Genomic DNA, 54,539 nt, shown 5'->3' with positions numbered 1-54,539 from the left:
CGGCTCGTCCATCACCGCCGCCGTGGGGTTGTGGAAGTCCGGGATCAGGTAGGCCATCGCGTGCCGCGTGCGGCCCAGCAGCGCCGTGAGCGCCTGGACGTCCCAGGGGTGCTCGGTGACCGGGAGCGGCGCGAGCCGCCCGCCGCTGGCGACGATCGCGTCGTACGCGTGCGGGTACGACAGCCCCTCGACGACGACGCGGTCGCCCGGCGACAGGAACGTCCGGAAGGTGAGCGACAGCGCGCCCATGGCGCCGTTGGTGACCACGACCTGCTCGGGGTCGGTGGGCAGGCCCTGGCGGCGGTACCGCTCGGCCAGCGCCTCGCGCAGCACCGGCAGCCCGTCGGGCAGGTAGCCGGTGGTCGCCAGCAGCGCGGGCAGCTGCTCCTGGGCGGCGGCGAACGCGCGGGCCAGCCCCGGCGGGCCGGCCGGCGCGGAGTAGGTCAGCGCGATGGTGCCGGGCGAGGACGGCGCGGTGATGAGCGAGCTGACGTGCGACTCGCTCGGCGGCAGCTGCACGACGCTGCCGGACCCGCGTCGCGAGCGCAGCACGCCGCGGTCGCGCAGCTCGGCGTACACCCGGGCGGTCGTCGTCCGGCTGACGCCGAGCGCCACGGCGAGGTCCCGCTCGCTGGGCAGCCGGGCCCCGTCGGCCACGCGGCCGTCGACGACGAGCAGCCGGATCCGCTCGGCCAGGTCGGCGTAGGCGGGGGAGCGCAGGGGCCCCGCGCCGAGGAGCGTCGCGAGCCGGGCGGCGGGCACGAAGGACGTCATGGGTCCAGTGTGTCGGAATTGGCCATCGAGTCGAGGGCCAATCCGCGACACGGTGGCCTGCATGATGCTGTTCCTGCTCCTCGTCCCCGTGGTCGTGGCCGTGCTGGTCGCGACGGTCCGTGCCCTGGCCGGCGACGGCTACGGGCACCGCGCCGCGCCGGCGCGGCTCCAGGACGAGAGGATCGTCCGGTGACCCTCCGTCTGCTCCGCCTCGTCGTCGGCCTGTGGCTGTACGGGGCCACGATGGCCCTGCTCGTCGAGGCCGGCCTCGGGCTCGACCCCTGGGACGTCCTGCACGAGGGCCTCGCGCACCGCCTGCCGCTGACCTTCGGCCAGGTCGTCATCGCCGTCGGCGTCGTCGTCATGCTCGCCTGGATCCCGCTGCGTCAGCGCCCGGGGATCGGCACGATCCTCAACATCGCGCTCATCGGCATCGCCGCGGACGTGACGCTGGCCTGGCTGCCGACGCCGGACGTCCTGGCGGTCCAGGTGCTGATGCTGCTCGGCGGCGTCGTGGGCAACGCGCTCGCCGGGGCGCTGTACGTCGGCGCGAACCTGGGCACCGGCCCGCGGGATGGTCTCTGGGTCGGCATCTCGCGCCGCACCGGGCTCAGCGTCCGGCTGGTGCGCACCGGCCTGGAGGTGACCGTGCTGGTGATCGGCTTCGCGCTCGGCGGGACGGTCGGCGTCGGGACGGTCGTCTACGCGCTGGCCATCGGGCCGCTGGTGCAGCTGTTCCTGGGCCTGACGACGCGCTCAGCGCCGGGTGGCGATGAGCAGCGAGGCGTCGGGGTCGATGAGCATCTCGACGGCGGCGAAGCGCTCGTCGGTCAGCCACCGCTCGCGGACGGTGTCGACGCGTCCCTCGATGATCGGCGGCCAGAACGCTGACGGCACGAAGTCGTCGAGCACGACGATGCCGCCGGGCTCCATGAGGTCGGCGACGAGGTCGAGGTCGTTCATCACCTCGCGGATGTCGACGAACAGCAGCGCGAACGGCGCGTACTTCTCGAGCACCGACCAGTCGCCGGAGACGACCTCGACGTTGTCGGTGGCCGCGAAGATGTCCTGGACGTCCTCGGCGAGCGTGGGGTCGAGCTCGGCGGTGACCACGCGGGCGCCGGAGGCCGCGCCGCTGGACAGCCAGGCCGAGCCGACGCCGCAGCCGGTGCCGAGCTCGGCGAGGGTGCCGGACTTGGCCGCCGCGAGGGTGGCCAGCAGGCGTCCGGTCTCGTGCCGCGTCGAGGTGATGAACCCGCGCTGGCGGGACAGGTCGAGGGTCGCGGACACCAGGTCGGGCAGCTCGGTCGGGGCACTCACCGGGCCAGTCTCACACGTCCGCGCGGCACGGGGTCGGCCGGAGCCGGACGTGAGACACGTCACGAGACGGTGCGCATCGGCCCGTCCGCCGGGCTATGGTGGCCGCATGCGGAAGCAGCGAGTAGTCGCCTGCCGCGGCAGGGCCTCCTAAAGGGCCACACCCTGCCGCGGTGCTCGTCGATGGCTCGACCGCTCCGCCGCAGGCTCGCCGCACCGCAACCCGGTCCGGCCGAACACCTCCTCGGTTTCACCAGAACCCCGGCACCCCGGCCCTGAGCGGTCGTCATCACGACGAGACCGCCGTCCTGATCTGCCACGTACCGAGGAGAACTGCCATGAACCGTCCTGACCTGGAATGGGGCCCGGCCCACCTGCGCGACGAGCGCGACGACCTGCTGGCCGAGCGCCCCGACGACAACTGATCCAATCCGTGAGACGCCGGTTTCACATCCTGAGATTGGACGTCCTAGGATGACGCCATGACCCGCACCTACTCCCTGGCCGTCGTGCCCGGCGACGGCATCGGCCCCGAGGTCACCGCGCAGGCGCTGCGCGTCCTCGACGTGATCGCCCCGGACCACGGCCTCGCCTTCGACCGCACCGAGTACGACCTCGGCGCCCGCCGCTACCACGCCACCGGCGAGGTGCTGCCGGACGCCGTGCTCGGCGAGGTCCGCGGCCACGACGCGATCCTGCTCGGCGCCGTCGGCGACCCGAGCGTGCCGTCGGGCGTCCTGGAGCGCGGTCTGCTGCTCAAGCTCCGCTTCGAGCTCGACCACTACGTCAACCTGCGCCCGAGCAGGCTCTACCCGGGCGTCGCCACGCCGCTGGCCGACCCCGGCGAGATCGACTTCGTGGTCGTGCGCGAGGGCACCGAGGGGCCGTACGTCGGCAACGGCGGCGCGATCCGCGTCGGCACGCCGGCCGAGGTCGCCACCGAGGTCAGCCTCAACACCGCCTTCGGCGTGGAGCGGGTCGTGCGTGACGCCTTCGCCCGCGCCCAGGCGCGTCCGCGCCGGAAGCTGACGCTCGTGCACAAGAACAACGTGCTCGTGCACGCCGGCCACCTGTGGAGCCGCACGGTGGCGACCGTCGGCGAGGAGTTCCCCGACGTCACCGTCGACTACCTGCACGTGGACGCCGCGACGATCTTCCTGGCCACCGACCCGGCCCGCTTCGACGTGATCGTCACCGACAACCTGTTCGGCGACATCCTCACCGACCTGGCCGCCGCCATCACCGGTGGCATCGGCCTGGCCGCGAGCGGCAACGTCAACCCCGACCGCACGGCGCCGAGCATGTTCGAGCCCGTGCACGGGTCGGCGCCCGACATCGCCGGCCAGTCGAAGGCCGACCCGACCGCGGCGATCCTGTCCGGTGCCCTGCTGCTGGACCACCTCGGCCACCCCGAGGCGGCCGCCGAGATCGAGCGGGCCGTCGAGGCCGACGTCGCCGCCCGCACGGACGCTGCCGGACCGCGCAGCACCGAGGAGGTGGGGGAGGCCATCGCGGCGCGCGTGGCCGAGGGCGTACCGGCGTCCTGACGCCGCCCCTCCATCCCCCGAACCCAAGGACGCACTACCGTGAACGCCATGTCCACCACCGGTCTTCCGGTCCGTTTCGAGCCCAACCCGCTCGCCCGGACTGAGCACGAACGCAGCACGATCCTCGCCGAGCCCGGCTTCGGCAAGCACTTCACCGACCACATGTTCCTGGCCGACTGGACGCCCGAGGAGGGCTGGCACGACGCCCGCGTCGTGCCCTACGGGCCGCTGCTGCTCGACCCCGCCGCGGCCGTCCTGCACTACGCCCAGGAGATCTTCGAGGGCCTCAAGGCGTACGCGCACGAGGACGGCTCGGTGTGGACGTTCCGGCCCGAGGAGAACGCCAAGCGCTTCCAGCGCTCGGCCGAGCGCCTCGCGCTGCCCGAGCTGCCGGTCGACTGGTTCGTCGGCTCGATCAAGGCGCTCGTCGAGGCCGACCGGGCCTGGGTGCCCACCGGCGGCGAGACCAGCCTGTACCTGCGGCCGTTCATGTTCGCCTCCGAGGCGTTCCTGGGCGTCCGGCCCTCGCTGAAGGTGACCTACGCGGTCATCGCCTCGCCGGCCGGCGCCTACTTCAGCGGTGGCGTGCACCCGGTGTCGATCTGGCTGTCGGAGAACTACACGCGCGCCGCGGTCGGCGGCACAGGAGCGGCCAAGTGCGGCGGCAACTACGCCGCCAGCCTCAAGCCGCAGATGGAGGGCGCCGCCCACGGCTGCGAGCAGGTCGTCTTCCTCGACCCGGTCGAGCGCAAGTACGTCGAGGAGCTCGGCGGCATGAACGTGTACTTCGTCCAGGCCGACGGGTCGATCGTCACCCCCGAGACGAGCGGCACGATCCTCGAGGGCATCACGCGCGAGTCGCTCATGCAGCTGGCCCGCGACCGCGGCCACGAGGTCGTCGAGCGTCCGGTGAGCATCGACGAGTGGCGCGAGGGCGTCGCCGACGGCTCGATCACCGAGGTCTTCGCCTGCGGCACCGCGGCGGTCATCACGCCCATCGGCCGGCTCAAGTGGGACGGCGGCGAGGTCGTGACCGGCGACGGCACGACGGGCAAGGTCACCGCCGACCTGCGCGCCGCGCTGGTCGACCTCCAGTACGGCCGGGCGACCGACGACCATGGTTGGATGCAGAGGATCGACGTCTAGCCTCCGGGCTGATCCTCGGGGGAGGCGTCGTCGCGACAACGCCGTCGACCCCGGAGGTGACCCCTCCGGCTGAAGGGAGATCCTGCGATGGACTCGGCCGTCCGCCTCGAGCACGACCTGATCGGTGACCGGGAGGTCCCCGCCGACGCCTACTGGGGGGTGCACACCCTCCGGGCGCTGGAGAACTTCCCGATCACCGGCATCCCGATCGGGACGGCGCCGTTCCTGGTCGAGGCGCTCGCGTCGGTCAAGCAGGCCGCGGCCGAGACCAACCACGACCTGGGGCTGCTGGACGACGAGCGGCACGCCGCGATCGTCCAGGCCTGCGAGGACATCCGCGGCGGGGCGCTGCGCGACCAGTTCGTCGTCGACGTCATCCAGGGCGGTGCCGGCACCTCGACGAACATGAACGCGAACGAGGTCATCGCCAACCGCGCGCTGGAGATCCTCGGGCACCCCAAGGGCTCGTACGCGGTCGTCCACCCCAACGAGCACGTCAACCTGAGCCAGTCGACGAACGACGTCTACCCGACGGCGGTCAAGATCGCGCTCATCTTCGCCACGCGTTCGCTGCTGGAGGCCATGGAGGTGCTCCAGGCCAGCTTCGCGCGCAAGGCCGAGGAGTTCCACGACGTCCTCAAGATGGGCCGCACGCAGCTGCAGGACGCCGTGCCCATGACGCTGGGTCAGGAGTTCGGCGCCTACGCGGTGATGATCGCCGAGGACCGCAGCCGTCTGCAGGAGGCGGTGATGATGCTGCACGAGATCAACCTCGGCGCCACCGCCATCGGCACCCAGCTCAACGCCCCGACCGGCTACGTCCCGACGGCGTGCGCGCACCTGTCGCGCATCACCGGCCTGCCGCTGGTGAGCGCCGTCGACCTCATCGAGGCCACGCAGGACTGCGGCGCCTTCGTGCACGTCAGCGGCGTGCTCAAGCGGGTCGCCGTCAAGGTCAGCAAGATCTGCAACGACCTGCGGCTGCTGTCGTCGGGGCCCCGCGCCGGCCTCAACGAGATCAACCTGCCCGCCGTGCAGGCGGGGTCGAGCATCATGCCGGGCAAGGTGAACCCGGTCATCCCGGAGGTCGTCAACCAGGTCGCGTTCCAGATCATCGGCAACGACGTCACCGTGTCGATGGCGGCCGAGGCCGGCCAGCTGCAGCTCAACGCGTTCGAGCCGGTCATCGGCTACTCGATGGCCGCCGGCCTGGCCCGCCTGCGCGAGGCGATGCTCGTCCTGGCCGAGCGCTGCGTCGACGGCATCACCGCCAACGCCGAGCTGTTGGCCCGCGAGGTGGCCGACTCGATCGGCCTGGTCACCGCGCTCAACCCGTACATCGGCTACGCCGCGGCGACCGAGGTCGCCAAGGAGGCGCTGCTCACCGGACGCGGCGTCGCCGAGCTCGTGCTGGAGAAGGGCCTCATGGACGCCGACCGGCTCGCCGAGGTGCTGCGTCCGGAGGTGCTGGCCAACCTGGCGCCGCGCGAGAGCGCCCAGCACGGCTGACGCCGGACGCGTCGCTCAGGCGAACAGCGCCGTCGCGGGGTCGTCCGCGAGCTCGACCACGAGCTCGTGGGCGTCCTCGGCGTAGTCGATCAGCAGGGCGACGCGCCGCTCGGACGTCGTGCTGGCCGCGTCCGGCTCGGCGTAGCCCTCGGCGATGTCGCGCAGCGTGACGGCGGCCGGCCCGACCGGGTCGTGCGCCGGCCACTCGGCCAGCAGCCGGCTGACCAGCCCCACCGCGACGGCGTCGAACATCGGCCGGCGCGCGTCGTCCACGCCGACCAGGCGCACCTCCGGCAGCCCGAACGCCTCGAGCCCGTGCGTGGCGACGTCGTCCGGACGGGTCGGGTCGACGTCGAACGCGAACCACTGCGTGACCGCCCCGGGACGAGCCTGCGGCTGGACGACGCGCGGCACCTGCAGGTCGAGCACGAGGCCGTCGTGCGCGTCGGCCAGGGCGAGCGCCTCGGCCCGCAGCCGTCCGGTCTCGCGGCGGGCGTCGGCGGGGGCGTAGGTGCCGCTCACCAGGAGCCGGGCCGGACGGGCGCGGACCTGCTCGAGCACCGCCTCGGACGTGCCGCGCAGCCGCAGCAGGCCCTCGTCGGGCAGCGGCAGGTCGTCGACGCGGTCGAGCGGCCGCTCGGTCAGGACGACGTACGCCGCCCGCACCCGGTCGGGGACGGGGACCGTCACGCGGTCGGGTCCTGGCCCACGCGCACGAGCTGCTTGCCCAGGTTGCGTCCGCGCAGCATGCCGGCGAACGCCTCGGGGGCGCTGGCCAGGCCCTCGGCGACGTCCTCGCGGTAGCGGACGCTGCCGTCGGCGATCCACTGCGTCATGTCGCGGCGGAACGCCTCGGTGTGGGTCTTGACGAACTCGTCCTGGATGAAGCCGCGCAGCGTCAGGCTGCGGGTGAGGACGGCGTTCATGAGGCCGGGCGCGCGGTCCGGGCCCTCGGGACGCTCGGTGAGGTTGTACTGCGACACCAGGCCGCACACCGGCACGCGCGCGTAGGTGTTGAGCCGGCGCAGCACCGCGTCCCACACGGCGCCGCCGACGTTCTCGAAGTACACGTCGATGCCGTCGGGGGTGGCCGCCGCGAGCTGGTCGCGGAAGTCGTCGGCCCGGTGGTCGATCGCGGCGTCGAAGCCGAGCTCGAGCAGGTGCTCGACCTTGCGCTGACCGCCGGCGATGCCGACCGCGCGGGCGCCCTTCACCTTGGCGACCTGGCCCACGGCCGAGCCGACCGGGCCGGCGGCCGCGGCGACGACCACCGTCTCGCCCGGCTGCGGGCGGCCGATCTCGAGCAGGCCGGCGTAGGCGGTGAAGCCGGGCATGCCGAGCACGCCGAGAGCGGTCGAGACCGGGGCGGTGGAGGGGTCGAGGCGGCGCGTGTGCCGGGCCGGGACGGTCGCGTACTCGCTCCAGCCCGTGTAGGCGAGCACGACGTCGCCGACCTGGCGGGAGTCGTCGCGGGAGGCGACGACCTCGCACACCGTGCCGCCGACGACGACGTCGCCGACCTGCATGGGGGTGGCGTACGACTTGGCGTCGCTCATGCGTCCGCGCACGTACGGGTCGAGCGAGAGGTAGACGGTGCGCAGCAGCACCTCGCCGTCGGCCGGCTCGGGCAGCGGGAGCGTCTGCGTCTCGAAGTCGTCGGCGACCGGCTCACCGTGCGGCCGACGGGCCAGCACGATGCGGTCGAAGGTCTGGGGCAGGGTGGTGGCATCCATGGTGCCGCCGAGTCTAGACTCGGACCCATGCAGCAGATCACGCTCATTATCGACGGGCGCGCCGGAGTCTGACCTCGACTCCCGCGCGCAGCCTCCCGCACCTCCGGGGGGCTTTTTTGTTGCACCGACCCGCGTCACGGACGCGGGCATACCCACGAACGAGGACCCGCAAGTGACCAGCGACGACTTCCACGTCTACGACACGACGATGCGCGACGGCGCCCAGCAGGAGGGGCTCAACCTCTCGGTGCAGGACAAGCTGCACATCGCCCGCCACCTGGACGAGCTCGGTGTCGGCTTCATCGAGGGCGGCTGGCCCGGCTCGAACCCGAAGGACACCGAGTTCTTCGCCCGGGCCGCCAAGGAGCTGGAGCTGCAGCACGCGACGCTCGCGGCCTTCGGCGCCACCCGCCGGGCCGGCGCGGTCGCGGCGGACGACCCGCTCGTCGGCGCGCTACGCGACTCCGGGGCGCCCGTCGTGACCCTGGTGGCCAAGAGCCACGACCGCCACGTCACCGACGCGCTGCGCACGACGCTGGACGAGAACCTGGCGATGATCCGCGACACCGTGGGCCACCTGCGCGCCGAGGGCCAGCGGGTCTTCGTCGACTGCGAGCACTTCTTCGACGGCTACCGGGCCAATCGCGACTACGCGCTGGAGGTCGTCCGGACGATCGGTGCGTCCGGCGCCGACGTGGCCGTCCTGTGCGACACCAACGGCGGCATGCTCCCGCACTGGGTCGGCGAGGTCGTGACGGACGTCCTGGACGTCACCGGCGTCCGCCTGGGCATCCACGCCCACAACGACACGGGCTGCGCGGTGGCCAACAGCGTCGCCGCCGTGCAGGCCGGCGCGACCCACCTGCAGGGCTGCGTGAACGGCTACGGCGAGCGCACCGGCAACGCCGACCTCGTGGCGTCCGTCGCGAACCTGGAGCTCAAGCTGGGCATGGACGTCGTCCCGGCCGGCTCGCTGGCCGAGGCCACGCGCATCGCCCACGCGATCAGCGAGGTCACCAACTACCCGCCGGCCGCGCGCCAGCCCTACACCGGCGTCTCGGCGTTCGCCCACAAGGCGGGGCTGCACGCCAGCGCGATCCGCGTCGACCCCGACCTGTACCAGCACATCGACCCGGCCCTGGTCGGCAACGACATGCGGCTGCTCGTCTCGGAGATGGCCGGCCGCGCCACCATCGAGCTCAAGGGCAAGGAGCTGGGCTACGACCTGGCCGGCGACACCGAGCGGCTCACGCGGGTCACCGACCGGGTGAAGGCGCTCGAGCAGGCCGGCTACACGTTCGAGGCCGCCGACGCGTCGTTCGAGCTGCTGCTCGCCGAGGAGATGGAGGGCGCCCGCCCGGCGTACTTCGAGGTCGAGTCGTGGCGCGTCCTCACCGACCACACCGGCGCCGAGGCCACGGTGAAGCTCGTCGCCGGCGGCCAGCGGGTCGTCGTGGTGGGGGAGGGCAACGGCCCGGTCAACGCGCTCGACCACGCCATGCGCCAGATCATCGAGCAGGTGTACCCGCAGGTGGGGCGCTTCCACCTGATCGACTACCGGGTGCGCATCCTGGACTCCAGCCACGGCACGGACGCCATCACCCGCGTGCTCATCGAGACCACCGACGGGCAGGACTCGTGGGTGACGGTCGGCGTCGGCGCGAACATGGTCGAGGCGTCCTGGCAGGCGCTCGTCGACGCGGTCACGTACGGCCTGCGCAAGCACGTCGGCCAGCCGGCCGACGACCAGACGTCCTAGGTCGCGGGACGGTCCATGGGGACGTGCGGGATGCCGCCGTCGTCGTAGACGTCGCCGCTGACCGCGAAGCCGAAGCCGCCGTACCACCGCTCGAGGTACTGCTGGGCGCCCAGGTGCAGCGGCCGGTCGCCCCACCGGGCGATCGCCTCGCGCAGCAGCGTGCCCGACAGGCCCTGCCCGCGGGCGTCCTTGCGGGTGCAGACGCGTCCGACGGCCACCGGGTCGACGTGCTCGAGCACCCGGACGTAGCTCGTGAGGCCGGCGTCGTCGGCCAGCCACAGGTGGGTCGTGGTGGGCAGCAGGTCGAGGCCGTCGACGTCCACGTCGTCCACGTGCTGCTCGAACGCGAACACCGCGTCGCGGATGCGCCACACCTCGTACACCTGGGCCGCGGTCAGCCGGTCGCCGCGGACGATCTCGATGGTCATGGGCAGACGCTATCCGGCAGGTGCCGTGGTGGGGCCGCGTGGGAGCATGGGTAGCGTGGGGGCGCGCGCCACGAGCGCGCACACGGCAGCCGCGCGCGACCGGCGCGCAGAGGAGGAGTGCTTGATGTCCAACCGCTTTGACGTCGTCGTGCTGGGCGCCGGACCCGGCGGGTACGTCGCCGCCATCCGCGCCGCGCAGCTGGGCAAGAGCGTCGCGATCATCGAGGAGAAGTACTGGGGCGGCGTCTGCCTCAACGTCGGCTGCATCCCCTCCAAGGCGCTGCTGCGCAACGCCGAGCTCGCGAACATCTACTCGCACGACGCGAAGAAGTTCGGCATCAGCGGCGAGGTCTCCTTCGACTTCGGCGTGGCCCACAGCCGCTCGCGCGACGTCGCCAACGGCCGAGTCCAGGGCATCCACTACCTGACCAAGAAGAACAAGATCACCGAGTTCGAGGGTCGTGGCACGTTCACCGGCCCGAACGCCATCGAGGTCACCCTGAGCAAGGGCGGCACCGAGACGATCGAGTTCGAGAACGTCATCATCGCCACCGGCTCGCGCGTGCGCATGCTGCCCGGCGTCGAGAAGAGCCAGAACGTCGTCACCTACGAGGAGCAGATCCTCGACGCGAACCTGCCCGGCTCGATGGTCATCGTCGGCGCCGGCGCGATCGGCATGGAGTTCGGCTACGTCCTCAACGCCTACGGCGTCGACGTGACGATCATCGAGTTCCTCGACCGCGCGCTGCCCAACGAGGACGCCGAGGTCTCCAAGGAGATCGCGAAGGCGTACAAGAAGCTCGGCATCAAGGTGCTCACCGGCACCGGCGTCAAGACGGTCACCGACAACGGCTCGGACGTCACGGTGACCTACGCGGCGAACAACGGCGGCGACGAGCAGTCGCTGACCGTCGACCGCGTCATGGTCTCGGTGGGCTTCGCGCCGAACGTCGAGGGCTTCGGCCTGGAGAAGACCGGCGTCGAGCTCACCGACCGCGGCGCCATCGCGATCGACGACCACATGCGCACGAACGTCGAGCACATCTACGCGATCGGCGACGTCACGTCCAAGCTGCAGCTGGCCCACGTGGCCGAGGCGCAGGGCGTCGTCGCGGCCGAGACGCTGGCCGGCGCCGAGACCATGACGCTCGGCGACTACCGCATGATGCCGCGCGCCACCTTCTGCTCGCCGCAGGTCGCCTCGTTCGGCCTCACCGAGCAGCAGGCCAAGGACGAGGGCTACGACGTCAAGGTCACCAAGTTCCCGTTCACCGCCAACGGCAAGGCGCACGGCCTCGGCGACGCGGTGGGCTTCGTCAAGGTCATCGCCGACGCCAAGCACCTGGAGCTGCTCGGCGCCCACATGATCGGCCCGGACGTCTCGGAGCTGCTGCCCGAGATGACGCTGGCCCAGAAGTGGGACCTCGGCGCGCTCGAGCTGGCTCGCAACGTCCACACCCACCCGACGCTGAGCGAGGCCCTGCAGGAGGCCTTCCACGGCCTCGCGGGGCACATGATCAACTTCTGATCGCCGTCACGAGGGCCCCGCGACCACCCGGTCGCGGGGCCCTCGTGCGTGTGCGCGAAACCGGGGACAGGACGGGCGCCGCGCGGCCATGATGTCGCCGTGAGCGTCTCGACGTCGACCGTCCGCAGCGGCACGCGGATGGTGGTGGGCACCCTGGTCCTGGCCGGACTCGTGCTGGGCGGCGTGGTCGTCGCCGTGCTCGTGTGGGCCGCACCGCGTCACCAGGTGCCGCTGCCCGGTCCGGACGCCGGGCCGCGGGAGGTGGCCGAGGCGTTCGTGGAGGCCGTGGCCGCCCGCGACTTCGACACCGCCCGCGCGATCGACGCGACCGGCGACGAGGACTACGGCCGGTTCAGCCGCCCGGCCATCTTCCGGGACGTGACGTGGGGTGAGACCACCGACGACGGCGAGACGGCCACCGTCTCTCTGGAGGCGGACCTCGAGGGCGGCGACGGCGGCCCGGTCCACGGCGGGTCGTGGACCTTCAGCCTGGAGCGGTACGCCGACGGGCGCTGGCGCCTGGTCGGTGTCGGCGGCGGGGTCGGCTAGGCCTGGGCCCGGGCGAGGAGGGCGTCGACGTCGGCGAGCAGCCGGTCGCGCAGGACGTTCGCGCGCTCGCTGAAGCCGCGCTGGCGGCGGACGTACTCGGCCTTGCCCTCGGGCGTCTCGACCCGCAGCGGGCCGTAGCCGAACGCGGTGAGGTCGTAGGGCGAGGCCTCCATGTCGGTCGTGCGGATCTCGCGGGCCAGCTCGAAGCAGTCGAGCACGACCGTCGCCTCGACGAACGGCAGCAGCCGGTGGGCGACCTTGTACAGGTCCATGTTGGCGTGCAGGCAGCCCGGCTGCTCGTGCTCGAGCTGGTTCTCACGGGTGAGCTGCAGCGGGTTGCGCGGCGCCGCGGCGGACGTGAAGAAGCGGAACGCGTCGGTGTGCGTGCACGCGAGCTGGTGCGACTCCACGACGTCGGCGGTGCCGTCGGCGCCGAGCCGCAGCGGGTGCGGGTGCCGCGGAGCGTCCGTGCGGTAGACCATCGCCCACTCGTGCATCCCGAAGCAGCCGAAGCGGGCCGGCCGGGCGGACGTCCGGGACAGCAGCTCGCGGGTCCACGTGAGCCCGCGGACGCGCTTGGCCAGCCGCGACGGGTCGGCCGTGACGCGTCCGTCACCGAGGTCGAGGTAGGCGCCCAGCGCGGCGTACTCGGCGGTGGCGGGGCCCTCCAGGACGACGTCCAGCCCCGGGTGCCAGCGCGCCAGCTTGGACGGGGCGAGGTCGTAGTAGTCGAACAGGAAGTCCTCGACCGGGTGCTTCTCGCCCCGGTCGCGGCGCTCGAGGTGGGGGAGCGTCCACCGCTCGGCCCGCTCGCGGTGCGCCTGCGCGCGCGGCAGCCACACGTTCTGCGGCAGCACGGTCAGCGTCTCGGGCACGTGCTCCATGGTCCCACGCCCTCCGAGGCGCTCACCCACCCGCTGAGTGTGACGTTTCGGGGGTGATCCAGCCGGAATCACCCCCGAAACGTCACACTCAGCGGGAACGGGACCGCACGACCCGGGTGGGGTCAGGCGCGGCAGGTGGAGCAGGTGCCGAAGATCTCCAGCGTGTGGGAGACGTCGGCGTAGCCGTGTGCGGCGGCGACCGAGTCGGCCCAGCGCTCGACGGTCGGGCCCTCGACCTCGACGGTGCGGCCGCACTGGCGGCACACCAGGTGGTGGTGGTGCCCGGTGCTGCAGCGGCGGAAGCGGGTCTCGCCGTCGTCGGCGCGCAGGGCGTCCAGCTCCTCGGCGTCCACCAGGGCCTGCAGCGTGCGGTAGACCGTCGACAGGCCCACCGACTCGCCACGCTTGGACAGCACGTCGTGGATCTCGCGGGCGCTCGCGAAGCCGTCCAGGTCGTCCAGGATGGCGGTCACGGCGCGGCGCTGGCGGGTGTTGCGGGGGATCTCAGGCATCTGCCACCTCCGGGGTGCGGCGGCCCCGGACGAGCAGCACGCCGGTGCGCAGGAGCGCGGCGACGACGAAGCTGGCCAGGGCGAGCAGGACGATCGTGGGTCCGGGCTGGGTGTCGACCTCGTAGCTGACGACGACGCCGGCGACGGCGGCGACGAGCCCGAGGCCCATCGCGGCGACGTGGGTCGAGCGGAAGCTGCGGGTCAGCTGCTGGGCCGTCGCGACGGGCACGACCATGAGCGCGGAGACCAGCAGCAGGCCGACCGTGCGCATCGCCACCGTGATCGTCACGGCGGCCAGCACGGCGATGAGGATGCTGTAGAAGCGCACCGGCAGGCCGCTGACCCGGGCGTGCGCCTCGTCCTGGCAGACCGCGAACAGCTGCGGGCGCAGCCCCACCGCGAGCACCAGGACGACCACGCCGAGCGCGGCGACGAGCCACAGGTCGGACTCCGAGATCGTGACGATCGAGCCGAACAGGTACGAGTTCAGGGCCGCGCCGCTCTCGCCGGCCAGGCCGGCCAGCAGCACGCCGCCGGCGATGCCGCCGTAGAACAGCAGCGCCAGCACGACGTCGCCGGGCGTCTTGCTCCAGGCCCGCAGCGCCTCGACCAGGATCGCGCCGAGCACGGCGACGACCACGGCGGTGACGAGCGGGGCGACGTTGGTCAGTAGGCCCAGGGCGACGCCGGTCAGGGCGACGTGACCCAGGCCGTCACCGAGCAGCGACAGCCGGCGCTGCACCAGGTAGGTGCCGATCGCCGGGGCGGTGAGCCCGGTGAACAGCGCGGCGACGAGCGCCATGCGCATGAACGGGTAGTCGAGCAGCTCCAGCATCACCAGACCCCCTTCGTGGGCACGACGTCGGCCGGGTCGACCACCTTGGGGTGGGCGTGGTGCGCGTGGTCGTGGTGCATGTCGTCGCGGACGCCGCCGCAGGAGCCGTCGTAGACGACGTGGCCGTCGCGCAGGACGACGGCGCGGTCGACGAACGGCTCGACCGGACCGAGGTCGTGGGCGACCAGCAGCACGGCGGTGCCGGACGCGGTCAGCTCACCGACGAGCTCGGCGATCGCGGCGGTGTGGTGCCGGTCGACGCCGGCCGTGGGCTCGTCCATGACCAGGAGCTCGGGCTCGCCGGCCAGGGCCCGGGCGATGAGGACGCGTTGGTGCTGGCCTCCGGAGAGCTCGGCGACGGGACGGCGGCGCAGGTCGCTCATGCCGACCTGCTCGATCGCGCGCTCGGCGGCGGCCCGGTCGGCGCGGCCCGGACGGGTCATGAGCCGGCGGCGCGACAGGCGTCCGCTCAGCACGACCTCGGTGACGGTGGCCGGGACGCCGGGCGCGGCGCCGGAGCGCTGCGGGACGTACCCGAGGCGGGCGTGGTCGTGGAAGCGCGACAGCGGCGTGCCGAAGAGCTCGACCGACCCGCCGGACGCGGGGAGCAGCCCGACGGCGGTCTTCACCAGGGTCGACTTGCCCGAGCCGTTCGCGCCCAGGAGCGCGACGAGCTCGCCGGAGCCGACCGTGAGGTCGACCCCGGCGAGCACCGGGCGGCCGTCGAGACGGACGTCGAGCCCGCGGACGGTCAGGGGTTCGGCTGTGGTCATGCGCACCCGTTGGCGGTGGCCAGAGCGTCGAGGTTGGCATCCATGATGGTCAGGTACGTCTCCTGGGAGGTCTCGTCCGACAGCCCCTCGAGCGGGTCGAGCACGGCCGTCGTGGCACCAGTCTGCCGTGCCACGGTCTCGGCCACCGCAGGGCTCACGAGTCGCTCGGTGAAGATCGTCGTCACGCCCTCCTCGTTCACCTCGTCGGAGATGGCCGCGAGCTGGGCGGCACTGGGCTCGTTGCTCGGGTCGATGCCCGCGATCGAGATCTGCTCCAGGTCGTACTTGTGAGCCAGGTAGGCGAACGCCGCGTGGCTGGTGACGAAGGTGCGGCGCTCGCACTTCGCCAGGGTCGTCGAGAACGTCCGGTCCAGGTCGGCGAGCTGGCCGGTCACGGCCTCGGCGTTGGCCGCGTACTCGTCGGCGTGGTCGGGGTCGACCTCGGCGAGCTGGTCGGCGACGGCCGCGACGACCTTCTCCATGTTGGTCGGGTCGAGCCACAGGTGCGGGTCGGTGTCCCCGTGGTCGTGGTCGTGACCCTCGTGGCCCTCCTCCTCGTGGGCGTGCTCGTCCTCGCCCTCGGCGTGGTCGTGGCCCTCCTCCTCGTGGGAGTGGGTGTGCGCCCCCTCGGGCGCGTCGAGCATCTCGACGGTCTCGGCGACGTCCAGCGTCGTGCCCTCGTCGCGGCCGGCGCGCTCGACGGCGTCGTCGACGGCGGCCTGGAACTGACGCTGGTAGATCACCACGTCGGCGTCCTGCACCGAGGCGACCTGCTTGGCGGTGAGCTCGAGGTCGTGGGCCTCGACGCCGGGGGAGGTGAGGCTGGAGATGTCCACCAGGTCGCCGCCGACCTGCTCCGCGGCCCAGGCGTACGGGTAGAAGGCCGCCACGACCTCGGGCTTGCCGCTGTCGTCGGAGCCGGAGCCGCCGCAGGCGGTCAGGACGAGGGCGAGCGCGGGCACGGCGAGCAGGGGGGAACGTCTCATGAGAACGATTCTCACTCTCGGTGAGAACCGTTGTCAAAAAGCCGGGACGTGGCGCCCGTCACGCCCGGCTCCCCGCCGCCGGTCCCGATGGCTCCCCGAGTATCGTGTGGCTCTCCCGGGCGCGGGACGTCACGACGTCCCGCCGGGCAGCCGCCCACCCGCCGACACCCAGCCGGAACGGAGCTCCACCCATGGCCTCGACCATCGACACCGTCATCTCCCTCGCGAAGCGACGCGGGTTCGTCTACCAGTGCGGCGAGATCTACGGCGGCACCAAGAGCGCCTGGGACTACGGACCGCTGGGCGTCGAGCTCAAGGACAACATCAAGCGTCAGTGGTGGCGCACGATGGTGCAGAGCCGCGAGGACGTCGTGGGCCTGGACTCCTCGGTCATCCTGCCGACCGCCGTGTGGGAGGCCTCGGGCCACCTCGCCGCGTTCGTCGACCCGCTCGTGGAGTGCCTCAACTGCCACAAGCGCTACCGCCAGGACCACCTGCAGGAGGCCTACGCGGAGAAGAAGGGCATCGACGACCCCGACACCGTCTCGATGGACCTCATCGTCTGCGCCGCCTGCGGCACCAAGGGCGCCTGGACCGAGCCGCGCATGTTCAACGGCCTGCTCAAGACCTTCCTCGGCCCGGTCGAGAGCGAGGAGGGCATGCACTTCCTGCGCCCGGAGACCGCCCAGGGCATCTTCGTGAACTTCGCCCAGGTCATGACGTCCTCGCGCAAGAAGCCGCCGTTCGGCATCGGCCAGATCGGCAAGAGCTTCCGCAACGAGATCACGCCGGGCAACTTCATCTTCCGCACCCGCGAGTTCGAGCAGATGGAGATGGAGTTCTTCGTCGAGCCGGGCACCGACGAGGAGTGGCAGGAGTACTGGATGAAGGCCCGCATGGACTGGTACACCGGCCTCGGCATCCAGGCCGACAACCTGCGCTTCTACGAGCACCCGGCCGAGAAGCTCTCGCACTACTCCAAGCGCACCGTCGACATCGAGTACCGCTTCCGCTTCGCCGGCTCGGAGTGGGGCGAGCTCGAGGGCATCGCGAACCGCACCGACTTCGACCTGAGCACGCACAGCAAGCACTCCGGCTCGGACCTGTCGTACTTCGACCAGGAGAAGAACGAGCGCTGGACGCCGTACGTCATCGAGCCCGCGGCCGGCGTGAACCGGTCGATGATGGCCTTCCTGGTCGACGCGTACGCCGAGGACGAGGCCCCCAACGCCAAGGGTGGCGTCGACAAGCGCACCGTGCTCAAGCTCGACCCGCGCCTGGCGCCGTACAAGGCCGCCGTGCTCCCGCTGTCGCGCAACGAGAAGCTGACGCCCGCCGCGAAGGACCTCGCCGCCGAGCTGCGCGGCCTGTGGAGCGTCGACTTCGACGACGCCGGCGCCATCGGCCGCCGCTACCGCCGCCAGGACGAGGTCGGCACGCCGTTCTGCATCACCGTCGACTTCGACACGCTGGACGACCAGGCGGTCACCATCCGCGAGCGCGACACGATGCAGCAGGAGCGCGTCGCCCTGTCGCAGGTGACCCAGTGGCTCGGCGCGCGCCTGGTCGGGTGCTGAGCAGCCGGTCTTGCATACTGTCGCCGTGACCTCGAAGCTGCTGCGCCTGGTGGGCGCCGTCCTCGCCGGCACGCTCCTGCTGGGGGCGTGCACCGGCGACGACGAGCCCGCCGAGCCGACGGCGTCCGCCACCACGCCGGGCGTCCCGGCGGGCTTCGCCGTGCCGGACGGCGTCACGATCACCGAGCCCGGCACGACCCTCGCGCCGGGCACGGCGGCGGACGTCGTGTGGGAGCCGGCGGAGGCCGAGCCGACGGTGCTCGGGGTGACGGTCGCGCGGCTGCGCACCGGGTCGATCAAGGACCTGCGGTCGTTCTCGCTGGACGCCCAGACGAAGGCGTCGACGCCGTACTACGTCGACGTCACGGCCACGAACCGCGGGCCGGCGGCGCTGAAGAACGTCCAGGTCCCGCTGCTCGCTCGCGACTCGGGCAACGTCCTCACCCAGCCCAGCCGCATCGTCGGCCAGGTGAAGCCGTGCCGCGGCAACGCGCTGCCCGCGTCGCTGGCCGTGGGGCAGTCGGCCAAGGCGTGCCTGCTCTACCTGGTGCCGAAGGGCGCGACGCTGCAGTCGGTCGACCTGGTCACCGGGGCGCAGGCGGACGCCGTGCGCTGGCGTCCCGCCGCCTGACGGATTTCGGCCGCCGGGGCGCACCTGGGACAATGGGCGACATGTCCAGCACGTCCACGCTCCCCGGTCCGCTGCGCCTGGGCGACCTCGAGGTGGAGGTCCCCGTCGTGCTCGCGCCGATGGCCGGGGTCACGAACGTCGCCTTCCGCCAGCTCTGCGCCGAGCAGGGCGCCGGGCTGTACGTGTGCGAGATGATCACGTCCCGCGGGCTGGTCGAGGGCGACAGCACCAGCCGCGCGATGCTCGGCTTCGCACCGAACGAGACGTTCCGCTCCGTGCAGCTGTACGGCACCGACCCGCACTACATCGGCAAGGCCGTCGAGATCCTCTGCGCCGAGCACGGGGTCGACCACGTCGACCTGAACTTCGGCTGCCCGGTCCCCAAGATCACTCGCAAGGGCGGGGGAGCGGCGCTGCCGTGGAAGGACCGCCTGCTGGGGCAGATCCTCACCGCCGCGGTCTCGGCCGCCGAGCCGTACGGCGTCCCGGTCACGATGAAGACCCGCAAGGGCCTGGACGACGAGCACCTGACCTTCCTCGACGCCGGCCGCATCGCGCAGGACACCGGTACCGCCGCCATCGCCCTGCACGGGCGCACCGCGGTCCAGCACTACTCCGGCCACGCCGACTGGAGCTCCATCGCCGAGCTCAAGGCCGCCGTCGACATCCCGGTGCTCGGCAACGGCGACATCTGGGAGGCGTCCGACGCGCTCCGCATGGTCGAGGAAACCGGTTGCGACGGCGTGGTCGTCGGCCGGGGCTGCTTGGGGCGTCCGTGGCTGTTCCGCGACCTGGCCGCGGCCTTCCAGGGCGAGCAGGTGCAGGAGCTGCCGACCCTCGGCGAGGTGGCCGCGGTCATGCGCCGGCACGCCCAGCTGCTCGGCGAGATCATGGGCGAGGAGCGCGGCTGCATCGAGTTCCGCAAGCACGTCGCCTGGTACCTCAAGGGCTTCCGCGCCGGGTCGGACGTGCGCACGCGCCTGGGCACCGTCTCGTCGTACGCGGCGCTCGACGCGCTGCTGGACGAGCTCGACCCCGACGAGGCGTTCCCGGTCGAGGTGCTCGGCACGCCGCGCGGTCGCCAGGGCTCGCCGCGCAAGGTGGTCGTCCCGGACGGCTGGATGGACAGCCGCGAGCTGCGCGGCGAGATCGCGCTCGAGTCCGCCGACGAGGCCTCCGGCGGCTGAGCCGGCTCAGTCCTGGACCGGCGGGCCCACCACGGCCGCGGGCCGGTCGAGCAGGGGACGCAGGCGCTCGAGCGCGGCGCGGACGTCGGACGCGTCGAGGTTCTCGGCGTCGGCCAGCAGGGGTCCGGGCGGGGCGTGGACGACGAGCGTCGCCAGCCCGAGGCGGCGCTGCAGCGGCCCCTGGGTGAGGCCCGCGGACTGGATCTTGCGCACCGGCGCCACGTGGGTGACCAGCCGGAAGCGTCCGCGCCGCGACACCAGCACGCGGTCGTCCAGGCCGAGCCAGCGACGGCTCCACTGCAGCGGGTCGACGGCGCGCGCCCGGCGGGTGGCCGGGGTACGCGGCACGGTCTCGACGTCGACCCCGCCGAGCATGCGCGAGACGAGGGCGAGGGCCTCGCTGCGGGCGGCCACCGGAAGCAACGTCGCCCGGTCCTCGAGGGAGTCGTCGCTGGACGAGCCGGGTCCGTAGCCGGCGACGTCGACCTCCACGTGGGCCCAGCCGAGCCGGCGCCAGACCAGCGGCTCGGACACGATGAGGCCCTGCACGCGGTCGAGCGGCACGGTCTGCGAGACGCGGGAGAGCAGGCCGCGCTCGATCCGCAGCGTGCGTCCGCGCCGCTCGAGCGTGAAGCCCCAGTTCTGCACGATGCGGGTCATGAGCAGCTGGCCCAGGCCGAGCGCGAACGGCACGACGACCAGCAGGCCGCCCCACGTGCCGGTGACCGCGCCCTCCACGACGGTCGCCACGCCGAGCCCCACGGTGAGCAGGGACAGCAGCGCGACGTCCAGGCGCAGGAACGTGGCCAGCACGAGGCGTCCGAGCGGCACGCTCGCGACCTCGTCGAGCCCCGGTGCGGCGTCGGTGGCCTCCGCCGGGTGCAGCCCGGGCTCGGACGTCGTGGGCTCGTGGGTGCCGCCGGCGCGCTCCAGCAGCCAGGCGCGCATGTGCTGGGCCTCGTGCAGCGGCAGGTACTTGAGGCTCGTGGTCGAGTCCGAGCCGCCGGCGCTCTCCACGTCGAGCTGGGCCAGGCCGAGGATGCGGGCCAGGAACGGCTCGGTGACGTCGACGGACTGGATGCGCTCGTAGGGCACGCGTCGTGACGTGTGCACGAGGATGCCGCTGGTCTGGCGCAGCTCAGTCGCGTCCAGGACGTACCGCGTGAACCACCAGCCGGCCGCCGTGCCGCCCGCGGTGAGCAGACCGAGGCCGAGCACGCTCAGCACCGCCGCCCACCACGGCACGTGGCGCACCCACGACTCGCCGGTCACCAGACCGACCAGCACGATGCCGCCGAGCCAGCGCGCGGCGGTGACGCCCTCGGCGAGCGGGGTGAGCGGGTGGGTGCGGGTGCCCTCGCGCTCAGACACCGGCGCCCCGCTCGCGGACGCGCTCGGTCAGGACGCCACGCAGCCGCGCCGCCTCGTCCGTCGGGAGCCCGGGGAGCGTCGCGGCCGTGCGCGGGCTGGCGGTGTGGACGGTGAGCGTCGCGATGCCGAGGCGGCGCTGCAGGGGACCGGCCTCGACGTCGACGTACTGCAGCCGGCCGTACGGCACCACGGTCATGGAGCGGAACAGCACGCCCTCGGTGAGGACGACCTCGTCCTCGGTCTCGAGGTAGCCGCGACGGGCGCGACGGCGCTCGGCGAGCGACCAGTCGACGGCCAGGCCGACGAGGGCCACGACCACGACGGCCACGCCGAGCAGGCGGGCCCAGGTGGGCAGTGGCACCGCGGCCACGACGGCGCCGACGACCGCCAGGGGCACCCAGAAGGAGGCGGCGGCCAGCCGGTCGCGGGTCGCGAGGGCGGGGGAGACGCGCTGCCAGGCGTCCTGGGGCGCGGCGAAGAGGTCGGTCACGCGCCCGACCGTACCCGGCGCGCGCCCGGCCGCGTCCAGGTTGACCCTCCGGGGCCCGCGGGGTGATACTGGCAGACGGAGATCGCGCGACCCGCGGCTCCGTCCCACCCCAGGATCCTGCGGAGAAACCACCCATGGCCAAGGCCCTGCTCGGCGCCGTCGGCGCCCCGGCGCACCACCAGTACGAGCTGGCGACCCTGCGTCGCCGCGTGGCCGACCTCCAGGCCGAGGTCGCCCGTCTGCAGTCCGAGAACGACGCGCTCAACGCCGCCCTCAGCGAGCGGGTCGACGCGCTCAACCCCGACGACCTGCTCGAGTCCGTCTCGCACTGACCCAGCCACCGGCCACGACGCGTGGCCGGACCTGCCACGCCCGTCGTTCCGGGGCCACTAGGGTGAACCCACCACCGCCTGGCAGGAGCGTCCGTTGTACTTGAAGAGCCTCACGATCCGTGGGTTCAAGTCGTTCGCGTCCTCGACGACCCTGCAGCTCGAGCCCGGCATCACGGCCGTGGTGGGCCCGAACGGGTCGGGCAAGTCCAACGTCGTCGACGCCCTCGCCTGGGTCATGGGCGAGCAGGGGGCCAAGAGCCTGCGCGGCGGCAAGATGGAGGACGTCATCTTCGCCGGCACGTCCGGGCGCCCGCCGCTGGGCCGCGCCGAGGTCGTGCTCACCATCGACAACACCGACGGCGCGCTGCCGATCGAGTACTCCGAGGTCACGATCTCGCGCACGCTGTTCCGCAACGGCGGCAGCGAGTACGCCATCAACGGCAGCTCGTGCCGCCTGCTGGACGTCCAGGAGCTGCTCAGCGACTCCGGCATCGGCCGCGAGATGCACGTCGTGGTCGGCCAGGGCCAGCTCGACAGCGTCCTGCGGGCCACGCCCGAGGAGCGTCGCGGCTTCGTGGAGGAGGCCGCCGGCGTCCTGAAGCACCGCAAGCGCAAGGAGAAGGCGCTGCGCAAGCTGGAGGCGACGCAGGGCAACCTGACCCGCCTGCAGGACCTGCTCACCGAGCTGCGCCGCCAGCTCAAGCCGCTGGGCCGCCAGGCCGAGGTCGCGCGCCGGGCCGTCGTCATCCAGGCCGACGTCCGCGACGCCCGCGCCCGCCTGCTCGCCGACGACCTCGCCACCGCGCTGGAGCAGCTGCAGACCGAGCTGGCCGACGAGACCGCGCTGCGCGAGCGGCGCGAGGCGGTCGAGGAGGCCATCGCCCAGGCCCGGCAGGCCGAGTCCGAGGTCGAGGAGCGGCTCGCCGCCGACTCGCCGGCGCTGTCGGCCGCCCAGGAGACCTGGTACCAGCTGTCCGGCCTGCGCGAGCGCATCCGCGGCACCCTGAACCTGGCGCAGGAGCGCGTCCGCATGGCCACGTCGCAGGCCGACGACCGGCCGCAGGGACGCGACCCCGAGGACATCGAGGCCGACGCCGACGAGGTGCAGGCCCGGCTGGACGCGCTCCGCGAGGCGGTCGAGGCGGCGTCCGGCGAGCTCGAGACGGCGGTCGCCGCGCGGGGCGAGGCCGAGACGGCGTACTCGACCGAGGAGCGCCGCATCGCCGGGCTGCTGCGGGCCGCCGCCGACCGGCGCGAGGGCCTGGCCCGCCTGCACGGTCAGGTCAACGCGGCGCAGAGCCGGGTCGACGCCGCCGGCCAGGAGATCCAGCGGCTCGAGGCCGCTCGCGACGAGGCCGCGCAGCGCTCGCGCTCGGCCCAGCAGGAGTACACCGCGCTGGAGTCCACGATCGCCGGGCTGTTCGACGGCGAGGGCGGTCTGGACCGTGAGCACGAGGAGGCCGAGACGGCCGCCGCCGAGCTGGCCGCCCGGCTCGACGACGTCCGCACGCGCATCGCCGAGGCCGAGCGGTCGCAGGCGGCGCTCACGGCCCGCAAGGACGCGCTGGAGTCCGGCCTTGCCCGCAAGGACGGCGCCGGCGCGCTGCTGGCGGTCAGCGAGCAGGTCGACGGCCTGCTCGGGTCGGTCGCCGCGCTGCTGACGGTGCAGCCCGGCTACGAGAAGGCGGTCGCCGAGGCGCTCGGCACGGCCGCCGACGCGGTCGCGGTCGAGGGGCTGGACGGCGCGCTGGGCGCCATGGCCCGGCTCAAGGACGAGGACCTCGGCCGCGCCGGCATGCTGCTGGCCGGTGGTCCGGTCGACGACGCGTCATGGCCGGGGCTGCCCGACGGAGCCGTCTACGCGCTCGACGTCGTGGAGGCGCCCGACGCGCTGCGGGGCTCGCTGGCCCGGCTGCTGTTCAAGGTCGCCGTCGTCGACGACCTCGACGCCGCCCGGGCGCTCGTCCACGCGGAGGCCGACGTCACCGCCGTCACCCGCGAGGGCGACGTCCTCGGTGCGCACTTCGCGCACGGCGGGTCGGGCAAGCAGCAGAGCCTGCTCGAGGTGCAGGCCGCGATCGAGAAGACGTCCGGCGAGCTGACCGAGGTCACGGCGTCGCTGGAGCGGATGCGCTTCGAGCTGAGCAGCGTCCAGGCCGAGCACGCCGAGGCGGTCGACCGGGTCGAGGCGGCGCTGTCGCGCCTGCACGAGTCCGACGCCGAGGTCGCCGCCGTCGCGTCCAAGCTGGAGCAGCTCGGGGCCACGGTGACCGCGGCGAAGGCGGAGGCCGAGCGGCTCGAGGCGTCGCGCACCCGCGCCGCCGAGGCGCGCGAGAAGGACGAGACCTCGCTCGCCGAGCTGGCCGAGCGGCTGGAGCAGGCCGAGCAGGCGCCCGAGGAGGAGCCCGACACCGCCGACATGGAGCGGCTCGCCGAGCAGGCGTCCACCGCCCGCAAGGCCGAGATGGACGCCCGGCTCGCGCTGCGCACGAACGAGGAGCGGGCCACGTCGCTGGCCAGCCAGGTGACCAACCTGCGCCAGGCCGCGCAGGCCGAGCGCGAGGCCCGCGCCAAGGCGGCCGCGCGCCGTGAGCGGCTGCGTCGCGAGGCCGAGGCTGCGGGGGCGGTCGTCGCCGCGGGGGAGCCGGTGCTGGAGCGGCTGGGCACGTCCATCGACGCGGCCGCCGCCGTGCGGGCCGAGATCGAGGAGGGCCGCCGGGGCCGCGAGCACGAGCTGCGCGACGTCCGGGCCCGGCTGCGCGAGCTGTCCACCGAGCTCGAGACGCTCACGAACGCGGCGCACAAGGACGAGCTCGCCCGGGCCGAGAAGCGGCTGCGCATCGAGGCGCTCAGCCAGCGCGCCCAGGACGAGCTCGGCGTGGAGCCCGAGACCCTCGTCGCCGAGTTCGGGCCCGCCGTCTGGGTGCCGGTGCTCGACGACCCGTCCACCTGGGCGCCGGCCGCCGAGGACGTCCCGGAGTCCGACCCTGTCCCGGTCCCTGAGCCTGTCGAAGGGACCGACGACGAGTCCGAGCCGCCGCCGCGCACCGTGCCGTACGTCCGGGCGCAGCAGGAGAAGCGGCTGCGCCTGGCCGAGAAGAACCTGGCCATGCTGGGCAAGGTCAACCCGCTCGCGCTGGAGGAGTTCAGCGCGCTGGAGGAGCGGCACCAGTTCCTGTCCGACCAGCTCGACGACCTGCGCCGCACCCGTCAGGACCTCATGGAGATCGTCCAGGACGTCGACGTGAAGGTGGAGGAGGTGTTCACCGCCGCCTGGCACGACGTCGAGCGCGAGTTCACCCACGTCTTCAGCCGGCTGTTCCCGGGCGGCGAGGGACGCATCCTGCTCACCGATCCCGACAACATGCTCACGACGGGCATCGACGTCGAGGCGCGCCCGCCGGGCAAGAAGGTCAAGCGGCTGTCGCTGCTGTCCGGAGGCGAGCGCTCGCTGGTGGCCGTGGCCTTCCTGGTCGCCCTGTTCAAGGCCCGGCCGAGCCCGTTCTACATCCTCGACGAGGTCGAGGCGGCGCTCGACGACACCAACCTGGGCCGCCTGCTCGAGATCTACGAGGAGCTGCGCGAGAGCAGCCAGCTCATCGTCATCACCCACCAGAAGCGCACGATGGAGGTCGCGGACGCGCTGTACGGCGTCTCCATGCGCGGCGACGGCGTCTCGGCCGTCATCAGCCAGCGCCTCCGCGAGGAGGAGCCGGCATGAGCGGGCAGACGAGCGAGCAGACGACCGAGCGACGTCGCGGCGACTACCCGGTGCTGCGGACGATCACGACGCGCTGGGAGGACGAGGACGTCTACGGCCACGTCAACAACGTCGTCTACTACTCGTACTTCGACACCGCGGTGAACGGCTACCTCATCGAGGCCACGGGCACCGACACCCGGCGGCTCGACGCGTACGGCGTCGTCGCCGAGACCGGCTGCCGCTACCTCCGCGAGCTGCGCTTCCCCGGCGACGTCCAGGCGGGCCTCGCCGTGACGAGGCTGGGGCGCTCCAGCGCCGTCTACGAGATCGGCCTGTTCCAGGGCGAGTCGGACGAGCCCGCCGCCGTCGGGAAGTTCGTCCACGTCTACGTCACCGGCGCCGAGCGCACCGTGACGCCGGTGCCGGACGTCATCCGCGCCGTCCTGGAGAAGCTCGCGGGCTAGGGACAGCGGACCCAGATCACGTGCTCGTCCGGTCCGCCACCGTCCGGCAGGGACCCGTCCACGACCCCGACCTCGACGCGGACCTTCTTCAGCGGCGTGCCCAGGCACGGGGGAGTGCCGTCCCCGGACTGGCTTCCGTCCTGGGACTCCCACGCCACGGCGTCGGCGATGATCGGCAGCTGGGTGCCGTCGTCGCCGTCGAAGGTGACGAGCTGGTTCTCGTCGTTCAGTCGCGTCGCGGTGCCGGTCATCGTCCGGACGCCGTGCTGGTCGGCCCACACGTGACCGGCCACGAACCCGAGGGCGAGGAGTGCCGCACCGGCAGCGAGCGCCCGGCGAGGCACGACGACGGTGGCCGGGGACGCCGAGGTCATGCCGCAGCGGGGACTGGGGCAGCCACGTCGCGCTTCTGGACGTGGTCGCGCACGGCCGGCGTGAGGAGCGGCAGCGCCTGTCCGAGGAACGAGAGGGCGAACGCCCAGGCGTACGGGACGTCGAGGCCGGCGGCCGAGAAGGTCGGGCTGCCGGACGGGTCGATGAATCCGACGCTGTAGATCAGGCCGCCGGTCATGGCGAGGACGAACAGGACGGCGCGAGCGGCGGGACTCCGCCGCCAGACGAGGGCGAGGAGCAGGAGGCTGAGCAGCGTCCAGCCCGGCCCGTAGCGTCCGGGAGCGTAGACCCTGCACAGGACCTCGAGGGCCAGGGAGGCAGCGCTGACGCTCAGCCAACGACGAGCGTCCGGGGCGATCTGCATGGCAGCATCATCGGCCATGGAGAGGCGGGCCGAAGCAGAACGCGAGGGTTCTACGCGCGCTCCTCCTCGCGGAGGCGGGGGAGGGTGGCGTTCTTGGGCTTGATGCCGCCCTTGTCGGCGTAGAAGGCGCGGACCATGTCCATGTCCTTCTTCACGTCGCCCGACGCCACGAACGACGGACCGAAGCCCATCGTCTTCGTCGGCGGCTCGAAGAAGGCCAGCGTCACGGGCAGGCCGGTCTGCTGCGACAGTCGGTAGAACCCGGACTTCCAGTACTCGCCCTTGCTGCGGGTGCCCTCCGCGGCGAAGACGAGGCGGAAGTTCTCGCCCTCCTTCGCCTCCGCGACCAGCTCGGACACGATCGTGCTCGCGTTGTCGCGGTCGATCGGGATGCCACCGAACAGCCGCAGGATCGGTCCGAGCGGGAAGAAGAACAGCTGCTTCTTGACCAGGACCCGCGGGTGCTCGCCGCCGTGCCACATGACCAGGAGCATCGTGACGAAGTCCCAGTTGGAGGTGTGCGGGGCGCCGACGAGGATGCCGTTCGGGGGCACCTCTCCGACCATCTTGTAGCCCATGACACGGGTGACGGCTCGGGCGAATCGCTGACGCAGCATGGGGAGGAGCCTACGGCGCCCGCTGGTCGTCGCAGGCGGTGCCCGGGGCGAACGAGACGTCGCTCTCCGCGACGTCGGTGCCCGTCGTCCCGTCCGGTCGCCGGAAGGTGAAGGACAGGCCGCCGAAGTGCGCCGGCGGTCGGATCCGCAGGGCCGCCACGGGGACGAAGGCGGTCCCGCTCTCCAGCTCCGACTGCGGGAGCGGACGCCGGCTGCTCCAGTCGAGGACGTCGCCGCCGTCCTCGTCATCCTCGGCCGGCCAGTCGCTGGTCCACAGGCCGTCGCCGGCACCAGGTCCGGGCGTGGTCACGAGCGTCTGGAGCAGCTCGACGCCGCGCGACGCGTGGAGCTCGACACCGGTGAGCGTGACGTCGCCGCCCAACGCGCGGACCGGCGGGCCGGACACGCCGTACTGCTGCCCGACCTGGGACTCCAGCAGGCACACGCTCGTGCTGCCCTCGTCCTGCGGTGCGAGCCGAGCCGATGACTGTTCGTCGTCGCGCGCGCGTGGTGCCGCGTCCTGCCCGTCACCCGTGCAGCCGCCCAGCGTGAGCACGCCCACGCACACGAGCGCCGTGGTCAACCTCATCTCGTCCCCCCTGGTCCGATGTGAGGGAACGGTAGCCTCACGCCGGCACGCGGGGTCGGTGCTTGACGTGGCGGGCGTGGCGCAGGGGTCGCTGCTGTGGGTCGATGCGTGGTGGCGGGATGACTTCGACGACGCCGTCGTGACTGAGGCGGGCTTGCCAGTCGGAGTCGTGGAGCAGGTGGTGGTGGAAGAAGCAGAACAGGGCACCGTTCTCGACAGACGTGTCTCCACCTTCACTCCATGGTCGGAGGTGGTGGGCTTCGCACCAGCCGGGCGGTCGGTCGCATCCCTTCCAGGAGCAGCCGCCGTCCCGCTTCGCGAGGGCGACGCGCTGGGACCTGTCGTGGAGACGCTTCTGCTGACCGACGTCGAGCGGCTGGCTCGCCCCGTCGAGAACCATGGGGATGAGGTTGGCGTTGCACGCGAACCGGCGAGCTTCACCGGCGCTCATGCTCGTCCCGGTCGAGAGCGTCGCCCGGGAGATCCGCTCCCGGAGGTCGTCGAGGTCGATGTTGATGGTCACGGTCGCGGCGACGCCGCCGGCCTGCGGGAACGCGTCCTGTGGGAGGTGCTCGACCAGCTCGCACAGGGCCAGTCCCATGCGGCGGGCGTGGTCCAGCCGGCCGATCTCGTGGTCGGAGTGCTCGCCGTCGACGTCGCGGAAGACCGCACCAGCCCGTCGGGGCGAGGCGAGGCCCTCAAGCACGGTCTTGAGCATGTCCGCCTGCACGTTCGGCAGCACACCTCGGATGCTCGAACGACCGCGACCCATGCGGATGATCGACAGGTGCGTCTCGTCCCACGCCTGCTTCTCCTGGCGTTCGAGCTGGGCGCCGATGATCTCGTCCGCACTGTCAGGATCGACGACCTCCACGATCCGGTTCGCGAGCCGGCGCAGGTCGTCCGCGCCGAACTCCGACGCGTGCTCCAGGAGCGTGGCTTCGGCGTCGTCGTGCTGCTCGTCCACGAACCACTCCGGAAGCTGGTCGAGTGCCCTGAGGATGATGTGCGCCTGCTCGGTCGTCAGTCGGCCGGTGCTCCACCGCTCCTGCGTGATGCGCCCACGGGTCGGATCGAGACGAGTGAGTGACACGAGCTTCGAGGCCTCGCGCTTCGAGACGTTCGTGGTGCTGGCCAGCCAGACCGTCGGGGACGTGCAGCCGTCCTCACGGGGAAGACCACGACCGTCGGCCGCCGCGGTGAGCCGGACGGTCAGCGCCTGGAGCGCAGCGGCTGCCTGAGCCGCGGCCTGCAGCTCGGCACGGATCTCACGGTTGGTCAGCGTCCACGGCTCGAGCGCGCTGGACTCTTCCAGCAGTGCCGCTACCTGGTCGCTGATCATCCGAAACCCCCGTCGAACGTTTGTTCTAGTCTACCTCGCAGGGGCGACAGGGACAATGCGATATTCCCTGGAATCCTAGACTTTTTCGGGCCTTCGACCTGCAAGCTGAAGGAGCGGGGTCGAGCGAGTCGGCAACGCAGAGGGAAGCGCGCACCTAGCCGCGTCGTCATCAGCCCCTTGGGCGACCACGCACCCAGGCTCCTTTCGACAAGCTCAAGGAGCGGGGTCGAGCGCGCACGTACCCAACCGCCTCGTCATGAGCCCCTCGGGCGACCACGCACGAAGGTGCGCCGATAGGGTCGCCGGGCCCACCCAGGAAGACCGCAGGAGACCTCATGACGCTGACCCGCTCGCACACCGACGTCCTCGCGCTGCCCGGCGCGATCGTGGTGGGGACGGACGGGTCGAGCGTGCGCAACCCCGGCCCGACCGGGTGGGCGTACGTCGCCGCCGACGGGACGTCCGCGTGCGGTGGCCTGGTCGAGGGCACCAACAACATCGGTGAGCTGCTCGCGGTCGAGAACGCGCTGCGCGACTTCGCCGGACGTCCGCTCGTTCTGCAGGCCGACTCCGCGTACACGATCGGCTGCTCGACGACGTGGGCCGCGGGCTGGGCGCGCAACGGGTGGCGGAACTCCAAGAAGGAGGTCGTCGCCAACGTCGAGATCGTCCAGGCGATCTACGCGCTCATGCAGGAGCGGCGCGACAGCCGCACGCCGGTGTTCTTCCAGAAGGTGAAGGCGCACCTGACCGACCGCACGGTGTGGCCGCTGAACGTCGCGGCGGACGAGCTCGCTGGTCAGGCCTCCGCCCGGGCGTCCCGGGGCGACGTCGCCGAGGTGCGCACCGCCGCACGGGCGTAACCCTTCGACGGGCCCGGCCCTTCGACAAGCTCAGGGAGCGGGCAGCGGCTCGGGGAGCGGGCAGCGGCTAAGGGAGCGGGCAGCGGCCAGGGAGCGGGACGCTCAGCGCTCGAGCAGGACCTGCCAGGCGTGCACCATCCACGGGATGGCGATCGCGACGGTCGGCACGACGACGACGGCGGCCGAGAACAGGTAGAGCGACGCGGCGACGAGCCGGTTGCTCGGGTCGGGGTCGCGCAGGCGCTCCAGCCGCACCGCGGCGGCCGATCCGACGCCCAACGCGCCGGCCGGGGTGGGCGCGTCGGCCAGCGTGACCAGCGCCTTCGCCACCGGCTTCACGCCGCCGACCTGGCGGGCGGCGTCGTCGGCGAGCAGCTCGACCATCACCTGGCTCTGGTGCAGCGGAGCGTCGGTGCGCAGGAAGCGCGGGTACGCGGCGCGCAGGAACTCGAAGCCCTCCAGCACCAGGTCGTGGCGCGAGCGGACGTGCGACCGCTCGTGCTCGAGCACCGCCCGCAGCCCGTCCTCGTCCAGCAGGTCGATCGTGCCGCTGGAGACGACGACCCGCGCCTTGGTGCGGTCAGGCAGGCAGTACGCGATGGGCGTCTCGTGGCGCAGCACGCGCAGGGCCGGCTCGGCGCCGTCGGGCTCGCCGAGCAGGTCGACCAGGTGGCGCTGGCGCCGGCGTCGCTCACCCGTGCGCCGCCACACCGTCCAGGCCGCCCACCAGAACCTCGCCCACACCAGCACGCCGACGCCCAGGACGGCCACGTGCAGCACGACCCGCCAGGGGGACGGGTCGTCGACCGACACCAGCCAGAGCGCGGTCGACAGGCCGGCGCCGGACGTCGCGAGGATCGCGGCCACGGCCAGCGACTGCCACATGACGATGCCCGCGCGCGGCGCCCGGAGGGGCCACGTGCTGCGGGCGAGCAGGGCCGGGACGGGCAGCGCGAGCGCCAGCCCGAGCAGGCCCAGCCAGATCGGGGTCACCGGTCGTCCATCGCCAGGATCTCGTCGAGGGCGCTGCGCAGGGCGGCCGCCTCGGACGGGTCGACGGTGCGGGCGAAGTGGACGAGAGCCGCGGTGCGGTCGTCGCCGGCGCTGTCGAGCACGGCGTGCAGCAGCTCGGACGTCGCGGCGTCGCGGGTGACGGCGGGGCCGTAGCGGTAGGCGCGTCCGTCGCGCTCGCGCACGACCATGTCCTTCTTGTCCAGCCGGTCCAGCACGGTCATGACGGTCGTGTAGGCCAGGTCGCGCTCGTCGAGCTTCTCCTGCACCTCGCGCACTGTCAGGGGTGCGGGCGCGTCCCAGAGCGCGTTCATGACCGAGCGCTCCAGCTCCCCGAGCCGCGGCATGTGACCAACCCCTCTACTACGTCAGGTAGTACCTCGTTGTGACCGTGCGATCCATCGTACTACGCTCCGTAGTAGTTACTACGACTCGTAGTAGTTCGGCTCTTCCGAAGGACCTCTCGCATGGAAGCACTCGAGATCGCGCGGTGGCAGTTCGGCATCACCACCGTCTACCACTTCTTCTTCGTCCCGATCACGATCGGACTGTCGTTCCTGGTCGCCGGGCTGCAGACCGCGTGGTTCCGCACGCAGGACGAGAAGTACCTCCGGCTCACCAAGTTCTTCGGCAAGCTCTTCCTCATCAACTTCGCGATGGGCATCGTCACCGGCATCGTGCAGGAGTTCCAGTTCGGCATGAACTGGAGCGACTACTCCCGCTTCGTCGGCGACATCTTCGGTGCCCCGCTGGCCATCGAGGGCCTGCTCGCGTTCTTCCTGGAGTCGACGTTCCTCGGCCTGTGGATCTTCGGCTGGGAGAAGCTGCGGCCCGGGGTGCACCTGGCGACCATCTGGATCGCCGCGTTCGGCACGCTGCTGAGCGCCTACTTCATCCTCGCCGCGAACTCGTTCATGCAGAACCCGGTCGGGTTCACCTTCAACGAGACGCTGAACCGCGCCGAGCTCACCGACTTCTGGGCGGTCATGACCAACCCGGTCGTGCTCGTCACCTTCCCGCACCAGATCACCGCCTGCTTCCTGGTCGGCGGCGGCTTCGTCGCCGGCGTCGCCCTGTGGCGCCTCGTGCGCCGCTCGGACGACGGCCACGCCGACACCTGGCGCACGGCGATGCGGCTCGGCGCCGTCACCCTCGTCATCTCCGGCCTCGGCGTCGCCATCACCGGCGACATGCAGTCGAAGGTGATGATGGACGTGCAGCCCATGAAGATGGCCGCCGCCGAGGGCCTCTACGAGGACGAGCAGCCGGCGTCCTTCTCGATCCTCACCGTCGGCACGCCCGACGGGAAGCACGAGCTGTGGTCGATCAAGGTGCCGCACCTGCTGTCGTACCTGGCCAACGGCGACCTCGACTCCGAGGTGCGCGGCATCAACAGCCTGCAGGCGGAGTACGAGGCCAAGTACGGCGAGGGCGTGAAGTACTCGCCGAACATCCCGGTCACCTACTGGGCCTTCCGCTGGATGATCGCTCTCGGCATGGCCGCGGCGGCCGCGGGCGCGCTGCTGCTGTGGGTGACCCGCAAGGGCCGCACGCTGACCCACCGTCGATGGGCCTGGCTCTGCGTCGTGCTGCCCTTCCTGCCGCTGTTCGGCAACTCCTTCGGCTGGATCTTCACCGAGATGGGCCGCCAGCCCTGGCTGGTGTTCGGGATGCTGCCGACCGCGGCCGGCGTCTCGCCCGGCGTCAGCGCCGGCACCGTCCTGACGTCCCTCATCGGCTTCACCGCGCTGTACGGCGTCCTGGCCGTCATCGAGGTCAAGCTCCTGCTCACCTACATCGACAAGGGCCTGCCGGACGAGGCCGCGCCCCGCCACCCCGACGACGTCGACGACGACACGCCCCTGGCGTTCGCGTACTGAGAGGCCCTGCCATGGAGCTCACCACCGTCTGGTTCATCCTCATCGCCGTCCTGTGGGTCGGCTACCTCACCCTCGAAGGGTTCGACTTCGGGGTCGGCATGCTCATGGCCGTCATGGGCCGCAACGACACCGAGCGGCGCGTGCTGCTCAACACGATCGGCCCGGTCTGGGACGGCAACGAGGTCTGGCTCATCGTGGCCGGCGGCGCCACGTTCGCGGCGTTCCCCGAGTGGTACGCGACGCTGTTCAGCGGCTTCTACCTGCCGCTGTTCGCGATCCTCGTGGCGCTCATCATCCGCGCGGTCGGGTTCGAGTACCGGCACAAGCGCGGCGGCGAGTCGTGGAAGCGCGGCTGGGACCGCGCGATCATCGTCGGCTCGTTCCTGCCCGCGTTCCTGTGGGGCGTCGCGCTGAGCAACATCGTCCGCGGCGTGCCGATCGATGCCGACAAGGAGTTCGTCGGCACCCTGCTCGACCTGCTCAACCCGTACGCGCTGCTCGGCGGCCTCGTCACCCTGACCGTCTTCCTGGTGCACGGCGCGATGTTCGTGTCGCTCAAGACCGTCGGCGACATCCGCCAGCGGGCCAACGCGCTCGCGGTCAAGGCCGGCCTCGGGGCCGCGCTGCTCGCCGTCGTCTTCATCTTCTGGACCGGCATGGACCAGGACCAGACGGCGGTGTGGGTGCTCGGTGCCCTGGCCGCGCTGGCCTTCGTCGGCGGACTGCTCGCCGCGGTCGCGCAGCGCGACGGGTGGGCGTTCACCGGCACCTTCGCCGCGATCGCGCTGGTCACGGTGATGCTCTTCACCGGCCTGTTCCCGGACGTCATGCCCAGCTCGCTGGACCCGGCCTGGAACCTGACCGTCGAGAACGCGTCCTCGACGGACTACACGCTGACGATCATGACCTGGGTCGCCGGGCTGTTCACCCCGATCGTGCTGGGCTACCAGGCCTGGTCGTACTGGGTCTTCCGCAAGCGGATCGGGACGCACCACATCCCGACCGAGACCCTCGCCGCGTCCTGACCGGGAAGGACCGAGCATGAAGCCCCTCGACCCCCGCCTGGTGCGCCGCTCGCGCGCGGTGCGCCGCTACCTCGCCGCCAGCGTCGCGGTCGGCGTGGCGACCGCCGTGGTCGTCGTCGCCCAGGCCGCCCTGCTGGCCTGGCTCATCGCGCGGGGGTTCGAGGGACGCTCGGCGACGGCGGCCCTGCTGACCGGAGTGGCGCTGTGCTTCACCGCCCGCGCCGGCCTGGCCTGGGTGCACGCGCTGCTGTCCGAGCGTGCCTCCGTCGCGGTCAAGAGCGGACTGCGCGACGAGGTCACCGCCGCCGTCCTGGACCCGCGGCGGGTCGGGGACCGGCCGGAGGCGTCCCGGGTGGTGGGCCTGCTCGGCCCCGGCCTGGACGCGCTCGACCCGTACTTCGGCAAGTTCCTGCCCCAGCTGGTGCTCACCGCGCTGGTGCCGGCCACCGTCGTCGTCGCCATCGCCACGACCGACCTGCTCGCCGCGGTCACGGTCGCAATCACGCTGCCGCTGGTGGTCATGTTCCTGGTGCTGGTCGGCAAGCTGACCCGCGACAAGGTCGACCGCCGGTACGAGGCGCTGCAGCGCCTGGGCGCCCACTTCGGCGACGTGCTCGACGGCCTGCGGGTGCTGAAGGTGCACGGCCGCCGCCAGGACGCGGGTCTGCGCAAGGTCGGCGACCAGCACCGTCGCGAGTCGGTCAAGGCGCTGCGCATGGCGTTCCTGTCCGGCTTCGTGCTGGAGCTGTTCTCGACCATCTGCGTCGCGCTCGTCGCGGTGAGCATCGGCCTGCGCGTCGTCGAGGGGCACATGGACCTGGCTCCCGGCCTGTTCGTCCTGCTGCTCGCGCCCGAGGCGTTCCTGCCGGTGCGCCAGATGGGTGCCCACTTCCACGCGAGCCAGGAGGGCGTGGGCGCGGCGGCCGACGCGCTCGACCTGCTCGAGTACGACCGGGCCGACGGCACCGCGACCGTCCCGTCCGTGGCCGGTGCGCCGGTGGTGCTGGACGCGGTCGGCGTGACGCGCGACGGACGCGACGTGCCCGTGCTGGCGCCGGTCACCGCGACGATCGAGCCGGGCTCGTTCGTCGCGCTCACCGGGCCGTCCGGCTCGGGCAAGTCGACCCTGCTGGACGTCCTGCTCGGCTTCCTGCGCCCCACGACGGGACGGGTGATGGTCGGCGGCGTCGACCTGGCGGGCGCCGACCCCGCCGCCTGGCGGCGCCAGGTCGCCTGGGTGCCGCAGGTGCCCGGGCTGCTCCGCGACAGCGTCGCCGCGAACGTCCGGCTCGGTGCCGGCGACGCGTCCGACGACGACGTCGCGCGGGCCCTGGCCGACGCCGGCGCCCCCGACCTCCCGCTCGACCGGGTGCTGGAGGACCAGGGACGTGACCTGTCGGCGGGGGAGCGGCGCCGGGTCGGCATCGCCCGCGCGCTGCTGGCCGTGCGTCGCGGCGACGCGCGCCTCGTCCTCATGGACGAGCCGACCGCCGGTCTCGACGCGGCGGCCGAGGCCACCGTGCTCCGCAGCCTGCGCGACCTGGGCGCCACCGTGGTCGTGGTGGCCCACCACCGCGACGTGGTCGCGGCGGCCGACACGACGATCGCCGTCGGTGGACGGCAGGAGGTGACAGTCCGATGAAGAGGCGTCTGGTCCTCGGCACCCTGCTCGGCACGCTGTCCCAGCTGGCCGCTATCGGCCTGCTGCTGGTCTCGGCCTGGCTCATCTCGCGGGCCGCCGAGCAGCCGCCGGTCATGTACCTCATGGTCGCCATCGTCGGCGTCCGCTTCTTCGGCATCGCCCGGGCGGCGCTGCGCTACGGCGAGCGGCTGCTGACCCACGACGCGGCCTTCGGGCTCGCCACCCGCCAGCGGCTCGCGGTCTACGACGACCTCGACCGGCTCGCCCCCGGCGGGCTCGGTGACACGCGGCGCGGCGACCTGGTGAGCCGGGTCGTGGCGGACGTGGAGTCCGGCCAGGACCGGCTGCTGCGCGTCCGGCTGCCGTGGACGGTCACGTCGATCAGCGTCCTGGTGGTGGTCTCGCTGCTCGCCTTCCTGGACTGGCGCGCCGCGCTCGTCGTGCTGGCCACGGCCGTCGTCACCGCCGCCGGCGTGCACCTGCTGACCCGCTGGGTCGAGGCGAGCCGGCAGGCGCAGGTCGCGCCCCTGCGTGGCGAGCTGGCCTCCGAGGCGTCCGAGCTGGTGCTCAACGCTCCCGACCTGGTCGCCTACGGGGCGGGGGAGCCGGTGCGTGAGCGCCTGCGGGGCGTCGACGCGCGGCTCGCGGCGGCCCAGAACCACCTGGCCTGGACGACCGGCCTGGGCAACGCGCTCGTGCTGCTCGCCACCGGCGTCGCCGTCGTGCTCAGCTCGGTGGTGGCTACCGACGGAAGCCTCGCGCCGGTGCTGGTGGCCGTCCTGGTGCTCGCCCCGGTCGCGCTGGTCGACCCGTTCTCGGACGTCGTGGCGGCCGAGGGGCTGCGGGCGGTCACCGACGCCGCGGACCGCCGGCTGCGCGCCTTCCACGAGACCCCCGCCCCCGTGGCGGACCCCGAGACGCCTGCGCCGCTGCCGGCCGGTCACGACCTGCGGGTCCGCGGCCTCGCCGTCGGCTGGGGCGACGTCCCCGTCGCGCGCGGCATCGACCTCGACCTGCCCGAGGGCGGCCTCGTCGCGGTCGCCGGACGCAGCGGCGGCGGCAAGAGCACCCTCGCGCTGACGCTGCTGCGGCTGCTCCCGGTCCGCGCGGGCTCGGTCGAGCTCGGTGGGGTGGACGTCGAGCGGCTGCGGGGCGCGGACGTCCGCTCGGTCGTGGGCTACCTCGGCCAGGACGAGCACGTCTTCGACACGACCCTGCGCGAGAACCTGCGCGTCGGCGACCCGACCGCCGACGACGCCCGGCTCTGGGAGGCGCTCGAGCTGGCCGGCCTGGCCGACTTCGTGGCGACGCTGCCCGACGGGCTCGACACGCGCACCGGCGAGCGGGGCGGACGGCTGTCCGGCGGCGAGCGTCAGCGCCTGGCCCTGGCCCGGCTGCTGCTCGGCGGCCACCGCGTGCTCGTCCTCGACGAGCCGACCGAGCACCTGGACGAGCAGACCGCCGACGCCCTCGTCGACGACCTGCTGGCCCTGCGTCCCGCACGCAGCCTGCTGCTCGTCTCGCACGACCCGCGCGTGCTGGCCCGCGCCGACGTGGTCGTCCACCTGGACGCACCCGCGTCCGTCTAGACCACCGCCGCGGGACGGCACGGCCATGCCGTCCCGCGGCGGTCCCCTCAGCCCAGCAGGCGGGCGGCGCCCCAGCGCAGGCCGGCGGCCGCGCCGACTCCCAGCAGCAGGCCGGTCACCGCGTCGCTCGGCCAGTGCGCTCCCTGGTTCACGCGGACGTACGAGACCCCGGCGGTGCCGAGCGTCAGCACGCCCGCGACCGGCGCCGGCACGGCGGGCGCCAGCAGGTAGGTGGCGGCGGCCGCGATGGCGGCGTGCCCGGATGGCTGCGACGGGCCCTCGACCGGAGCGTCGTCGCGCAGCGCCGTGGGCGTGACCATGAGCGGGCGGGGCCGGTCGAGCAGCCGCTTGGTCCGCACCTCCAGGCCCTTGACCAGCGGCAGCGCCGCGGCGGCGGCCAGCGCGTCCGTCCGGCGTCCGCGCAGCAGCAGGTAGGCGCTCGCGGCCGGAAGCGTCCATGGCGTCCCGAGCTGCTGGGGCACCCGCAGCCACGCGCCGTGCGGACCGTCGTTGAGGGCGGTGAACAGCCGCACCTCGCGCGGGCGGGGCTCCCGCGCGAAGCGCGCGGTCAGTGCCACGAAGCCCGCCGCGCAGGCAAGGGTCACGGTGCGGTCACGGTCCGCTGCTGCACGCGTCATCGTCCTGCTCCTCCCGTGCGCCGGGCCCGCACGCACCCGGGGCCGAGCATAGGCACGACGGCCGGCCGCGGCCCGTCACCGGGCGCGGGCGCCGTCGCGGCTGCGCATAGGATCGCGGCGTGGACGTGACTCTCGAGATCCTCATCGTCGCCCTGGTCGCCCTCGTCGCCCTGGTGGGTGTCGGCGCCGGCCTGTTCGTCTCGCGCGGACGCAAGGAGCTGCCGCCGCCGGAGGTGCTCGACGAGATCACCACCGAGACGATCGAGCACCCCGAGCACCCGGAGCCGCACCTGGCGTCCGAGGACGAGGAGCCGCCGTTCGAGGAGGTGCCGGCCGACGAGAAGGCCGCGCCCACCACGACGATCGAGCGTCCCGAGGCGCCGGCCGGCCGGCTGGCCCGCCTGCGCGCCCGGCTGTCGCGCTCCAACTCGTCCCTGGGCAAGGGCCTGCTCGCGCTGATCGGGCGCGAGAAGCTCGACGACGACGTCTGGGAGGAGATCGAGGACACCCTGCTCGCGGCCGACGTCGGCGTGCAGCCCACCCAGGACCTGGTCGAGAGCCTGCGCACCCGCCTGCGGGTCGAGGGCGTCGCCGACCCCGACCGCGCCCGCGAGGTGCTCCGCGAGGAGCTGGTCGCGGCCGTCGGACCCGAGCTCGACCGCACGCTGCACACCGTCGGCGACGACGGCAAGCCCGGCGTCGTGCTCGTCGTCGGCGTCAACGGCACCGGCAAGACCACGACCGTCGGCCGCCTGGCCCGCGTCCTGGTCGCCGAGGACCGCAGCGTCCTGCTCGGCGCCGCCGACACCTTCCGCGCCGCGGCCGCCGACCAGCTTCAGACCTGGGGCGAGCGCGTCGGCGTCCCGACCGTCCGCGGCCCCGAGGGCGGCGACCCGGCCAGCGTCGGCTTCGACGCCGTGAAGCAGGGCATCACCGACGGCGTCGACGTCGTCCTGGTCGACACCGCCGGACGCCTGCACACCAAGTCCGGCCTCATGGACGAGCTCGGCAAGGTCAAGCGGGTCATCGAGAAGCAGGCCCCGGTCACCGAGGTGCTGCTGGTCATCGACGCCACCACGGGCCAGAACGGCATGACCCAGGCCAAGATCTTCAGCGAGGTCGTCGAGGTCTCCGGCGTCGTGCTGACCAAGCTCGACGGCACCGCCAAGGGCGGCATCGTCATCGGCGTCCAGCGCACGCTCGGCGTGCCGGTGAAGTTCGTCGGCCTCGGCGAGGGCGCGGACGACCTGGCGCCGTTCGACCCGGCCGAGTTCGTCGACGCGCTGCTGTCCTGACCGGCGCCGTGTAACGCGCTGTTCACACGCAGCGCGGTTTCGTGACCTGCGCGCAACGTGCGTGCCCGGGAACCGAAATCGGGGCCGACGAGTGTGTGACGCGGCGGGGACGCCCTCCCGCCCGACACACACCTCGGAGGTCACATGGATACCGGCGACACCGCGTGGATCCTGATCAGCGCCGCGCTGGTCCTGCTCATGACGCCAGGCCTGGCGTTCTTCTACGGCGGCATGGTGCGCGCCAAGAGCGTGCTCAACATGATGATGATGAGCTTCGCCGCGCTCGCGATCGTCCCGGTCCTGTGGGTGCTCTACGGGTACTCGCTGGCCTTCAGCCCCGGCGGCAACGGCTGGCTGGGCGGGTTCGACCGCCTGGGCCTGTCGAACATCGCGGTCGACACCGCGTACGGCACCATCCCCGAGTACGTCTTCGCCGGCTTCCAGATGATGTTCGCGATCCTCACCGTCGCCCTCATCAGCGGCGCGGTCGCCGACCGGGCCAAGTTCGGCGCCTGGATCGTCTTCACCGTCGTGTGGGTCTCGGTCGTCTACTTCCCGGTCGCGCACTGGGTCTTCGACTTCGGCGACGACGGCGGCTGGATCGCCACGCAGCTCGAGGCGATCGACTTCGCCGGCGGCACGGCGGTGCACATCAACGCCGGCGCCGCGGGCCTCGCCCTGGTGCTCGTGCTGGGCAAGCGGGTCGGCTGGAAGCGTGACCCGATGCGTCCGCACAACCTGCCCTTCGTGCTGCTCGGTGCCGGCCTGCTGTGGTTCGGCTGGTTCGGCTTCAACGCGGGCTCCGCCGTCGGCGCGAACGGGCTCGCCGGCCTGGCGTTCGTCAACACCGCCGTGGCCACCGCCGCCGCGATCATCGGCTGGATCGCGGTCGAGCTCGTCCGCGAGGGCAAGGGCACGAGCCTGGGCGCCGCGTCCGGTGCCATCGCCGGCCTGGTCGCCATCACCCCGGCCGCCGGTGCGGCGTCGCCGGTCGGCTCGATCCTCATCGGCGTCGTGGCGGGCGTGCTCTGCGCCTTCGCCGTCGGCCTCAAGTACAAGCTCGGCTACGACGACTCGCTGGACGTCGTCGGCGTCCACCTCGTCGGCGGCCTGGTCGGTACCCTGCTGATCGGCCTGCTCGCCACGGAGGGAGCCGGCCTCACCCAGTTCGGCAAGCAGACGCTGGCCGCCGCCGTGGTGCTCGCGTACTCGTTCGTCCTCACCTACGTGATCGGCCTGCTGATCGACCGCACGATCGGCTTCCGCCTCGACGAGGAGCTCGAGGTGACCGGCATCGACCAGGTCGAGCACCTGGAGAGCGCCTACGACTTCGCCGGTGGCGGCGGCGGTTCCATCCTCAAGACGGGAGCATGAGATGAAGCTCGTGACCGCGGTGATCAAGCCGCACAAGTGGGAAGAGGTCCGCGAGGCCCTCGCCGGGGCCGGCGTGGCCGGCATGACCGTCACCGAGGCCAGCGGCTACGGCCAGCAGAAGGGCCACACCGAGGTCTACCGCGGCGCCGAGTACGACGTGTCGCTGGTGCCGAAGATCCGGCTCGAGGTCGTCGTCGACGACGCGGACGCCGAGACGGTCGTCTCGACGATCGCCGCCGCCGCGCAGACCGGCAAGATCGGCGACGGCAAGGTCTGGGTCGTCCCGGTCGACTCGGTGGTGCGCGTGCGCACCGGCGAGACGGACGAGGCGGCGCTCTGACCCAGCCCGACCTCGCGGCCCGTCGCGCGGAGCTCACCGCCCGCGCCGACGCGACCGTGCGCGACCTCGTGGCCGCGGCCCTGCCTGCCGACGTCCGGCAGGAGGGTCGCGGCCTCGCCGTCGTCGCGACCGGCGGCTACGGACGCCGCGAGCTGTCCGGCCGCAACGACCTCGACCTGCTCGTCCTGCACGACGACGCCTGGGGGAGCGAGCAGGTCGCGGCGCTCATGGAGGGGCTCACCACCCCGCTGTGGGACGCCGGCTGGAAGCCCGACGCCTCGGTGCGCACCCCCGCCGAGACCCGCGAGCTCGCCTCCCGCGACTTCCGCGTGACGTTCGCGCTCATGGACGCTCGTCCGGTCGCCGGCGACGCCGCGCTCGTGGTCGAGGCCCGGTCGGCGGTCATGGCCGACTGGCGGCGCACCGCCCGGGTTCGCCTGCAGGACGTCCGGGCCGACCGCGAAGCCCGCATCGAGCGGTCCGGGTGGGTGGCGCACAGCGCCGTGCCCGACCTCAAGGCGTCCGCCGGTGGCTTGCGCGACGCGGTGCTGCTGCGGGCCGCGGTGGCCTCGTGGCTCGTCGACGTCCCGCTGCCCGAGGTCGAGCACCTCGCGCACGCGCTGCTGGACGTGCGCGACGCGCTGCACGACGTGACCGGGCGCCACACCGAGAAGCTGCTGCCCGAGCTCGTCCCCGACGTGGCCCGGGTGCTCGGCCGCGACCCGGAGCAGCTCGACCTGGGCGTCCGCGCGCTGGGACGCCGGCTCGACCACCTCGTGACCACGACCTGGCGGCGCTACGACGACGCGCTCGACACCGCCGGACGCCGTCGCCGGGTCACCGCGCGCGGCCCCGCCGTCACCCCGCTCGCCGACGGCGTCGTGCTGCTCGGCGGCGAGGTGGTGCTCACCCGCGACGCCGACCCCGCCCGCGACCCCGAGGTGGCGCTGCGCCTGGCCGTGCAGGCCGCCCGGCGCGGACGTCCGATCGACCCGGGCAGCGCGGCCCGCCTGGCCCGCGAGCTGCCGGCCGAGGTGGCCGGGCCGTGGCCCGAGACGTCCACCCGGTTGATGCTCGACCTGCTCGCCACCGGCGGCGGCCTGGTTCCGGTGTGGGACGAGCTCGACCACGCCGGGGTCGTCGACCGCTGGCTGCCCGAGTGGGCGGCGATCCGGCTGCGTGGCTCCAGCTCGCCGGTGCACACCTGGACGGTCGACCGGCACAGCGTCGAGGCCGTCGCGGTCGCCGCGGGGCTGCGCCGCGAGGTGGCCCGCCCCGACCTGCTGCTCGTCGCCGCGCTCCTGCACGACGTCGGGAAGGGCCGCCCGGGCGACCACAGCATCGTCGGGGCGCCGCTGGCCGAGCAGGTGGCGCGCCGCTGGGGCCTGTCCGAGCGGGACGCCGCCACGGTCGGGCTGCTCGTGCGCCACCACCTGCTCCTGCCCGGCCTCGCCGTCCGCCGCGACATCGAGGACCCGGCCACCGCCGCCGAGGTCGCCGCCGAGGTCGGCTCGGTCGAGGTGCTGGACCTGCTGGCCGCCCTCACGGAGGCCGACGCGCGCGCCACCGGGCCGAGCGCCTGGACGCCGTGGCGGGCCGGGCTCGTGCGGGGCCTGGTCGCCAAGACCCGCGCCGCGCTGCGGGCCGACGTCCCCGCCGACGCCGACGAGTACGCCGGCTGGCCGTCCGACGTCCCGCTGCCGTCGCTGGACGCCCTCGGCGCCGAGGACGCCGAGGTCCACGTCCAGGAGCGAGGCGCGGCCGGCGCGCTCGTCACCGTCGTGAGCCGTGACCGGCCCGGCCTCATGGCTCTGGTCGCCGGGGCCCTGGCCACGAGCGGGCTGCAGGTGCGGTCGGTCCGCCTGCACACCCAGGACGCCCTGGCCGCGTCGTTGTGGGAGGTGACGCGCGAGCAGGTCGAGGCCGTCCGCGTCGGCACCCGCGTGCGCCAGGCGCTCGCCGGCGGGCTCGACCTCACCGCGCGCCTGGCCTGGGAGCCGTCGCCGGCCGCCGAGCCCCGCGTCGAGATCCTCGACAGCCGGGCCTCGGCCACGCTCGTCGGGCTGCGGACCACGGACCGCCGTGGCCTGGTCTGGGCCGTCTGCCGCACCATCGCCGAGGCCGGCCACTCCATCCGGTCCGCCCACCTGACCACCTACGGCGACGAGGTGCGCGACGTGTTCTACGTCGTCGGCACCGACGGCGAGGCGCTCGACCCGGACGCCGCGGGGGCGCTGCGCGACCGGCTCGTGCAGGCCCTCCGTTAGGCTGGGACGGTTCCCGAAGCTCTCGACTCAAGGACGTCCCGCGCCCATGTTCGACTCCCTGCAAGACCGCCTGCAGTCCGCGTTCAAGAACCTGCGCGGCAAGGGTCGGCTCTCCGAGGCCGACATCGACGCCACCGCGCGCGAGATCCGTGTCGCGCTGCTCGACGCGGACGTCGCGCTGCCGGTCGTCAAGGAGTTCGTCGCGCACGTGAAGGAGCGCGCCCGCGGCTCGGAGGTGAGCCAGGCGCTCAACCCGGCCCAGCAGGTCATCAAGATCGTCAACGACGAGCTGGTCGCGACGCTGGGCGGCGAGACCCGCCGGGTCCGCTTCGCCAAGACCGCCCCGACCGTCATCATGCTGGCCGGCCTCCAGGGCGCCGGAAAGACGACGCTCGCCGGCAAGCTGGCCCGCTGGTTCAAGGACAACGGCCACTCGCCGATGCTCGTCGCGGCCGACCTCCAGCGGCCCAACGCCGTCACCCAGCTGCAGGTCGTCGGCGAGCAGGCCGGCGCCACGGTCTACGCGCCCGCGCCGGGCAACGGCGTCGGCGACCCCGTGCAGGTCGCGCGCGACTCGATCGTCGAGGCCCGCCGCACCCTGCACGACGTCGTCATCGTCGACACCGCCGGACGCCTGGGCATCGACGCCGAGCTGATGCAGCAGGCCGCCGACATCCGCGCCGCGGTCAACCCCGACGAGGTCCTGTTCGTCATCGACGCGATGATCGGCCAGGACGCCGTCGCCACCGCGCAGGCCTTCCTCGAGGGCGTCGACTTCACCGGCGTCGTGCTCACCAAGCTCGACGGCGACGCGCGCGGTGGTGCCGCGCTGTCGGTCCGCGCGCTCACCGGCCGCCCGATCATGTTCGCCTCCACGGGCGAGAAGCTGACCGACTTCGACGTCTTCCACCCCGACCGCATGGCCTCGCGCATCCTCGACATGGGCGACGTCATGACGCTCATCGAGCAGGCCGAGAAGGCCTTCGACGCCGAGCAGGCCGAGAAGGACGCGGCCAAGATCGTCCAGGGCTCGTTCACGCTCGACGACTTCCTCAAGCAGATGGAAGCCATGAGCAAGATGGGCTCGATGACGAAGCTGCTCGGCATGCTGCCGGGCATGGGCCAGTACAAGGAGCAGCTGGCCAACTTCGACGAGAGCCAGGTCGTGCGCATCAAGGCCGTCATCCAGTCGATGACCCCGGCCGAGCGCGACAACCCCAAGCTCATCGACGGCTCGCGCCGCCTGCGCATCTCCAAGGGCTCGGGCACGCAGGTCAAGGACGTCAACGAGCTGGTCGACCGCTTCTACGAGGCCCGCAAGATGATGCAGGCCATGGCCAAGGGCGGCGGCATGCCCGGGATGCCCGGCATGGGCGGCGCGGGGATGCCCGGCATGCCCGGCAAGCGCGCGGGGGCCAAGCAGAAGCCGCAGAACAAGGGCAAGAAGGGCAAGCGCGTGTCGGGCAACCCGGCCAAGCGCGCGGCCGCGTCCCAGGGCAAGCCGGCCCAGCCCGCCGACGGCGCTGCCGCGTTCGGCTTCGGCGCGCAGCCCGGCGCCGACGACTTCGAGCTGCCCAAGGAGCTCAAGGACCTGCTGTAGGCCCGGCGTGGACGTCGTCCTGCTCGGGTCCGGCGCGGCCGACGGCTGGCCCAACCCGTTCTGCGGCTGCGCCTCGTGCCGCGACGCGGCCGAGCGCGGCACCGTCCGCGGCCAGACGTCCGCCCTCGTCGACGGCACGCTGCTGCTCGACTGCGGGTCGGGCGTGCCGGCGCAGGCCGTCCGGCTCGGTCACTCGCTGGCCGCGGTGCGCCACGTCCTGGTGACCCACGCCCACGTCGACCACCTCGGACCGCAAGCGCTGCTGTTCCGGTCGTGGACGTCCGCCGGCCCACTGGACGTCGTGGGGCCGACGTCCGCGCTCGACCAGTGCCGCGACTGGATCGGCCCGGACGACCCGGTGCGGCTCGTGCCGGTGAGCGCCGGTGACGACGTCGTGCTGGGGGAGCACCGGGTGCGGGTGCTTCCCGCCGCGCACCGGGTCATGGCCGACGGCGATGCCGTCCTGTACGACGTCACGGCACCGGACGGTGCGCGTCTGCTCTGGGCCTGCGACACCGGCCCGTGGCCCGACCACTGGTACGCCGCCGTCGCCGGTGCCCGCTACGACCTGGTGCTGCTCGAGCAGACCCACGGCCGGCGCACCGGTCTCGGCGACGGCCACCTGCACCTCGGCACGTTCGGCGACGTCCTGGCCCGGCTGCGCGACGTCGGTGCGGTCGACGGGCGGACGCTCGTCCGCGCCATCCACCTGGGCCACCACAATCCGTCCGAGCCGGAGCTGACGGCCGCGCTGGCCCCGCTCGGCGCCGCGCCCGGCCGCGACGGCGAGCGGCTCGCCGTGCCCGCTCGCGCCGGGAGGCCCGCGCGCTAGTACGGTCGAGCGCATGGGGAACGCACCGCTCGTGGTCGTGATGGGCATCTCCGGCGTCGGGAAGTCCGCGGTGGGCCACGAGGTGGCCGACCGGCTGGACGTCCAGTACGCCGACGGCGACGACTACCACCCGCAGGCCAACATCGAGAAGATGTCCGCGGGCACCCCGCTGGACGACGACGACCGCTGGCCCTGGCTGCGCGCGGTCGGGCAGTGGCTGGCCGACCGCTCCGACGTCGGCGGCGTGATCAGCTGCTCGGCGCTCAAGCGGTCCTACCGCGACGTGCTCCGCGAGGCCGCGCCCGACGTGCTGTTCCTGCACCTCGTCGGCGACCACGACCTCATCGCCGACCGCATGTCGCACCGTGAGCACTTCATGCCGGTGTCGCTGTTGGAGTCCCAGGAGCGCACGCTCGAGCCGCTCGCCGACGACGAGCGTGGCTGGGTCTACGACATCACTCCCTCGCCGGGCGAGATCGCCCAGCACTTCCTCGCCGACGCCGGACTGGAGAACCCCGCATGACGCTTCCCACGCTCGTCCTGCCCGCGGCCACCGAGACGGTCGAGCCGGTCGCCGGCGACGGCCAGCTCATCACCGCGGCCCTCGTCGGCATCGCGGTCCTGGTCCTGCTGATCACGCTGGTCAAGCTGCACCCGTTCCTGAGCCTCACCATCGGCTCGCTCGTCGTCGGCCTGGTCGCGACCATGCCCATGGCCGACACCGTCGCGGCCTTCACGAAGGGCTTCGGCGAGACGTCGGCCAACGTGGGAATCCTGGTCGCGCTCGGCGCGATGTTCGGCAAGCTGCTGGCCGACTCCGGGGGAGCGGACGCGGTGGTGGACGCCATCGTCGGACGCTCCAGCGCGCGGGTGCTGCCGTGGGCCATGGCCGGCATCGGTGCCCTCATCGGCCTGCCGATGTTCTTCGAGATCGGGCTCGTGCTGCTGCTGCCGATCGTGTTCCTGGTCGCCAAGCGCTCGGAGCAGAACGTCGTGGCGCTGGGCATCCCGGCCCTCGCCGGCCTGTCGGCGATGCACGCCTTCGTGCCGCCGCACCCCGGACCGCTCATCGCGATCGACGCGGTCAAGGCCGACCTCGGCACCACGCTCGGCCTGGGCATCCTCATCGCGCTGCCGACGATCGTCGTGGCCGGCCCGCTGTTCGGCAAGCTCGCCGCCCGCTGGGTCCACCTGCCCGCCCCGACCACCTTCGAGCGCACGAACGTCCCCGAGCACGGGGCGCGTCCGTCGTTCGGTGCCACGGTGGCGACCATCCTGCTGCCGATCGTCCTCATGATGGCCAAGGCCGTCGTGGACGTCCTGGAGGTCGACGGCTGGATCGGCACCGCGCTGGACTTCCTGGGCACGCCGATCATCGCGCTGCTCATCTCGGTGCTCGTCGCCATGGTCGTGTTCGGCCGCGGCGCCCGCATGCGCCGCGACGAGGTCATGAAGATCGTCGAGGGGTCGCTGCCCGGCGTCGCCGGCATCATCCTCATCGTCGGGGCGGGCGGCGGCTTCAAGGAGACGCTGATCGAGACCGGCATCGCGCAGGTCGTCGCCGACTGGGTCAAGGACTCGGGCTTCTCGGTGCTGGTCGTCGCCTGGCTCGTCGCCGTCGGCATCCGCCTGGCCACCGGCTCGGCGACCGTCGCCACGGTCACGGCCGCCGGCATCATGGCGCCCATCGCGACCGACCTCGGCTCGGTCGAGACGTCGTTGCTGGTGCTGGCCATCGGCGCCGGCTCGGTGTTCTTCTCGCACGTCAACGACGCGGGCTTCTGGCTGGTCAAGGAGTACTTCCGCATGGACGTCCCGCAGACCATCAAGACCTGGTCGCTCATGGAGACGGTCCTGTCGGTCACCGGTCTCGGCGTCGTCCTGCTCGCCGACCTCGTCGTCGGCCTGCTCTAGCCCGCGCGCGCGTCGCGGTAGGGGACGCCGGCCACGAGGCCGGACAGACCCCGGCGGTCGCGCGTCAGCGGCACCGCCACGACGGCGGCTACGAGCAGCACCGCGGTCGCGGCCGACGCGGCTCCCGGCACCCAGCCCGGGTGGCCCGGCGCCGTGGCCACGGCGTGCACGAGCGCGAGGGTGCCCGCGGTGCCCAGGCAGCGGCGCAGGCGGTCGGCGACGCGCGGACGTCCCGGCCAGTCCGGGACGAGCCACAGGGCGCGCTGGCCGAGCGACGCCCCGCTGCCGGTGGCGGCCGGCCCGACCACCACGAGCAGGGTCGGGACGACGACCGCCGCCACCCACTCGGGCCAGCCGTTGCGCAGCGGGATCTCGTGCCCGGTGGCGAGCAGCACGAGCCGGTAGGACACCACGGTGGCGTAGCCGAGCAGCGCGTAGGTGCCGAGGTCGACCACCATCGCGCTCCAGCGCCGCCACACCGTGACGGGGCGCGCGCGTCCACGGTCCTCGTGCAGCTCGGCGGACCCCGGCATCCACCCCAGGACGGCCGGGGCGAGCGTCGCCCCGAGCAGCGCCCCGGCGGTGTTGGTGAGCACGTCGTCCACGTCGCCCACGCGGTAGCTGCAGCCGATGAGCCCGAACAGGCCGGTGTACTGCGACAGCTCGATCAGCGTCGACGCCACGAACCCGCTCAGCACCGACGTCACCAGCGACAGCCCCAGGAACCGGCGGGCGAGCACGCCCCACGGGACGAACAGCACGACGTTGAGGACGACCTGGAGGGTCACCGCCGACGTGAGCGTCGCCCGCGTCCCGAGCCCGGCGGTCTCGCGGCGGATGTCGGCCAGGCTGTGCAGCGGCACCAGGTCGTGGCCGACCGCGTGCTCGGCGCACCAGGCGTCGAGGTCGCCGCTCGGGAGCGGCAGCAGCGTGTAGGCGGCCAGCGTCACCAGGTACACCGCCAGCGCGGCGGCGCCGAGCAGGCGGGGGAGCGACAGTCCGCCGTACCGGCGCGACTGGAGCACGAGCACCGGGACGAGCACGCCGACGAACAGCAGGGAGCCCAGCAGGACGCCGACCCAGGCCGGCCACGTCCACGCGTCGATCATGCTCAGAGGGTAGGGGCCGCCGATCGCTGGCATGAGGCACCGCGCGGTGCCGCCGGACCGGTGGCACCGCGCGGCGGCGTCGAGCCCGTCAGCTGCCCGTCTTCGTGACGCCGAACATCAGCACCCGGCGCTCGATGTCGTAGAACACCTTGTCGGTGTTCGCAAGGGTGTCCTGCAGGTTGTCAGCGTCGTCGGCCGTCAGGGTCAGGACCTCCTCCCAGGCGCCCTCGTCGAGCACCAGCTGCAGCGTCCAGATCCCCGGGCCACCGGACTCGCCCGCCGTCCAGCTGAACTGGTAGTGGCTGAGCTGACGCACCTTGAGGCTGTCGTCGGTCATGCGTGGTCGTGCCATGCTCGCTCCTCCCGTCGAGGCGGCCGCCGGCCGCCGGGTGATCCACGCCGCGTCCGGGCGGGATGCGATCCGGGTACCCCGGTGCCGTCCGCGCGAACGACCCTGCGCGCCGGGTTGGAGACCGCCGGGGCTCTCTGGCAGAATGATCCCTTGTGTCCGCTGGGCACGGGACCCTCTCAGCCCGTGCTCGCCGGTCCCACGACCTTCCCCGGGTCCGCGTCCCCACACGGCACCGGCGGTCATCACACTCGAGCTCCAAGGAGACACCACAACCGTGGCAGTCAAGATTCGCCTCAAGCGCATGGGCAAGATCCGTGCTCCGTTCTACCGCATCGTCGTCGCCGACTCGCGCACCAAGCGCGACGGCCGCGTGATCGAGGAGATCGGTACGTACAACCCCAAGACCGAGCCCTCGACGATCTCGGTCGACTCCGAGCGCGCCAAGCACTGGCTCTCCGTCGGCGCGCAGCCGACCGAGGCCGTCGCCGCGATCCTCAAGATCACGGGTGACCTGGGCGAGGGCAAGAGCACCCTGAAGACCCCGACGGCCAAGCGCGACAAGGCCGAGGCGTTCAACGAGGCGCTCAGCGAGATCCACGCCGAGCCGAAGGCCGAGGCCACCACGGCCAAGAAGCCGGCCAAGAAGAAGGCCGACGAGCCCAAGGCCGACGAGCCGAAGGCCGACGAGGCCAAGGCTGACGAGGCTCCCGCCGCCGAGACCCCGGCCGCCGAGGCCGAGACCCCGGCGGACGAGTCCTGACGATGGGCGCCCCGCTCGACGAGGTCATCGAGCACCTCGTGGCCGGCATCGTCGACCACCCCGACGACGTCGACGTGCGTGCGAAGTCGACCCAGCGCGGTGAGCTGTTCGAGGTCCGGGTCAACCCCGCCGACCTCGGCAAGGTGATCGGCCGTCAGGGCCGCACCGCCACCGCCATCCGCACGGTCGCGAGCGCGCTCGCCGGCCGCGGTGGTGCGCGCATCGACTTCGTCGACGTCGATCGCCGGAGGTAGCGACGTGCGTGTCGTGGTCGGCCGCATCGGCCGCGCCCATGGCATCCGTGGCGAGGTCAGCGTCGAGCCCCGCACCGACGAGCCCGAGCGCAGGTTTGCGCCGGGCTCGTCGGTGTTCTCGGGCTCGCGGACGCTGACGATCGTCGCGGCCCGCCATCACTCGGGTCGTCTGCTCGTCCGGTTCACGGGCGTCGACGACCGCAACGCCGCCGAGGCGCTCCGCGGGCTCCTGCTCGAGGTCGACATCGACCCCGACGAGCTCCCCGAGGACCCCGACGAGTTCTACGACCACCAGCTCGAGGGCCTGGAGGTCCGCAGCGCCGGCGAGGTCGTCGGCACCGTGTCCCAGGTCGTCCACCTGCCCGCGCAGGACCTGCTCCTGGTGAAGCTGGACGCCCGCGAGGTCTACGTCCCGTTCGTGACCGAGATCGTGCCTGTCGTGGACGTCCGTGGCGGCTTCGTCGAGGTCGCTGACGTCCCGGGCCTGCTCGACCCCGACGGTGCCGACGTCGTGCCCACCGACGAGGGCTGACGTGCGCATCGACGTCCTCTCGATCTTCCCCGCCTACCTGGACGCGCTCGACCTCTCGCTCGCGGGCAAGGCGCGCGCCGCGGGGCTGCTGACCGTCCAGGCGCACGACCTGCGCGACTGGACCCGCGACCGTCACCGCACCGTGGACGACACCCCGTACGGCGGGGGAGCCGGCATGGTCATGAAGCCCGAGCCGTGGGGCGAGGCGCTCGACGCCACCATGACCGACGACGCCGTGCTGGTCGTCCCCACGCCGTCCGGGCAGCCGTTCACCCAGGCCGTGGCGCACGAGCTCGCCGCCGAGCAGCACCTGGTGTTCGCCTGCGGACGCTACGAGGGCATCGACCAGCGGGTGCTCGACCACGCCGCGTCCCGCTGGCGCGTGCGCGAGCTGTCGCTCGGCGACTTCGTGCTCAACGGCGGCGAGGTGGCCGCCCTGGCCATCGTCGAGGCCACCGTCCGGCTCGTGCCGGGCTTCATGGGCAACCCGCAGTCGCTCGCCGAGGAGTCCCACGGCGAGGACGGCCTGCTCGAGTACCCCGTCTACACCAAGCCGTCGTCGTGGCGCGGGCTCGACGTCCCCGACGTGCTGCTGTCGGGCAACCACGGCGCGATCGCGGCGTGGCGGCGCGAGCAGTCGCTGGAGCGCACCCGCACCCGCCGGCCCGACCTCCTCGCTCCCGAAACGGACTCGTAACACCTCTCGCGTTCATGTAACGACGCCGACACCGCACGGCAAACGCCTGCGAACAGGCACGGACCACGCTGACGCCAGGTCCGCGGAGCAACGACGCACTCGTGGACGTCCCCTTGTTCACCAGTGAAGAGGTTTGAGATGGAAGCGGGAACTATCTGGCTGCTGGTCTGCGCAGCCCTCGTGTTGTTCATGACCCCCGGCCTGGCGTTCTTCTACGGCGGCCTGGTCAAGGCCAAGAGCGTCGTCTCGATGATGATGCTGAGCTTCGGCGCCATGGGCCTGGTCTTCGTCCTGTGGGTGCTCTACGGCTACAACATGGGCTCCAACGGCAGCGACGTGATCGACGGCTGGCTGGCCAACCCGTTCTCGGACTTCGCGCTCTCGGACATGGCGGCGAACAGCCCCGAGGGCCTGGCCGGCGTCGCGTTCGGCTCGACCTTCGCGGTCATCACCACCGCGCTGATCTCCGGTGCCGTCGCCGACCGCGCCCGCTTCCTGCCGTGGATGATCTTCGCCGGCATCTGGGCGACGCTCGTCTACTTCCCCTCGCAGGGCTGGGTCTGGGGCTTCGACGACGAGGGCCTGACCGGCTGGATCGGCACCTTCACCGTCGGTGACGCGGCGCCCATCGACTGGGCCGGCGGCACGGTCGTCCACATCAGCGCCGGCGCGGCGGCCCTGGCCCTCGCGCTCGTCCTGGGCAAGCGCGTCACGGGCTTCACCAAGGAGGACGCCGTCCCGCACAACGTCCCGCTCGTGCTCATCGGCGCCGCGATCCTGTGGTTCGGCTGGTTCGGCTTCAACACCGGTGCCGCCATCGAGAACGGCCAGGGCGCGCTGATCTTCCTCAACACCATCGTCGCCCCGGCCGCCGGCCTGCTCGGCTTCGTCGTGATCGAGCACCTCAAGGAGGGCAAGGCCACCGCGGTCGGCGCCGCCTCGGGCGTCGTCGCCGGCCTGGTCGCCATCACCCCGGCGTGCGCCAACCTGACGCCGTTCTGGTCGATCGTCCTCGGCCTGGTCGCCGGCATCGCCTGCGCCTTCGCCATCGATCTGAAGTACAAGCTCGGCTACGACGACTCGCTCGACGTCGTGGGCCTGCACCTGGTCGCCGGCGTCCTCGGCTGCCTGTACCTGGGCTTCTTCGCCACCGACACCGGCCTGTTCGTCGGGGGCAACATCGACCAGCTGGTCGCGCAGGTCGTCCCCGTCGTGGTCGTCATGGCCTACTCGTTCGCGGTGGCCTTCGCCGTCGCGACCGTCCTGGACAAGACGATCGGCTTCCGTGTGAAGGAGGAGGACGAGGTCGCCGGCATCGACACCGCGCTGCACGGCGCGGGCTACGCCTTCGACTGATCCTCGACACGGGCCCCGCCGGACACGCTCCGGCGGGGCCCGTCCGCGTCCGGGCCGATTTCCTCGCCCCGGACGCGCTGTGGCAGACTTGTCCCTCGGTGTCGCACCCCGCTGCCGCAGGGGCACGGTGCATCACGACGCCACCTCAGACCCAGCAACACCGAACCCACCGTGGCCGACCTGCGGCTGCTGCGAGAGATGAGAAGACATGACCAACGTCATCGACCAGATCGCCGCCCAGTCGCTCCGCGACGACGTCCCCGCGTTCCGCGCCGGCGACACCCTCAAGGTCCACGTCAAGGTCGTCGAGGGCAACCGCTCCCGCGTCCAGGTCTTCCAGGGCGTCTGCATCAAGGTGCAGGGCTCGGGCATCGGCCGCACCTTCACGGTCCGCAAGGTCAGCTTCGGCGTCGGCGTCGAGCGCACCTTCCCGCTGCACACCCCGGTCATCGAGAAGATCGAGGTCGCGACCCGCGGCGACGTGCGTCGCGCCAAGCTGTACTACCTGCGCAACCTCCGCGGCAAGGCCGCCAAGATCAAGGAGAAGCGGGACGTCTGAGACCCTCGTCCGACGAGGGGCTAGGCTCGCCGCGTGACGCAGCAGGCCGACAAGAGACACCTCCCCATCTGGCAGGAGACCATCCTGCTGGTGGTCACCGCGGTGGTGATCGCGGTCGTCGTCAAGACGTTCTTCCTCCAGGCGTTCTACATCCCGTCCGGCTCCATGGAGCCGACGATGGTCGAGAACGACCGCCTGCTGGTGCAGAAGGTCTCGTACTGGTCCGGTGACCCGGACCGCGGCGACATCGTGGTCTTCGACGACCCCGGGGGCTGGCTGGCCGAGGACGAGTCGCGTGCCGCGACGAACCCGGTCCAGAAGGCCCTCGAGGTCGTCGGTCTCTACCCGACCGGCGGCCACCTGATCAAGCGCGTCGTGGGCGTCGGCGGCGACACCGTCCGGTGCTGCACCGACGACGGACGCCTCACGGTCAACGGCACGCCGATCACCGAGAAGTACCCGCTCGACGCGTCGGTCACCGCCGACACCCCGTTCGAGGTCAAGGTGCCCAAGGGCTACCTGTGGGTCATGGGCGACAACCGCGACAACTCCGCCGACTCGCGCGCTCACATGGGAGAGCCCGGCGGCGGGTTCGTGCCGGTCTCCGACGTCGTGGGCAAGGCGTGGCTGCGCGTGTGGCCGTTCGACCGTGCCGGCTTCGTCGACGGCACCGACGCGTTCGACGACGTGGCGGAACCGACGAAGTGACGGCCACGGTCGAGACGCCCCGGCGCGCGTCCCGTCCCCGCTCGGCGGCGCCGAGCCTGCGGGTCGAGCGCCGCATGCTGCGCGAGGGCCGCACGACCCTGGCCTGCTTCGACGAGGTCGGCCGCGGCGCCCTGTGCGGCCCGGTCACCATCGGCGCCGTGCTGATCACCGCCGAGACCCCCACCGCGCCGCAGGGCGTCCGCGACAGCAAGCTGCTGACCGCCGACGCCCGCGAGCGGCTCGCCCCGCGCATCCGCCGCTGGGCGACCGCCCACGCGGTCGGCCACGCGTCCTCGGCCGAGATCGACGAGCACGGCATCATCGCCGGGCTGCGTCTCGCCGGGCACCGCGCGCTCGCCGGGCTCGGCGTCGTCCCGGACGCCGTCCTGCTCGACGGCAACCACGACTACCTCACGACGCCGGCCCAGACCGGCCTGTTCGCGCCGCCGTTCGAGGTCGACCACGTCCCGCCGGTCACCACGATGATCAAGGCCGACATGCAGTGCGCCGCCGTGGCGGCCGCCAGCATCCTGGCCAAGACGGCCCGCGACGCGATCATGGTCGCCCTCGCCGACGACCACCCGCAGTACGGCTGGCACGAG

At 72.7% G+C, this 54,539-nt stretch carries 57 protein-coding genes (2 of these 57 only partly in view); 35 read left to right on the top strand and 22 right to left on the bottom strand.

The features are described from left to right. Positions 1-774, bottom strand: partial view of a PLP-dependent aminotransferase family protein gene (locus E0W78_RS03960; protein ID WP_165570402.1) — the 5' portion only. Its footprint begins 666 nt before the window's first position; 774 of the gene's 1,440 nt are visible here — the first part of the coding sequence; it begins with the start codon at positions 772-774; its stop codon lies off the left edge, out of view. Between the two features lie 61 nt (positions 775-835). On the opposite strand from E0W78_RS03960, the gene E0W78_RS16945 reads away from it, so the two are divergent. Beyond that, on the top strand, positions 836-967 hold the full coding sequence (locus tag E0W78_RS16945; RefSeq protein WP_278249416.1) for a hypothetical protein: 132 nt from the start codon (positions 836-838) through the stop codon (positions 965-967). Between the two features lie 563 nt (positions 968-1,530). Here E0W78_RS16945 and E0W78_RS03950 read toward each other — a convergent pair. Next, positions 1,531-2,094 (bottom strand): class I SAM-dependent methyltransferase, encoded by a 564-nt coding sequence (locus tag E0W78_RS03950; protein WP_131402527.1) that lies wholly within the window; start codon positions 2,092-2,094, stop codon positions 1,531-1,533. Between the two features lie 170 nt (positions 2,095-2,264). Here E0W78_RS03950 and E0W78_RS03945 point away from each other — a divergent pair, with 170 nt between their 5' ends. The 4 genes from E0W78_RS03945 (at position 2,265) to E0W78_RS03930 (ending at position 6,293) form a co-directional block, all read left to right on the top strand. Next, positions 2,265-2,516 (top strand): hypothetical protein, encoded by a 252-nt coding sequence (locus E0W78_RS03945; protein WP_131402526.1) that lies wholly within the window; start codon positions 2,265-2,267, stop codon positions 2,514-2,516. A gap of 57 nt (positions 2,517-2,573) precedes the next feature. Further along, the gene (locus E0W78_RS03940) at positions 2,574-3,638 is read left to right on the top strand and encodes a 3-isopropylmalate dehydrogenase (protein WP_131402525.1); all 1,065 of its coding nucleotides are present in this window, start codon (positions 2,574-2,576) and stop codon (positions 3,636-3,638) included. 48 nt (positions 3,639-3,686) lie between these two features. Continuing rightward, positions 3,687-4,784, top strand: coding sequence for a branched-chain amino acid aminotransferase (locus tag E0W78_RS03935; protein WP_131402524.1), 1,098 nt, complete (start codon positions 3,687-3,689; stop codon positions 4,782-4,784). Between the two features lie 87 nt (positions 4,785-4,871). Further along, on the top strand, positions 4,872-6,293 hold the full coding sequence (locus E0W78_RS03930; protein ID WP_131402523.1) for an aspartate ammonia-lyase: 1,422 nt from the start codon (positions 4,872-4,874) through the stop codon (positions 6,291-6,293). Positions 6,294-6,308: 15 nt separating this feature from the next. Here E0W78_RS03930 and E0W78_RS03925 read toward each other — a convergent pair whose 3' ends face one another. Then, the gene (locus tag E0W78_RS03925; RefSeq protein WP_131402522.1) at positions 6,309-6,983 is read right to left on the bottom strand and encodes a hypothetical protein; all 675 of its coding nucleotides are present in this window, start codon (positions 6,981-6,983) and stop codon (positions 6,309-6,311) included. Then, positions 6,980-8,026 carry an NADP-dependent oxidoreductase gene (locus E0W78_RS03920; RefSeq protein ID WP_131402521.1) on the bottom strand — a complete coding sequence of 349 codons (1,047 nt, stop codon included), beginning with the start codon at positions 8,024-8,026 and terminating at the stop codon, positions 6,980-6,982. Before E0W78_RS03920 ends, E0W78_RS03925 begins: the two co-directional genes overlap by 4 nt. A gap of 172 nt (positions 8,027-8,198) precedes the next feature. Here E0W78_RS03920 and cimA point away from each other — a divergent pair, with 172 nt between their 5' ends. Further along, positions 8,199-9,785 carry a citramalate synthase gene (gene cimA, locus E0W78_RS03915; RefSeq protein ID WP_131402520.1) on the top strand — a complete coding sequence of 529 codons (1,587 nt, stop codon included), beginning with the start codon at positions 8,199-8,201 and terminating at the stop codon, positions 9,783-9,785. Here cimA and E0W78_RS03910 read toward each other — a convergent pair. Continuing rightward, positions 9,782-10,213, bottom strand: coding sequence for a GNAT family N-acetyltransferase (locus E0W78_RS03910; protein ID WP_131402519.1), 432 nt, complete (start codon positions 10,211-10,213; stop codon positions 9,782-9,784). The two genes, cimA and E0W78_RS03910, sit on opposite strands and share 4 nt — an antisense overlap. 124 nt (positions 10,214-10,337) lie before the next feature. Between E0W78_RS03910 and lpdA the strand changes: the two genes are divergently transcribed. Both lpdA and E0W78_RS03900 read left to right on the top strand, forming a co-directional pair. Then, complete coding sequence (lpdA, locus tag E0W78_RS03905) at positions 10,338-11,741, top strand: dihydrolipoyl dehydrogenase (RefSeq protein ID WP_131402518.1); 1,404 nt, start codon at positions 10,338-10,340, stop codon at positions 11,739-11,741. Positions 11,742-11,840: 99 nt separating this feature from the next. After that, positions 11,841-12,290 carry a hypothetical protein gene (locus tag E0W78_RS03900; RefSeq protein WP_131402517.1) on the top strand — a complete coding sequence of 150 codons (450 nt, stop codon included), beginning with the start codon at positions 11,841-11,843 and terminating at the stop codon, positions 12,288-12,290. Here the strand turns inward: E0W78_RS03900 and E0W78_RS03895 are convergent. The 5 genes from E0W78_RS03895 to E0W78_RS03875 form a co-directional block, all read right to left on the bottom strand. After that, positions 12,287-13,174, bottom strand: a complete 888-nt coding sequence (locus E0W78_RS03895) for a 3-methyladenine DNA glycosylase (protein ID WP_131402516.1) — start codon at positions 13,172-13,174, stop codon at positions 12,287-12,289. The two genes, E0W78_RS03900 and E0W78_RS03895, sit on opposite strands and share 4 nt — an antisense overlap. A gap of 122 nt (positions 13,175-13,296) precedes the next feature. Then, positions 13,297-13,686: a Fur family transcriptional regulator gene (locus E0W78_RS03890; RefSeq protein ID WP_131402515.1), complete on the bottom strand. Its 390-nt coding sequence runs from the start codon at positions 13,684-13,686 to the stop codon at positions 13,297-13,299. After that, entirely contained in the window at positions 13,679-14,521 is an 843-nt protein-coding gene (locus tag E0W78_RS03885; protein WP_207392630.1) for a metal ABC transporter permease, read from the bottom strand. Before E0W78_RS03885 ends, E0W78_RS03890 begins: the two co-directional genes overlap by 8 nt. Continuing rightward, a complete protein-coding gene (locus E0W78_RS03880) occupies positions 14,521-15,294 on the bottom strand; it encodes a metal ABC transporter ATP-binding protein (RefSeq protein WP_131402514.1) in 774 nt (257 codons plus the stop codon). Before E0W78_RS03880 ends, E0W78_RS03885 begins: the two co-directional genes overlap by 1 nt. Next, a complete protein-coding gene (locus tag E0W78_RS03875) occupies positions 15,291-16,280 on the bottom strand; it encodes a zinc ABC transporter substrate-binding protein (protein WP_131402513.1) in 990 nt (329 codons plus the stop codon). The genes E0W78_RS03880 and E0W78_RS03875 overlap by 4 nt, the downstream gene beginning before the upstream one ends. A 191-nt stretch (positions 16,281-16,471) precedes the next feature. Between E0W78_RS03875 and E0W78_RS03870 the strand changes: the two genes are divergently transcribed. The 3 genes from E0W78_RS03870 to dusB are packed head-to-tail and all read left to right on the top strand — an operon-like array spanning position 16,472 to position 19,675. Further along, positions 16,472-17,857 (top strand): glycine--tRNA ligase, encoded by a 1,386-nt coding sequence (locus E0W78_RS03870; RefSeq protein WP_131402512.1) that lies wholly within the window; start codon positions 16,472-16,474, stop codon positions 17,855-17,857. Positions 17,858-17,882: 25 nt separating this feature from the next. Further along, positions 17,883-18,488: a hypothetical protein gene (locus E0W78_RS03865; RefSeq protein WP_131402511.1), complete on the top strand. Its 606-nt coding sequence runs from the start codon at positions 17,883-17,885 to the stop codon at positions 18,486-18,488. Positions 18,489-18,529: 41 nt separating this feature from the next. Beyond that, entirely contained in the window at positions 18,530-19,675 is a 1,146-nt protein-coding gene (dusB, locus tag E0W78_RS03860; protein WP_207392616.1) for a tRNA dihydrouridine synthase DusB, read from the top strand. Between the two features lie 6 nt (positions 19,676-19,681). Here dusB and E0W78_RS03855 read toward each other — a convergent pair whose 3' ends face one another. Then, positions 19,682-21,046: a PH domain-containing protein gene (locus E0W78_RS03855; RefSeq protein WP_131402509.1), complete on the bottom strand. Its 1,365-nt coding sequence runs from the start codon at positions 21,044-21,046 to the stop codon at positions 19,682-19,684. Further along, positions 21,039-21,536 carry a PH domain-containing protein gene (locus tag E0W78_RS03850; protein ID WP_207392615.1) on the bottom strand — a complete coding sequence of 166 codons (498 nt, stop codon included), beginning with the start codon at positions 21,534-21,536 and terminating at the stop codon, positions 21,039-21,041. The genes E0W78_RS03855 and E0W78_RS03850 overlap by 8 nt, the downstream gene beginning before the upstream one ends. A 134-nt stretch (positions 21,537-21,670) precedes the next feature. Here E0W78_RS03850 and E0W78_RS03845 point away from each other — a divergent pair, with 134 nt between their 5' ends. The 3 genes from E0W78_RS03845 (at position 21,671) to E0W78_RS03835 (ending at position 26,035) form a co-directional block, all read left to right on the top strand. Further along, positions 21,671-21,868, top strand: a complete 198-nt coding sequence (locus E0W78_RS03845; RefSeq protein ID WP_019145328.1) for a hypothetical protein — start codon at positions 21,671-21,673, stop codon at positions 21,866-21,868. Positions 21,869-21,962: 94 nt separating this feature from the next. Continuing rightward, positions 21,963-25,589, top strand: coding sequence for a chromosome segregation protein SMC (gene smc / locus E0W78_RS03840; protein ID WP_131402508.1), 3,627 nt, complete (start codon positions 21,963-21,965; stop codon positions 25,587-25,589). Next, positions 25,586-26,035 (top strand): thioesterase family protein, encoded by a 450-nt coding sequence (locus tag E0W78_RS03835; protein ID WP_131402507.1) that lies wholly within the window; start codon positions 25,586-25,588, stop codon positions 26,033-26,035. The genes smc and E0W78_RS03835 overlap by 4 nt, the downstream gene beginning before the upstream one ends. On the opposite strand, the gene E0W78_RS03830 is transcribed toward E0W78_RS03835, so the two are convergent. The 5 genes from E0W78_RS03830 to E0W78_RS03810 are packed head-to-tail and all read right to left on the bottom strand — an operon-like array spanning position 26,032 to position 29,340. Beyond that, on the bottom strand, positions 26,032-26,409 hold the full coding sequence (locus E0W78_RS03830; protein WP_131402506.1) for a hypothetical protein: 378 nt from the start codon (positions 26,407-26,409) through the stop codon (positions 26,032-26,034). The genes E0W78_RS03835 and E0W78_RS03830 overlap by 4 nt on opposite strands. Beyond that, the gene (locus E0W78_RS03825) at positions 26,406-26,792 is read right to left on the bottom strand and encodes a hypothetical protein (protein ID WP_131402505.1); all 387 of its coding nucleotides are present in this window, start codon (positions 26,790-26,792) and stop codon (positions 26,406-26,408) included. Before E0W78_RS03825 ends, E0W78_RS03830 begins: the two co-directional genes overlap by 4 nt. 50 nt (positions 26,793-26,842) lie before the next feature. Continuing rightward, entirely contained in the window at positions 26,843-27,409 is a 567-nt protein-coding gene (locus tag E0W78_RS03820) for a 1-acyl-sn-glycerol-3-phosphate acyltransferase (protein ID WP_131402504.1), read from the bottom strand. A gap of 10 nt (positions 27,410-27,419) precedes the next feature. Then, the gene (locus tag E0W78_RS03815; RefSeq protein ID WP_131402503.1) at positions 27,420-27,998 is read right to left on the bottom strand and encodes a hypothetical protein; all 579 of its coding nucleotides are present in this window, start codon (positions 27,996-27,998) and stop codon (positions 27,420-27,422) included. A 37-nt stretch (positions 27,999-28,035) separates the two neighbouring features. Continuing rightward, positions 28,036-29,340 (bottom strand): HNH endonuclease signature motif containing protein, encoded by a 1,305-nt coding sequence (locus E0W78_RS03810; RefSeq protein WP_131402502.1) that lies wholly within the window; start codon positions 29,338-29,340, stop codon positions 28,036-28,038. 335 nt (positions 29,341-29,675) lie between these two features. Between E0W78_RS03810 and E0W78_RS03805 the strand changes: the two genes are divergently transcribed. Then, on the top strand, positions 29,676-30,203 hold the full coding sequence (locus tag E0W78_RS03805; RefSeq protein WP_131402501.1) for a ribonuclease H: 528 nt from the start codon (positions 29,676-29,678) through the stop codon (positions 30,201-30,203). Between the two features lie 102 nt (positions 30,204-30,305). On the opposite strand, the gene E0W78_RS03800 is transcribed toward E0W78_RS03805, so the two are convergent. Next, positions 30,306-31,196, bottom strand: a complete 891-nt coding sequence (locus tag E0W78_RS03800; protein WP_131402500.1) for a M56 family metallopeptidase — start codon at positions 31,194-31,196, stop codon at positions 30,306-30,308. Then, positions 31,193-31,561 carry a BlaI/MecI/CopY family transcriptional regulator gene (locus E0W78_RS03795; protein WP_131402499.1) on the bottom strand — a complete coding sequence of 123 codons (369 nt, stop codon included), beginning with the start codon at positions 31,559-31,561 and terminating at the stop codon, positions 31,193-31,195. The genes E0W78_RS03800 and E0W78_RS03795 overlap by 4 nt, the downstream gene beginning before the upstream one ends. 120 nt (positions 31,562-31,681) lie before the next feature. Between E0W78_RS03795 and E0W78_RS03790 the strand changes: the two genes are divergently transcribed. The 4 genes from E0W78_RS03790 to cydC are packed head-to-tail and all read left to right on the top strand — an operon-like array spanning position 31,682 to position 37,350. Further along, on the top strand, positions 31,682-33,094 hold the full coding sequence (locus tag E0W78_RS03790; RefSeq protein ID WP_131402498.1) for a cytochrome ubiquinol oxidase subunit I: 1,413 nt from the start codon (positions 31,682-31,684) through the stop codon (positions 33,092-33,094). Positions 33,095-33,105: 11 nt separating this feature from the next. Beyond that, complete coding sequence (gene cydB, locus E0W78_RS03785; RefSeq protein ID WP_131402497.1) at positions 33,106-34,119, top strand: cytochrome d ubiquinol oxidase subunit II; 1,014 nt, start codon at positions 33,106-33,108, stop codon at positions 34,117-34,119. Between the two features lie 16 nt (positions 34,120-34,135). Further along, complete coding sequence (gene cydD / locus E0W78_RS03780; RefSeq protein WP_131402496.1) at positions 34,136-35,761, top strand: thiol reductant ABC exporter subunit CydD; 1,626 nt, start codon at positions 34,136-34,138, stop codon at positions 35,759-35,761. Then, positions 35,758-37,350 (top strand): thiol reductant ABC exporter subunit CydC, encoded by a 1,593-nt coding sequence (cydC, locus tag E0W78_RS03775; RefSeq protein ID WP_131402495.1) that lies wholly within the window; start codon positions 35,758-35,760, stop codon positions 37,348-37,350. Before cydD ends, cydC begins: the two co-directional genes overlap by 4 nt. Positions 37,351-37,397: 47 nt before the next feature. On the opposite strand, the gene E0W78_RS03770 is transcribed toward cydC, so the two are convergent. After that, entirely contained in the window at positions 37,398-37,988 is a 591-nt protein-coding gene (locus E0W78_RS03770; protein WP_131402494.1) for a phosphatase PAP2 family protein, read from the bottom strand. Between the two features lie 125 nt (positions 37,989-38,113). Between E0W78_RS03770 and ftsY the strand changes: the two genes are divergently transcribed. The 8 genes from ftsY to E0W78_RS03735 all read left to right on the top strand — a co-directional run bounded on the left by ftsY (position 38,114) and on the right by E0W78_RS03735 (position 47,610). Beyond that, positions 38,114-39,283: a signal recognition particle-docking protein FtsY gene (ftsY, locus tag E0W78_RS03765; RefSeq protein WP_131402591.1), complete on the top strand. Its 1,170-nt coding sequence runs from the start codon at positions 38,114-38,116 to the stop codon at positions 39,281-39,283. 144 nt (positions 39,284-39,427) lie between these two features. After that, the gene (locus E0W78_RS03760) at positions 39,428-40,657 is read left to right on the top strand and encodes an ammonium transporter (protein WP_131402493.1); all 1,230 of its coding nucleotides are present in this window, start codon (positions 39,428-39,430) and stop codon (positions 40,655-40,657) included. A 1-nt stretch (position 40,658) separates the two neighbouring features. Then, positions 40,659-40,997, top strand: coding sequence for a P-II family nitrogen regulator (locus E0W78_RS16460; protein ID WP_165570400.1), 339 nt, complete (start codon positions 40,659-40,661; stop codon positions 40,995-40,997). Continuing rightward, positions 40,931-43,264 (top strand): [protein-PII] uridylyltransferase, encoded by a 2,334-nt coding sequence (locus tag E0W78_RS03755; RefSeq protein WP_278249417.1) that lies wholly within the window; start codon positions 40,931-40,933, stop codon positions 43,262-43,264. Before E0W78_RS16460 ends, E0W78_RS03755 begins: the two co-directional genes overlap by 67 nt. Before the next feature lie 46 nt (positions 43,265-43,310). Continuing rightward, entirely contained in the window at positions 43,311-44,864 is a 1,554-nt protein-coding gene (ffh, locus tag E0W78_RS03750; protein WP_131402491.1) for a signal recognition particle protein, read from the top strand. 7 nt (positions 44,865-44,871) lie between these two features. Continuing rightward, on the top strand, positions 44,872-45,696 hold the full coding sequence (locus E0W78_RS03745) for an MBL fold metallo-hydrolase (protein WP_131402490.1): 825 nt from the start codon (positions 44,872-44,874) through the stop codon (positions 45,694-45,696). Positions 45,697-45,709: 13 nt separating this feature from the next. Next, the gene (locus E0W78_RS03740) at positions 45,710-46,219 is read left to right on the top strand and encodes a gluconokinase (protein WP_131402489.1); all 510 of its coding nucleotides are present in this window, start codon (positions 45,710-45,712) and stop codon (positions 46,217-46,219) included. After that, positions 46,216-47,610 (top strand): gluconate:H+ symporter, encoded by a 1,395-nt coding sequence (locus E0W78_RS03735; protein ID WP_131402488.1) that lies wholly within the window; start codon positions 46,216-46,218, stop codon positions 47,608-47,610. Before E0W78_RS03740 ends, E0W78_RS03735 begins: the two co-directional genes overlap by 4 nt. Here E0W78_RS03735 and E0W78_RS03730 read toward each other — a convergent pair. Together E0W78_RS03730 and E0W78_RS03725 are read right to left on the bottom strand one after the other, a co-directional pair. Continuing rightward, positions 47,607-48,719, bottom strand: a complete 1,113-nt coding sequence (locus E0W78_RS03730) for a VanZ family protein (RefSeq protein WP_165570399.1) — start codon at positions 48,717-48,719, stop codon at positions 47,607-47,609. The genes E0W78_RS03735 and E0W78_RS03730 overlap by 4 nt on opposite strands. 88 nt (positions 48,720-48,807) lie before the next feature. Beyond that, a complete protein-coding gene (locus tag E0W78_RS03725; RefSeq protein WP_131402486.1) occupies positions 48,808-49,071 on the bottom strand; it encodes a hypothetical protein in 264 nt (87 codons plus the stop codon). Between the two features lie 274 nt (positions 49,072-49,345). Here E0W78_RS03725 and rpsP point away from each other — a divergent pair, with 274 nt between their 5' ends. From rpsP to E0W78_RS03685, 8 genes are all read left to right on the top strand, one after another. Next, a complete protein-coding gene (gene rpsP, locus E0W78_RS03720; RefSeq protein ID WP_131402485.1) occupies positions 49,346-49,831 on the top strand; it encodes a 30S ribosomal protein S16 in 486 nt (161 codons plus the stop codon). A 2-nt stretch (positions 49,832-49,833) separates the two neighbouring features. Continuing rightward, a complete protein-coding gene (locus E0W78_RS03715) occupies positions 49,834-50,085 on the top strand; it encodes an RNA-binding protein (RefSeq protein WP_019145352.1) in 252 nt (83 codons plus the stop codon). Next, entirely contained in the window at positions 50,072-50,617 is a 546-nt protein-coding gene (rimM, locus tag E0W78_RS03710; protein WP_207392629.1) for a ribosome maturation factor RimM, read from the top strand. Before E0W78_RS03715 ends, rimM begins: the two co-directional genes overlap by 14 nt. Position 50,618: 1 nt before the next feature. Then, the gene (gene trmD / locus E0W78_RS03705; protein ID WP_131402483.1) at positions 50,619-51,314 is read left to right on the top strand and encodes a tRNA (guanosine(37)-N1)-methyltransferase TrmD; all 696 of its coding nucleotides are present in this window, start codon (positions 50,619-50,621) and stop codon (positions 51,312-51,314) included. A 138-nt stretch (positions 51,315-51,452) separates the two neighbouring features. Next, positions 51,453-52,670: an ammonium transporter gene (locus tag E0W78_RS03700; RefSeq protein WP_131402482.1), complete on the top strand. Its 1,218-nt coding sequence runs from the start codon at positions 51,453-51,455 to the stop codon at positions 52,668-52,670. A 208-nt stretch (positions 52,671-52,878) separates the two neighbouring features. Further along, entirely contained in the window at positions 52,879-53,229 is a 351-nt protein-coding gene (gene rplS, locus E0W78_RS03695; protein ID WP_131402481.1) for a 50S ribosomal protein L19, read from the top strand. 33 nt (positions 53,230-53,262) lie between these two features. Further along, a complete protein-coding gene (gene lepB / locus E0W78_RS03690; protein WP_131402480.1) occupies positions 53,263-53,937 on the top strand; it encodes a signal peptidase I in 675 nt (224 codons plus the stop codon). After that, a protein-coding gene (locus E0W78_RS03685; protein ID WP_242686211.1) for a ribonuclease HII crosses the window boundary here: on the top strand, positions 53,934-54,539 show its 5' portion. The gene runs 135 nt beyond the window's last position; only the first 606 of its 741 coding nucleotides appear in the window; it begins with the start codon at positions 53,934-53,936; its stop codon lies off the right edge, out of view. The genes lepB and E0W78_RS03685 overlap by 4 nt, the downstream gene beginning before the upstream one ends.

The sequence above is a fragment of the Aeromicrobium sp. IC_218 genome, from assembly GCF_004336805.1.
Lineage (GTDB): Bacteria > Actinomycetota > Actinomycetes > Propionibacteriales > Nocardioidaceae > Aeromicrobium.
Note: the sequence above shows the minus strand (reverse complement) of the source record. Positions and strands in the feature narration are given on the sequence as shown.

Bases quoted from the DNA above. Each gene is read 5' to 3' on its own strand.
- E0W78_RS16945 (WP_278249416.1), top strand. From the start codon at position 836: ATGATGCTGTTCCTGCTCCTCGTCCCCGTGGTCGTGGCCGTGCTGGTC.
- E0W78_RS03940 (WP_131402525.1), top strand. From the start codon at position 2,574: ATGACCCGCACCTACTCCCTGGCCGTCGTGCCCGGCGACGGCATCGGC.
- E0W78_RS03935 (WP_131402524.1), top strand. From the start codon at position 3,687: ATGTCCACCACCGGTCTTCCGGTCCGTTTCGAGCCCAACCCGCTCGCC.
- E0W78_RS03930 (WP_131402523.1), top strand. From the start codon at position 4,872: ATGGACTCGGCCGTCCGCCTCGAGCACGACCTGATCGGTGACCGGGAG.
- E0W78_RS03920 (WP_131402521.1), bottom strand. From the start codon at position 8,026: ATGGATGCCACCACCCTGCCCCAGACCTTCGACCGCATCGTGCTGGCC.
- E0W78_RS03910 (WP_131402519.1), bottom strand. From the start codon at position 10,213: ATGACCATCGAGATCGTCCGCGGCGACCGGCTGACCGCGGCCCAGGTG.
- lpdA (WP_131402518.1), top strand. From the start codon at position 10,338: ATGTCCAACCGCTTTGACGTCGTCGTGCTGGGCGCCGGACCCGGCGGG.
- E0W78_RS03895 (WP_131402516.1), bottom strand. From the start codon at position 13,174: ATGGAGCACGTGCCCGAGACGCTGACCGTGCTGCCGCAGAACGTGTGG.
- E0W78_RS03890 (WP_131402515.1), bottom strand. From the start codon at position 13,686: ATGCCTGAGATCCCCCGCAACACCCGCCAGCGCCGCGCCGTGACCGCC.
- E0W78_RS03885 (WP_207392630.1), bottom strand. From the start codon at position 14,521: ATGCTGGAGCTGCTCGACTACCCGTTCATGCGCATGGCGCTCGTCGCC.
- E0W78_RS03880 (WP_131402514.1), bottom strand. From the start codon at position 15,294: ATGACCACAGCCGAACCCCTGACCGTCCGCGGGCTCGACGTCCGTCTC.
- E0W78_RS03875 (WP_131402513.1), bottom strand. From the start codon at position 16,280: ATGAGACGTTCCCCCCTGCTCGCCGTGCCCGCGCTCGCCCTCGTCCTG.
- E0W78_RS03870 (WP_131402512.1), top strand. From the start codon at position 16,472: ATGGCCTCGACCATCGACACCGTCATCTCCCTCGCGAAGCGACGCGGG.
- dusB (WP_207392616.1), top strand. From the start codon at position 18,530: ATGTCCAGCACGTCCACGCTCCCCGGTCCGCTGCGCCTGGGCGACCTC.
- E0W78_RS03845 (WP_019145328.1), top strand. From the start codon at position 21,671: ATGGCCAAGGCCCTGCTCGGCGCCGTCGGCGCCCCGGCGCACCACCAG.
- E0W78_RS03835 (WP_131402507.1), top strand. From the start codon at position 25,586: ATGAGCGGGCAGACGAGCGAGCAGACGACCGAGCGACGTCGCGGCGAC.
- E0W78_RS03830 (WP_131402506.1), bottom strand. From the start codon at position 26,409: ATGACCTCGGCGTCCCCGGCCACCGTCGTCGTGCCTCGCCGGGCGCTC.
- E0W78_RS03825 (WP_131402505.1), bottom strand. From the start codon at position 26,792: ATGCAGATCGCCCCGGACGCTCGTCGTTGGCTGAGCGTCAGCGCTGCC.
- E0W78_RS03820 (WP_131402504.1), bottom strand. From the start codon at position 27,409: ATGCTGCGTCAGCGATTCGCCCGAGCCGTCACCCGTGTCATGGGCTAC.
- E0W78_RS03815 (WP_131402503.1), bottom strand. From the start codon at position 27,998: ATGAGGTTGACCACGGCGCTCGTGTGCGTGGGCGTGCTCACGCTGGGC.
- E0W78_RS03810 (WP_131402502.1), bottom strand. From the start codon at position 29,340: ATGATCAGCGACCAGGTAGCGGCACTGCTGGAAGAGTCCAGCGCGCTC.
- E0W78_RS03805 (WP_131402501.1), top strand. From the start codon at position 29,676: ATGACGCTGACCCGCTCGCACACCGACGTCCTCGCGCTGCCCGGCGCG.
- E0W78_RS03795 (WP_131402499.1), bottom strand. From the start codon at position 31,561: ATGCCGCGGCTCGGGGAGCTGGAGCGCTCGGTCATGAACGCGCTCTGG.
- E0W78_RS03790 (WP_131402498.1), top strand. From the start codon at position 31,682: ATGGAAGCACTCGAGATCGCGCGGTGGCAGTTCGGCATCACCACCGTC.
- cydB (WP_131402497.1), top strand. From the start codon at position 33,106: ATGGAGCTCACCACCGTCTGGTTCATCCTCATCGCCGTCCTGTGGGTC.
- cydD (WP_131402496.1), top strand. From the start codon at position 34,136: ATGAAGCCCCTCGACCCCCGCCTGGTGCGCCGCTCGCGCGCGGTGCGC.
- cydC (WP_131402495.1), top strand. From the start codon at position 35,758: ATGAAGAGGCGTCTGGTCCTCGGCACCCTGCTCGGCACGCTGTCCCAG.
- E0W78_RS03770 (WP_131402494.1), bottom strand. From the start codon at position 37,988: ATGACGCGTGCAGCAGCGGACCGTGACCGCACCGTGACCCTTGCCTGC.
- E0W78_RS03760 (WP_131402493.1), top strand. From the start codon at position 39,428: ATGGATACCGGCGACACCGCGTGGATCCTGATCAGCGCCGCGCTGGTC.
- E0W78_RS16460 (WP_165570400.1), top strand. From the start codon at position 40,659: ATGAAGCTCGTGACCGCGGTGATCAAGCCGCACAAGTGGGAAGAGGTC.
- ffh (WP_131402491.1), top strand. From the start codon at position 43,311: ATGTTCGACTCCCTGCAAGACCGCCTGCAGTCCGCGTTCAAGAACCTG.
- E0W78_RS03740 (WP_131402489.1), top strand. From the start codon at position 45,710: ATGGGGAACGCACCGCTCGTGGTCGTGATGGGCATCTCCGGCGTCGGG.
- E0W78_RS03735 (WP_131402488.1), top strand. From the start codon at position 46,216: ATGACGCTTCCCACGCTCGTCCTGCCCGCGGCCACCGAGACGGTCGAG.
- E0W78_RS03730 (WP_165570399.1), bottom strand. From the start codon at position 48,719: ATGATCGACGCGTGGACGTGGCCGGCCTGGGTCGGCGTCCTGCTGGGC.
- E0W78_RS03725 (WP_131402486.1), bottom strand. From the start codon at position 49,071: ATGGCACGACCACGCATGACCGACGACAGCCTCAAGGTGCGTCAGCTC.
- E0W78_RS03715 (WP_019145352.1), top strand. From the start codon at position 49,834: ATGGGCGCCCCGCTCGACGAGGTCATCGAGCACCTCGTGGCCGGCATC.
- E0W78_RS03700 (WP_131402482.1), top strand. From the start codon at position 51,453: ATGGAAGCGGGAACTATCTGGCTGCTGGTCTGCGCAGCCCTCGTGTTG.
- rplS (WP_131402481.1), top strand. From the start codon at position 52,879: ATGACCAACGTCATCGACCAGATCGCCGCCCAGTCGCTCCGCGACGAC.